The following is a 57,671-nucleotide window of genomic DNA, read 5'->3' as shown; positions in this document are numbered from 1 at the left end:
TCCAGTGCGAGGCTCGCGGGATCTGTGATGTCAGCGAGCTCACCCTTAGACGGACTCTTCCGCTTGACCTCGGCAATCACTGCGACCGCTTCAGGGTTACCCAGGCGGCTCAGACATTCCTTTGCGCCCGGCTGCCGCGCTGCCTTCTCCTTGAGCTCGCTCAGCGGCGTCGCTGCCTCGCGTACGGCCAAGTCTTCTCGGACGCCTGCGATGATGTCATCAAGTACGGTCATGACAGTTCTTCCTCCAGGGGCAATGAATGCATACAACGTAGCCTGAAGTGGGGTTCAGATCACAATTGGCAATGTTGACTGTGCAATGGTATCCACAGTACGCGCGGGTGAGATTCTCGTTACCGACCCATGAGACAGGAGGGCGAGTTTTTCCCTCAGGGAAAAGGAAAGGCCCCCGGCAGAGCCGAGGGCCTTTGCGCTAAGACTACTTTTTTGGGGAAGGAACAGTTACCTGCCCCTTGCCCGCCTTCGCCATAATCGCACTGCCGAGAAGGCCCACAACGACAATGATCACACCAGCGATGATCATTGGGTTAATCGTGAGCACCATCCCGAAAGCGATGAGAAGGGTGCCGATGAAGGCAACGATCACCAGGAACCAGGCGGCCGAGGTGTGGCCGTGGTTCGTTGGAGGAACGAAGTCCGGAAGCTCCACACCGTCACGGTTGAGGATGTTCCTGTTGTAGTCGACGTCATGTGCTGACATGAGAATCCCTTTCAAAAGGTTGGTCCACTTCAAGGGTACAGGCTGTGGTGGGACTTACTTACTATCAAACGAGCAATCTCATGTGATATTCGCGCCTCGCCACCGGAAATGCAACGCACTGGGCGATGGATCTGACGCTCAGTGTTCCTCTGTCGGATCAGAACCCTGAGTCAGGGTGTCCCACAGTGCACGTTCGTCTGTGTCATCTGCATCGTGTGGGCGACCGGTCGCACCACGACGCAGGGTCGCGTCAGAACCGCGCTTGCGTGCAGCTCCAGTGTCCGAGCGCTCGCTGTCTGGTGCGAGGCTGTCGGGCCCGCCAACGTCAGCATTGGGTGCATCGGAGCCTTGGTCCCCAGGCGCAGCAGGATCGTCCGGTTGGCTACCTGCCAGTCCCCCGGCTCCAGCCGCAGCGGCGGTCCGGTCATACTTCGACGAGGCCACACGCCAGTTCCGCACCGCTACGAAACCCCACAGCGTGGCGGCGAGCAACAGGATACCCACAGCGATCGCGGCATAACCAACTAGGTTCACCGTGACTCCCTCGGGGACGCTGCTCACGCCGGTTGCCTCGGCAAAACTGGTGCGAACCGCGGTGCGAGGGTCAGCTAGGACGGAAACCGCGAAGCCCACAATCGACAGCGCACTGAGCGCGGAAACACCCAGCGCGATGTACCGAGCCACCCGTCCCGCAATCGACAGGTAGATCGCAGCGGCGACGACCACGATTCCGCTTGCAGTAAGCCCGGGTGCGGCCTTGTGCCCGCTCACGTTCACGGCGATGTCCTCACCAAGAACTGAGGTGAAATCTAGCGAAAGCCACGTCATGTTAGCGAGCGCAATGCCGGCCAGTGCGAGGAGCAGAATCGTCAGGACTAGCCGCCGACGGTCGAGCAGCGGGCGCTTCGACTCCTTGGCGATTCCCGAAGGGGTGGGTGACACAGTGGAACCTCTCACTTAGTGCGAGCCACAAGCCTGTGAGCGCGTTGGATCGCGCGAATCACAGCTGCGGCCTTGTTACGTGTCTCCCAGTATTCCGTCTCTTCCTGAGAGTCTGCCACGATCCCGCCGCCTGCTTGCACGCTCGCGCGCCCGTTCTTCATGTAGGCGGTTCGGATGGCGATCGCCATGTCCATGTTTCCGTCGAAGCCAAAGTAGCCAACCGTGCCCCCGTACACGCCACGTGACGCCTGCTCGTACTCATCAATCAGCGCAACCGCGCGGTTCTTGGGCGCTCCGGAAAGCGTTCCCGCAGGGAAGGTCGCCGTGAATACGTCGAGTGCACGCTTCCCGGGGCGCAGCTTTCCAATGACTGTTGAGCACATGTGCATGATGTGACTGAATCGCTTGATTTCCATGAACTCGACCACCTCGACGCTACCGGGTTCGCAGACCTTGACTAGGTCGTTGCGGGAGAGGTCGACGAGCATGATGTGCTCGGCTACTTCCTTGGGGTCTTCCTTCACATCCTTGCCAAGCAGGATGTCCTCTTCGAGCGTGGCGCCACGTGGTCGCGAGCCTGCAATAGGGAAGGTCGTGACGTTGCCCTCCACGACCTTCACCAGAGTCTCCGGGCTCGACCCCACCACCGAGTACTGCTCCCCCTGAGCATCTGTGAGCTCGAAGTAGTACATGTATGGGCTTGGATTGACCGTGCGAAGTACCCGGTACACGTCCAGCGGGCTCGCGTGGGTTTCTAGGTCAAATCGTTGCGAGAGCACGATCTGGAAGACTTCACCGTTCCGGATAGCCTCCTTGCCCTTGGCAAGCATCTCAGAGTAAGTCGCGCGGTCCGTGCGGAACTCGATTTCCGGCTCCGGGATCGACGCGTCGACAACTCGAGGCACGTCACCGAAGCCAGCGGCAATGCCAGCCTCGAGCGCCCGCTCCATCTCATCTAGGCGACGTACGGCGTCCTGGTGGGCCTCGTCTACGCGCTCGTCAGTGTTGTCAAAGTTGATGGCATTCGCAATGAGCCACACCGATCCGTCTACGTGGTCGATCGCAGCGACGTCTGAGGCCAAGCACAGGCTCATGGCTGGTGCGTCGATCTCACGTGGGGCGTTCGCCGGCAGGGTCGGTTCCCACTCGCGGATGATGTCCCAACCCATCGAGCCCACAAGCCCACCCGTAAAGGGCGGCAGTCCAGTGAACGCCTCCGTGTGTAGTGCGTCGAGCGCCGCCGACAGAACTTCAAGTGGCCGTCCACTCGAGGGTATTCCCTCTGGTACGTCACCGAGCCACACAGCCTCACCGTTGGCAACTGGCGCACCGGCAGCACCCGTCGCGCCTTCAGATCCGTCACGCACCGTCAGCGTTGCACGCGAGTTCACTCCCACGAATGAGTATCGTGACCAGGTTCCGCCAATGTCTGCGGACTCCATCAGGAAGGTCCCCGGCCGTGACTGTCCCAGCGCCCGGTAGAGCCCGAGCGGTGTCACGTCATCGGCGAGGATCCGGCGCACCACGGGAATTACGCGGCGCTGAGTTGCGAGCGAGCGGAACTCATCCAGTTCGGGCCAGGTTGCGCCCCATGCGAATGTCTCGCCGAGGTTTACTGAGTCCTTGTCTGAGGAGAGCGCCATTGTCACTGCTCGCTTTCGGTGGCGGGTGGTGTGGTCAGAGAGTCAAAGTGGGAGGCGATGACGTGTGCCGGCAGCTCGCCGCCCGTAATAAAGCAGGTCCGCTCGCCAGTGTGGCAGGCGGCGCCGATTTGGTCCGCCTCAATGAGGAGCGCGTCGCCGTCACAGTCGATCGATACAGAACGAACGTACTGGTAGTGACCGGACGTGTCGCCCTTGCGCCAGTATTCCTGGCGCGAGCGCGAGTAGAAGGTCACGCGGCCCTCACTGAGGGTCCTGCGCAGGGCTTCATCGTCCATCCAGCCGAGCATGAGCACCTCGCGGGTGTCGAACTGCTGGACGATCGCCGCCACGAGCCCATTGGGGTCGCGCTTAAGCCTGTCCGCGATCCGTGGATCGAGGGCTGGTTGCTGCCCGGAACCGGTGGGGTCGGTGGTCTCAGTATCAAAGTTCTCGCCAGTCACGGAAGCATTTTCCCACGAAACCCGTCACTTTACGCGACCCGTCCACGGATACGCGCACGTCCGACTACGCGTTATGCGTTTGCGCAATCCACGCGGCGTACATCTGCGAGTACCGACCCTCCGCCGCGAGGAGCTCAGAATGGTTCCCCACCTCGACAACGACCCCGGCGTCCATGACGACAACTACGTCAGAGTTCTGCGCGGTGGAGAGCCGGTGTGCAATGGTGACGGTTGACTTGTTGGTCATCAGTACGTCGAGAGCGCGTGCGATCGCGACCTCCGTGGCGGGGTCCACCGCAGACGTGACCTCGTCCATGACGAGCAGGTCTGCCTCGCACACGTATGCTCTCGCGAGTGCGATGAGCTGGCGTTCTCCGGCGGAGAGTTTGTCGCCTCGCTGGCCCACGTATGTGTCCCAGCCCGCGGGGAACGTGGCGAGCCAGCGTTCGAGTTCCAGCGCGTGGAGCGCACCTCGAACCCGTTCCTCCAATTCCATGTGCGACTGCATGCCGTGGGCACGCAGCGGATACGCAACGTTGTTGAAGATCGTGTCCGCAAACAAGAAACCTTCCTGCGGCACGAGCAGGATGCGCCTGCGCAGGTCTTCCTCGCTGTGGTCGCGCAGGTCCAGGCCGTCGAGCAGGATCCGCCCCGCACGAGGATCCGAGAACCTCGTGATCAGTTTGGCCAGTGTGGTCTTGCCGGAGCCCGTCTCCCCCACGATCGCGACCCTCTGGCCGGGAGCGATGTTGAGGCTCACGTTGTCCAGGACCTTCGGTCCAGCAGGATACGCAAAATCAATATTCTCGACGATTAAGTGCGCTGGTCCCGACGCTACAGCGTGCGCCGACTCGGCTGGGCTCGTTACATCGATCGGGGTTTCCAGGATTGCAAGGACACGGCGCCAACCGGCTACCGCATTCTGCATCTCGTTCAGGATCTCCGTGGCAAGTTGAACGGGGCCGGTGAACAACTGCACCAGGAACAGGAACGCGACGAGGCTGCCCAGCGAGATCTCCCCCGCGACTCCGAGGTACGCACCAGCGATGACCACGATCACGAGGACGAGGTTTGCCGCAAAGGCGCCTCCCGAGAACGAGACCGCAACCTTTTTGGCCGCTGTGATTGCCGAGTCCCTGTGGGCGATCGCTGCGGCGTCGATCTTGCTCTGGGTGCGGTCGCCAATCCCATAGGCAGCGATCGTAGACGCTCCCACGACAGCTTCCGACACTGCGCCGAGCATTGCGCCCATACGGGAGCGAACCTGAGTGAACGCTCGGTTCACTCCTTTTTGGGCGGGCTGCAGTGCGATCACGAAGGGGATGAACGTGGCCCACACGAGGAGCGCAAGCTGCCACGAATAGAAGAACATCACGATCGACGCCGCGATCAACTGCAGGAGCGAGGTGACGAGCATGATCCCGCCCCATTGAACAAACAGGGACACGGTGTCCACGTCTGAGGTGACTCGGGAGACGAGGGCTCCCTTGCGTTCGGTGTTCTGCGTCAGCACCGTCAGTTGATGGATGTGGGAGAAGGCCTTCTCACGCAGGTGCGCTAGGCCCGCTTCAGTCGATCGAAAGAGTCGGACGTTGAGTGCAGCCGTGCACAGTCCCGCGATGACGAGCGCACCGAGCGCGAGCAGTGAGACGGCGGCAATGTCCCTAACCTCGACGCCGTCAGCACCGCTCGACGCGATCGAGTCCAAGGCCCGCTGAACGGCCATCGGGACAGTGATTTTTCCGGCGGATGCCACGATTGCTAGGAGCAACGTGACCCAGATGCCCGTCACGATCTCAGGGGTCACTGAGATCCCGCGCTTGATCGTGGCAAACACTCCGAGATCGGAGGCAGACGCGATGGAGGATTCAGAGTTACTCATCTGCGTCCACCTCCAGTTCCACATCGTTGTTGTCGTACGCGTTAACCAGCTCGCGGTACTGCTCTAGCGATTCCAAAAGCTCGATGTGAGTACCACTTCCCACGATCCTGCCCTCGTCGAGGAACACGATTTGGTCGGCCCGTTGGGCGGAGGCCGAACGATAGGCAACCATGACCACCGTGGTCTCCCCGACCTTGGAAATGCCCGAGAGAATGGCCTGCTCAACCTGGGGATCCAGTGCGGACGTGGCATCATCGAGGACGAGCACCGCTGGTCGGCGGACGATCGCCCTCGCTATTGCAAGTCGCTGGCGTTGTCCTCCCGAGAGGTTAGATCCACCCTCACCAAGCGGTGTGTCGAGCTGCTGAGTCTGGCGCCGTGTGAAGGTGGCGAGCTGCGCAACCTCCAGCGCCTCCCAGACCTCGTCATCCGAGTAGTCGTGGCCGAGCGTCACGTTCTCCCGGATCGAGTCCTCGAACACGAACGAACCCTGCGACACAAATGACACAGCCTCAGAGAGAGAAGTCCGGCTCAGTTCTCGGACATCGTGCGTACCCACCCGAACGGTTCCGCTCGTTGGATCCCAGAGCCGGGCAATCATCGACACCGCGATGGTCTTTCCCGCTCCTGTGCGCCCCATGAGCACGGTCGTCTTACCAGCCGGGGCCACGAACGAGACGTCACCAAGCAGCGTGACGTCAGCAGAATCGTCGGTAATTGTGTAGCCCACGTGCTCAAACGAAACCGACAGTGGGACGCTCGAAGAGCGGGCGACGTGCAGCGAGCCCGGGACAATCTGTGGCTGCGTGTCCACCACCGTGGCCACACGGTTCCAGCCGACTACGGAGCGCGGCATATCGGCGAGAACCCAACCGAAGGTGCGCACGGGCACGGCGAACAGAGAGAGCAAGTAGGCCGCGGTGACGATGTCGCCCGGGCCAACGGCTCCCTGCGAGAGCCGCCAGACACCCACGACCATGACGAGCAGCGAACCCACGTTCGGGAGCGCCTCGATGAGAGGGTCAAACATCGCGCGGACGATTCCCACGCGAACGTTCGCAGCACGAAGTTCCTGAGTCTTCTCAGAGAACCTGCGCTCCTCCTGGTTGCGAGTCCCGAGCGACTTGACCAGAGTCGCGCCCTCGAAACTCTCGTGCGCGACCTCGGATACCTCGCCACGGAGTCGCTGAGCCCGCTCGATTGCCGGCGTCATGTACTTCTGGAACATGAGGTTCGCAGCGATCATGACGGGCACGATCAGCATTGCAGCAAACGCCAACCACACGTCCACCGCAAGCAGCATCACGAACGAAACCACCAGCATGACCACGGATCCGAGCATGAACGGCAACGGGTTAAAGACCGCGGTCGCGGCCTCAGCGTCCGAAGAGACGTGCGCGAGGAGTTTGCCCGCGGACGACTTACCGTGCCACTTCGGCTCCAAGGTGGTGAACTTTTTGGAGAGCTCCTGGCGGTGGTGCGCCTGCATGTTGAACACGCCGTAGGACGCGGAAATCCGGCGAAAGGCGATCGACAGAACCAACCCGATGATGACCGCAAGGAGGACAGCGCCGCCAAGCCAAATGGAGTGTCCAGACTGCTCGCCGCTCAAAATCGGGATGAGTTTGGTGTCCGTGATCCAGCCGATGACCCGGCCTACCGCGACGGTGAAGAGGCCAAAAGTTGACGAAATCAGGATCGCGGCTGTGTAGACGCGAGGCTCCTTACGGATCGTGCGTCCGATGATCGTCAGCGATTTGCGCAGATTACCACCTGGCAGTTCATACGAGGTCTCCAGCGTGCGGCCATCTTGAGTGTGCCGCTCGGAAGCCGGCTGGGGCCCGTTGGCCGATTCCGTTGGTGACAGCGGCGATGGCTGGGTCGACTGTTTCGGTGGCACAGACTGCTCTGGTTCCCTAGGGGTTCGGGCCACTACAGTCGCACCTCGACGCCGTTGGCCGCCATGTCGCGCTTGACCTGGTCGATGGTGAGCTTGCCAAAGTGGAAGACACTCGCGGCCAGGACCGCATCTGCTCCGGCCTGCGCAGCCTTGGTGAAGTCGCCTGGTTCGGATGCGCCACCCGAAGCAATGAGTGGAATCCCCACCTCACGGCGCACGGCGGAGAACATTTCGAGGTCGAACCCATCCATCGTTCCGTCGGCGTCCATCGAGTTCAGGAGAATCTCGCCGGCACCAAGTTCCTGGGCCCGGATTGCCCACTCCACAGCATCGATGCCCGTGCTGCGCTTGCCACCGTGTGTGGTGACCTCGAAGCCGGACTGGGTTGAGACGCCGTCGGGTACGCGCCGCGCGTCCACGGAGAGCACGAGTACCTGGCGTCCGAAGCGTTCCGCAATCTCGTTGATGAGTTCCGGGCGAGCGATCGCTGCGGTGTTGACGCCCACTTTGTCCGCGCCTGCGCGCAGGAGCTTGTCCACGTCTTCCACCGTGCGCACGCCGCCACCAACGGTCAGCGGGATGAACACCTGTTCCGCGGTTCGGCGCACCACGTCATAGGTGGTCTCGCGGTTTGAGGAGGACGCCGTGACGTCAAGGAAGGTAAGCTCATCAGCGCCTTGGACGCCGTACCTCTGAGCGAGTTCGACCGGGTCGCCGGCGTCGCGGAGGTTCTCAAAGTTCACGCCCTTGACTACGCGCCCTGCGTCAACGTCGAGGCATGGAATTACTCGCACTGCTACGGACATGGTGGCCTACCTACTTTTCTGGAACGGTCGTGGCGGCAAGAACATCGACCACGTAGACGAGAGTTTCCTTGGCTAGGTCAGAGTTGGTCTGTCCAAAGCCAAGTTCGGGCGGAATGATGACCATAATCTGTGAGCCCACGGGGACTCCCACGAGGGCCTGGTCGAGGCCGGCGATGACCTTGTCGACTCCGACCTTGAAGCGGATCGGGCCGGCATCCTTCTCCCAGGTGGAGTAAAACTCCTTGGAATCGCTCCACGTGGTGGCTGCAATGTGCACGAGCACTTGTGCCTTCTCGTCGACCTGCAGTCCCGACCCTGACTTGAGGTGCTGAACGACTAACTCGTGCGGCTTGGTGAGCTTCTTGCCCACCGAGACGATGGGCTTGCCGTTCTCCTCGTACGAAACCTCTGGCAGTGCCTTGTCCACTGGACGAGGGTCAGCAACCGAACGCGCAGGCAGCATGTCGACCACGAGAATCTGAGTCACGTCCTTGTCCTGCGAGACGTGCATGATCCGTGATCCAAACGGCAGTTCCACAAGCGAGTTGTACAGTTCAGAACCGATCGTCTTGGGAGAGAAGACGTAGGCCTGCGGCAACCCCGTGTAGTCGTTGCGGATCTCATCGCCGGTCTCGGGGTTCAGCGCGTACATGTGCAGCATGACCCAGTCGCCTTCCTGGACCTTCTCCCCCGATCCTTCCCACAGAACTTCCGTGACCGGGCTGACAAACTCAAACGGCTCGTCGAACTCGATCGTGGGAACCTCCCCTGCTGGACCCGACACCGTGACCGTTGTGGTTTCTGGTTCCGGGGTCGGCTCCTCCTTGGTCGTGCTGCACGCGGCAAGGCTCAGCACGAGAAGGAGTGAGAGAAGGACGGTGAAGACAACTCTCCATGAGTTGGCGGGGCGGGAGTTGGCGAGCGCGTAGAACATGATCATTCATGCTAGCCAACTTTCACCTTCCACACGACTTCCGATTCACATGCTGGCGATCAGGGACGCGACCCTCTCGTCCACGCTCTCGAACGGGTCCTTGCACAGGATTGTGCGCTGTGCTTGGTCGTTGAGCTTGAGGTGCACCCAGTCGACCGTGTAGTCACGCTTCTTATCCTGGGCGGCACGAATGAAGTCCCCACGCAACTTGGCCCGGGTGGTTTGCGGCGGGTTGTCTGCCGCAAATGCAATCTGCTCGTCTGTGACGATGCGACGCATGAGACCTCGCTGCGCCAACTTGGCGGCGAGCCCGTCGGTTTGGGAAATGTCGTGGTAGGCGAGGTCGAGGCGCGCGAGCCGTGGGTCGTCCAGCTCGCAGCCGAGCTTCTCTTGGTAGCGACGCAGGAGTCGCAACTTGATTGCCCAGTCGATCTCCGTATCAATCCCGGAGAAGTCTTGCGCGGTCACGGCGGTGATCGCACGCTCCCACAGGTCAAAGACTTCCTCGTCGTGTTGGCTCCCGTGTCCTTCTATGGCAACAAACGCGCGCGATCTCTCGAGACACTCACCGAGCAAATCGGTCGCGGTGATCGTCCGACCGCTCGCCAGGGTCATAGTCGCCGTGCCGGTCAGGTCATGGCTGACTTCCCGGATTGCCCTCATTGGGTTTTCGAGGCGCATGTCCCGCGTGGGAATTCCGGCCTCGATCATGCGGAGCATAATGTCGGTCGAACCTACCTTGAGCAGCGTGGTTGGCTCCGCGATAGAGGAATCACCAACAATCACGTGCAACCTGCGATAGAACTCGGCATCGGCGTGAGGCTCGTCGCGGGTGTTGATGATGGGTCGGGACCTCGTGGTCGCGCTCGAGACCGCCTCCCACATGTGATCGGCACGCTGGGAGAACCCGTAGGTGGCGCCCTTTGGAGTGGACGTGATCTTGCCCGCTCCGGTCATCACCTGGCGTGCGATGAGGAACGGCACAAGGATGTCTGCCAGACGGTTGAAATCACCCCTGCGGCGCACGAGATAGTTCTCGTGGCACCCGTATGAGTTGCCCGCCGAGTCCGAGTTGTTCTTGAACATGTGGATCCGGCCCGGGGTGCCTTCCGCCTCAATGCGGCGCTGCGCATCCTTGACCAGATCCTCCATGATGCGCTCTCCACCACGGTCGAACGCTATGAGCTGGTGCAGGTCATCGCACTCAGCGGTGGCGTACTCGGGGTGGGAACCCACGTCGAGGTAGAGTCTCGATCCGTTGCGCAGGAACACGTTTGAGGACCGGCCCCACGCCACAACCTTTTTGAAGAGTTGACGTGCGACCTCGTCGGCACTCAGGCCGTCTCCGGAGTCCGTGGCGCAGGTGATTCCATATTCGGTTTCAAGCCCGAAAATACGGCGGGTTGACACGTTTATTCTCCAAATAGTTCGTTAATGCGTTGTGGTGTCAGGCGCTTAAAGCAGCGCCGAGCCTTCGTGCGGTCGAGTACCGCTGCCTCGAGCTTGTCGGCGCTGAGCGCTCGCACGGAATCTGCTGGTTCGGCCTGCTCGGCGTCCGTCTCTCCCGTGCCTGCGCCGGTGCCGGTCGGCCCACCCGACTGCGCGGGGACGCCCTGCGGAGTGGCGAGAACCTGGGCCATAATGCCGAGGACCTCCGCTAGCGGCAGGTCCGGCTTCCACAGCGTGGCCATGACCTCGTTCAGCGAGTCGGACTGCCCGCCGATCACCACGAACCCATGTTCCTCTGCCACGGAGCCGTCGTATGCGAGGCGATAGATCTGGTCCTGTGCCGCGCTTAGGCCTACCTCCGCGACAACCAGTTCCACCTCAAGCGGCTTGGACTCGGTGGTGAAGGCGGTCCCGAGGGTCTGGGCGTAAGCGTTGGCCAGCCCGCGTGCCATTACGTCTGTCCGGTCGTAGGTGTACCCGCGGAGGTCGGCGTACCTAATACCAGCAACCCGCAGGTTCTCGAACTCGTTGTATTTGCCGACCGCGGCGAACCCTATGCGGTCGTAGATCTCCGAGATCTTGTGCAGCGCGCGCGACGGATTTTCCGTGGCGAACACGATTCCGGAGTCATACTGCGCTACGATCACCGATCGTCCCCGCGCAATTCCCTTCCGGGCAAATTCCGCGCGGTCCCGCATGAGTTGTTCGGGAGAAACATAGAACGGCATGCTCATTGTTGTGCCCCTTCCCCGCCCCGCGTGGATCCCGGATTGATTTCCGACGATCCTGGCCAGCTACCAGCGCCACCTCCGGAACCAGCGGGGTCACCACCCGGGCCCGTGCCCGGGGCGTGGAGCGTGGTGGTCGGCGGAACCGCGTTACCCGGCCCGCCCTTTCCCGGGGTGAGGACTCGCGCGTGCGCGAGGCCCTCGGATCTCCCGGCAAGAACCATAGTGGCGACCTCGGTGAGTTCGGCTGGGTCCACGTACGAGAATCCGTCCGCGGTGACAACCGCGACAATCGGCCAAATCTTACGCAACACATCGGGGCCAGCGGTTGCAGAATCGTCGTCAGCGGCATCCCACAGCGCCTCAATGCATAGCCTTACGGCCTCCGTCCGGGTCATGTCGGCGTGCCATAGTTTCTTGAGAGCGCCGCGCGCGAACACGGAGCCCGAGCCCACGGAGTGATGGTTTGTCTCCTCGTAGCGTCCACCGGTCACGTCGTAGGAGTAGATGCGGCCATACCCTCGGTCAGTGTCGAACCCTGCGAAAAGTGGCACGGCTGCGAGGCCCTGCATTGCGAGCGGCAGGTTTGAGCGCAGGAGCGCGGCAAGCCTATTGGCCTTACCGTCGAGTGAGAGCGTGTCGCCTTCGATCTTCTCGTAGTGTTCGAGTTCCAGTTGGAACAGGCGCACGAGTTCGATCGCTATTCCCGCCGTACCTGCGATCCCCACCACGGACGTTTCGTCTGCGGCGAAGACCTTCTCCATCTGCCGGCTCGAGATCATTGAGCCCATGGTGGCGCGCCTGTCCCCCGCCATGACGACCCCGCCAGCAAACTGGGCGGTAACGATCGTGGTGCCGTGAGGCACCTCAGGAAGCACGCCCTTATCCACCGAACGAGACATCGGAAGGACCTCCGGGGCAACGCGCTGAGCAAAATCTAGGAACGACGAGCCGACTCCCGTGAAGTCGCGTGGAAACCCGGATTCGTGGCCCATCGCAGCCTACTGTCCGCCCTTTTGCACGAACCCCTTAACGAACGACTCTGCGTTGACTTCGAGGACATCGTCGATTTCGTCGAGTAGTGAGTCAACCTCAAAGTCGGCGGCAGCTGCTGCTGGTGGCGGTGTTGGAGCTCCAGCGTTGGCGTCGTCCTCAACCTCGTTCGTCTGTGGTCGCTGTTGTTCTTGCCCAGCCATGTCGACTCCTCCTGCGATAGGTGCCCGCCCCCCCTGTTATCTGCGGGCGGCCACGTCTTTGTTCCATCTAACCGCAAAACTTGCGGGTTTGCCCTGTTCATCCCTGCAAATGGACAAAACGAGCAGTGCACCTGTGACCACGTGCGGGACTGGGTTGTTCGTGCTACTTCTGCCCAAGTAGTGCCTGGAGGAAGGTCGCAGGATTGTGTGGGTGAGCGTCAAACAACTGCCCTACGTGCTTTTGGGTTCCGCGCCAGGGATCGAGCATCGGGATGCGCTGGAGGTTGGGTGACTCCGGAACATCAAAGATGACCGAGTCCCAACTAGCACCCACGATCGAGCCCGCATAGTGAGCCATGGCCTCGCCACGGAAGTATGCGCGCGTGTCGGTCGGCGGATGCGTTACCGCCGACTGGATCTCAGATTCCTCGGCAATTGTGTCCACGGCCCCTGCAGCGACCAACTTTCGGTACAGGGATCGTTCGGGCCGCACGTCGGACCACTGAATGTCCATCATCGCGAGCTTTGGGTGATCCCACTCGAGGTTAGAGCGCCTCCGCATGGACTCGAGCAGGCGATACTTGGCCACCCACTCGACCTGACGTGCACAGCTCATGGGGTCGGATTCCAGCGCGTTGAGGATGTTTGCCCATCGCGCAAGCACATCGTCGGTCTGCTCGGCCACGGGGTCATCATTCTTCGCCCGCGACAGGAGTTCAGTTACCACGCCGAGGTACTCGCGCTGGATGGCGATAGCGGAGAGACGCTTACCCGAACGCAGTTCGAGTTCCACGGAGCAGCTCAAGTCCCGCGACACCGTAGAGACATCTGCGACCGGATCGCGCAGTTCAAGCGCCGAAAAGCGTGCCGCCAGATCGTGGTGCTCGGCAAGCCTCTCGGCGGCCCACAGGACCAGGTAGGTGGTGCCGATCTTCAGGTAAGTGGTGGGCTCGAGCAGGTTCGCGTCACCGATGATGACGTGGAGCCTGCGCCATCGCACACGGTCCGTGTGCGGCTCGTCGCGCGTGTTGATGATGGGGCGCCGCATGGTTGTTTCCAGTCCAACGAGCGCTTCAATAAAGTCCGCCCTCTGGGACAGTTGAAAACCGGGAAGTTGTCCATGCGTGCCGAGCCCGACGCGTCCCGAGCCCGTGAACACTTGGCGCGTCACAAAGAACGGGGTCAGGATGGCCACGAGCGTGCTGAAGGGGACGTCCCTGTCCACGAGGTAGTTCTCGTGAGTGCCGTAGCTCGAGCCCTTGGAGTCGGTGTTGTTCTTGTAGAGCTGGAGATCAAGACCCATCGTCTGGGCGAGCTGCCGGCTGGCCTCAAGCATCACGCGCTCACCCGCAACATCCCAGATAACGGCGTCACGAGGGGTTGTCACCTCCGGTGACGAATACTCCGGGTGCGCGTGATCCACGTAGAGGCGCGCCCCGTTGGTGAGGATCGCGTTGGCGGCGCCCGGATCGTCGTAGGCTTCCACGCGCGGACGCGCAAGGTTCTGGGCGCGAGTGCCCTTTGCCAAGATCATCTCATTGCCGGAAGGCGCTGGCAGGCTCGGGTCATCGGTCAGCATGGAGGGATGCGCCGAGGCCCTTGGGAGGTGGAAGCCTCGTGCGTCGTTAAGCGGATCTTCGTCCTGGTAGTCCCAGCGTGCCCTTCCCCGGGCATTGGAACTGATCGCGCGGTAAGCGGTGACCACCTGGCTCGACATGAGCATCGGGTTGGCACGCGGGTTTCCGTTCTGGAGAATCCCGTACTCGGTCTCGATTCCGACGATTCGTTGCACTGTCACGTTGTTGCTGCCTTTGTCTTTGCATTGTGCGGATCGGCGTCACGCGCCGAATCACAAGATACGAGTGGTCGTGAACCGCTCCGCGTGCCCGCGGACGAGGTGCGGTCCGCGAGCCCGCGAGCGCCTACAGGTATGGGCCGGTGTTCTCGGCGTTCTGGACCGACTTTGGGGCGTCGTTGTGGGAAGTGGGAACCTTGGTCTGCACAATCGTGCGGATGAAGACGATGCGTTCGCCCTTCTTGCCCGAGATCCGCGCCCAGTCGTCCGGGTTAGTTGTGTTGGGCAGGTCCTCGTTTTCCTTGAACTCGTCAAGGCAGGCGGTCAGCAGGTGTTCGATGCGGATGCCCCGCTCGCCAGTGGTCAAGAGGTCCTTGATCGCGGACTTCTTGGCGCGGTCCACAATGTTCTGGATCATCGCGCCGGAGTTGAAGTCCTTGAAGTACAGGATCTCCTTGTCGCCGGAGGCGTAAGTGACCTCGAGGAACTGGTTTTCCTCGCCCGTGGAGTACATGCGCTCAACCGTGCGCTGGATCATCGCCTCAACCGTTGCTTCCCTGTCTCCACCGTGTTCTGCGAGGTCAGCTGGGTGAATCGGCAGGTCGGCGGTCAGGTACTTACCAAAGATTTCGCGGGCGCCCTCGGCATCGGGGCGTTCGATCTTGATCTTGACGTCCAGCCGGCCTGGGCGAAGGATCGCGGGGTCAATCATGTCCTCGCGGTTGGACGCGCCAATTACGATGACGTTGTCAAGCTTTTCCACGCCGTCGATTTCTGCGAGGAGCTGCGGCACAATCGTGGTTTCGACGTCTGATGAGAGACCAGTACCGCGGGTACGGAACAGAGATTCCATCTCGTCGAAGAACACGACGACCGGGTATCCCTGGCCCGCCTTCTCGCGTGCTCGCCCGAAGATGAGCCGGATCTGACGCTCGGTCTCCCCCACGAATTTGTTGAGCAGTTCAGGGCCCTTGATGTTGAGGAAGTAGCCTGTCGCAGCCTTGGGGTCTCCGCCGGAACGCTCGGCGGCGGCCTGCGCGAGCGAGTGCGCGACCGCCTTTGCGATCAGAGTCTTTCCGCAGCCTGGAGGACCGTAGAGCAGAATACCCTTGGGCGCCTTGAGGCCGTGTTCGCGGTACAGGTCCGGGTGGACGAAAGGCAACTCAATGGCGTCCTTGATGTGCTCGATCTGTGGGCCGAGTCCGCCAATGTCCTCGTAGTCGATGTCCGGGATTTCCTCGAGGACCAGTTCCTCTACCTCGGACTTTTCAATCTTCTCGTACGCGAATCCCGCCTTGAGATCGATCAGCACGGAGTCGCCAACTCGGACGGAGGGCTTACCGTTTTGACTACGCAGGGAATGGGCCAGTCGGATGACGCGCTCGTCGTCGCCTTTGCCCGTGATGAGGGCACGATCGTCACCGATCAGTTCCTTGATGCCCGCGATCTCGCCCGTGCGCTCAAACTTCAGGATCTCAACGATCGCCATGGCCTCGTTGAGGCGCACCTCTTGTCCGGGTCGGGCTGCATCGATGCTTGTGGTGGCGAGCGAGGTCAGGCGCAATTTTCGCCCCGCCGACACCACATCTGCCGTCCCGTCTGGGTACGACTGGAGGAAAGTGGCGTAGGTGCTGGGCGGCTTTGCCAGCTCTTCGAGCTGCTTCTGCAGTTCCACGATCTTTCCGCGCGCTTCGACGAGCACCTGCGCGAGTCGTTCGTTCTGCGCGGAGAGCATGGACACGCGCTGTGTATCTGCGGGTGAGGAGGACGTGCGGGCGGTGTTGTCTTCCATGATTCGTCCCTTCGAAGAGCCTGTTCCCCAAGACTTTCACATGCGTGCGCGCTGTGCTTGGGGGCGACACTCCGTGGACGGATGACCCGGCGCGCTTTCGCGCACTCACCACCTGATTCTCGACGATCGTGGTCCCGTTTGGGCACCAAGTCACCTGCCAGTATGCGGACATGGCGAGGGCCCGCAACAATGCGATGCATCGCTGCGGGCCCTTCTGAAAGACTCTCATCCTCGCCGCTGTCCTAGTTTGAAAGGATCAGTCGTCTGCTTGCTCGTCACTGTAGAGCGGCTCGCCAGCGCGGAACTCGCCGGCCTCGGCGGCTTCGTGCAGTGCGGTCACGTCGCGGCGCACCTTGCGCAGCTTCTTCTCGGAGGGTTGACGCTCTCCCATGTCTTCGGCTGTCCACTCCTCATCCACGGGGTATGCACCCTTGGCTGGGCGGCGCTTGCGCACGATCGCCTCGGTGCCGTCCGCAAGGCGGCGGGTCTGGATTAGGAATCCGGTGTGTCCTACCATGCGGTGCACGGGGCGCACGGCGAGGCCTTCGAGGTGCCAGTTGCGCACGAGCGACTCCCAGGCGAGTGGCTCGGTGAACCGTCCGTCGGCGCGCAGGTCTTCTGCGAGGCGGGAAAGCTGGGTTGCGGTTGCCACGTAGCTGATGAATACACCGCCGGGTGCGAGAGCATCGGCCACCACATCCAGGTTTTCCCACGGCGCGAGCATGTCGAGCACGACCCGGTCGATGGTGCCCTTCTCGGCCACTGTTGGCAGGACGTCCGCAAGGTCACCGATGGACAGGTCCCAGGCGGGATGTGGACCGCCAAAGAAGATCTCCACGTTCGCCTTTGCGATTGCGGCAAAGTCCTCACGGCGTTCGATCGAGTGCACAGAACCGTTGTCACCAACAGCACGCAGCAGTGACATGGTGAGACCACCCGAGCCCACACCAGCCTCGATCACACGTGCACCCGGGAAGATGTCGGCCATGCCCACGATCTGGGCGGCGTCCTTGGGGTAGACCACTGCGGCACCTCGTGGCATCGAGAGCACGTAGTCGGAGAGCAGCGGGCGGAGTAGCTGGTACTCGATGCCCGATGAGGTCTCGATGTTCGAGCCTTCACTCTTCCCGATGATGTCATCGTGGCGGTAGAAGCCGCGGTGTGTATGGAACTCCTCGCCCGGAGTCAGGGTAATTGTGTGGAGTCGGCCGCGGTTATCCGTCAGCTGCACTCGGTCGCCCGCTCGGAACGGGCCGCGGCGCCACTCGGCTCCGGCTGGAATGACGGCGTTACGCCCGGAGTCGCTACTTGGTGTCGTGGTCAAGGTTCTCGATTTCGCGTTGGAAGGAATGGTTCGGTTCTAGTGTAGGTTGAGCGCACGCATCAGGGATGCGACCCAAACCACACCCGTGACTCGCCCGTCCTGGGCAACCACGTAGAGAGTCCGGGTATCGTGCCCGACATTTACTCTCGAAAGCAGTTCTTGAGGCCGCGCGGTTGCATCAATGACCCCACCGGGGAGCAATGGAATGGAAACGGCCGCAACAGGTGTGTACTCCTGAACTTCAACCCCCACAGAACTCAGCGCGAGCGGGTCAACGTACCCGATGGGGTTGCCGGTTTCGCTCAGAACCACGGTGGTTGTGAAATCCTGTGCCCCAAGCATCTGGGAGACGACTTCGCGCACGGAGGTGTGCGCCACGACTGTGCGTGCCGGGGTAGTGATCGAGGCCAAGTCGAGCTTCTCCACGGCCTGCAGATACTTGGCTCGCCGCAGGCTCGCAGTTGCGCCACTCCACAGCACCATGACAAGCATGAGAGTCCACATGAGGATCACAATGTCTGGGCTGTGCCCCTGGAGTAGTGGTCGCACGACTGCCCACAGTAGCCACAGCACGGCGACCGCTTGGCCGATGCGTGCTGCAACCGTTAAGCCCTTTGACTGGGAGCCCGTGAAGTTCCAGATCAACGCGGAGACGGCGCTTCCACCATCGAGTGGGAGCCCCGGCAGCGCATTGAAGAGCGCGAGGAAGAAGTTCATGACTGCCGCGATGTTCACAACCTCAAGCACAATCGAGTACTCGGATGCGGAGCGCACGATGACGAGGAAGACCAGTCCAAGCATGACGTTCGCGAGCGGGCCAGACAGTGCGGTGACCGCGCCGTGCCACGGTCGCTTGAACTGTGAAGTGAAGGATGCATGCCCACCGAGCATGTTGAGGCTGATCTCATCTGCACGGACCCCGTAGGACTTTGCCACCAGAACGTGCGCCACCTCGTGCACAAAGATCGAGACGAGGATGACCGCTCCGAGCGCAACGGAAGCAGCTATGGCGCCGCCTTGGCTCGCAGCTCGGCTGGCGAAGAGTGGAAAGTAGAGGGCCGCGAAGACTCCCACCATCAGTAGGGCGTTCGGGCGAAGGTGTACGGGCGTTCCCGCCACGTGGCCGAGTGTCCAGCCTTTGTCATTGCTCACAATCCAAGATTAATGCGTCGCACGCATGCAATGTCGCCGTAGTCTCGGAGTATGTCGCCCGCGCCCAAGATTCCCTCGCTCTCGCCGTCACGTTCGAACGACTTCATGCAGTGCCCGCTGTTGTTCCGATTCCGAACAGTCGACAAGCTGCCTGAGCCGCCGTCGAAGGCCGCTGCCAAGGGCACGCTCGTGCACTCGGTCCTAGAGTATCTGTACGACATCGAGCGCCCCAATCGCACTGTGGAGGCCGCACTCGACCTGATGCCGCGCGCCCTGAACGCACTCCACGCGCGCCAGCCTGACCTTGACGAGGCGTTTAGCGGACCCGAGGAAAAGACCGCGTGGCTCGGCGAAGCGCGCGGACTCGTGGAACGCTACTTCTCCATTGAGGACCCGACTCGGCTGGAGCCTGCAGAGCGCGAGACCCACATTTCTGCGGTCATCGGGGATGACCTGCGTATTAAGGGGATCATCGACCGCGTGGACGTCACCCCCGATGGGGCGGTCCGGATTGTCGACTACAAGTCGGGTAAGTCCCCCAAGCCCCAGTACAGCCACTCGGCGGCGTTTCAAATGCGCTTCTACGCAGTCGCAATGCGCGCCTCGCGAGGCATCACACCAAAGATGCTCCAGCTCGTGTACCTGGGCGATGGTCAAGTTCTTCGGAACGAACCCACCGAGGCTGAACTGGACGTGGCCACCGAGAAGATCATCTCCATCTGGGACGACGTCCGCCGCTCCGCCGAGCGCGAGGAATGGCGCCCCAAGACCTCACGCCTGTGCGACTGGTGCCACTTCCAGCCCATTTGCCCGGCATTTGGCGGAACCCCACCCGTGTTGGAGCCAGGCAAGAGTCAGAAGGTCTGGCTCGCACCGCCCACCCTCTTCAGCGCGACCGAAGACGACACCGCAACGGACGGGCAGGCCTAGAGTCGATCGTCGAAAATAAGTGAAAGGGTCGCAGGCGCCAGTGGCGCCTGCGACCCTGCGCATTTCAGCCGAGGTAATCCACGGTCCCGCCGCGCATGAGGACGTCGAAGGCGGACTCGGTGATCTGGTCGAGTTCGGCGACGCGGCTCAGACCCTCTGCAGGTGCAACAGGAATCAGGTTTCGGATACCGATCGTGCGGGCTCCGCTCGCAAGCGCTGCTTCGATACCCCGCGGGGAGTCCTCCACGGCGATGCACTGCGTGACGTCGACGCCCAGCAACTCGGCCGCGCGCAGATAGGGCTCGGGGTGAGGCTTGCCGTGAGTGACATCCTCCCCCGTCACAATCTGTGTGAACGCGCCAGCGGGCGCGGAGTCCACGAGCGCCTGCGCGATTGGGGCATAGGACATGGTGACTAGGGCGCAGGGGATGCCACTGGCAGCGAGCCGGGCTAGGATCTCTCGACCACCCTCACGCCACGGGACATCTGCGCGCACCATGGCGCTGACGCGCTCCACGAGGATCTCGACGATACGCTCGGGCGGGTACGGGGCACCCGCGTTGTGTAGAACAACTGCCGCCTCGGTCAGCGGGCTTCCCACAAGGTCGATCGCGTCCTGGTCAGTCCATGTTCCGCCACCGGATGAAACAAGTTCCCGCTCAACAGCGTGCCAGTAGTGCTCCGAGTCCATGAGGGTCCCGTCCATGTCCCACAGGACCGCCGCGGGCGCGAGAAGCCGCGCGTTTCCCTGGGTTTTCGGTTCCACTACGGGCGAGTCCGAGAGCGGGTTAGAAGATAACACTTTTGACTTTCACACATCCAAATCTTGATGACACGGATCTTCCATCTTATCGGAGGTGCCGGCGCATCGGCCTGATTCTGCGGGTTGCGCGAGATTCGCCTCCCCTTTTGCCTGCGTAACCAGCGCGATGTCACAGGGTGTGGCTAGTGTGAAGTCATGACAAACGAGCCGGATCGCTCTGGGCACGAGCAGGAGTCGGAGTTTGGCCCACCACCGGGAACGAGCCCACACCCTAGGTTGGGCGAGCACGTGGACGCACAGGTGAGTCCGGACCCGCGTAGCGCTGTCGCGCGCGGATTCGACGACGGCCCAATCATGATCGCTGCGTTCGCGGGCTGGAACGATGCCGGTAACGCCGCCACCGAGGCACTCCAACACCTCGCGGATGTGTTCGATTCCCGCTTGCACAGCGAGATCGATCCCGATCCGTACGTTGACTTCCAAGTCAACCGCCCCACCATGGTGCTCACGGAGGAAGGCAGACACATCCTGTGGCCCGCAACCCGAGTAGAACTCGCAGACACGTGGGAGCGCTCGCGCCGGCTCGTGCTCGTGCACGGCGTCGAACCGTCAATGCGGTGGCGTTCGTACTATCAGGAGATCTTGCGCATCGCGGATGCCACCAACTGCAACTCGATAATTCTGCTGGGCGCGCTCCTCGGGGAGGCTCCGCACACGCGGCAGACCCCCATCGAAGCAACCACAGCCAACATGTTTCTGCAGGAACACCTCGAGCTCGATGACTCGGAGTATGAGGGACCCACTGGCATTGTGGGCGTGCTAAGCCACTACGCCGAGTTGGACGGGATCTCCTGCGTCAACGTGTGGGCAACCGTCCCGCAGTACGTGCCCAACCCTCCTGCGGCCAAGGCCGCTGCGGCCCTCGTCGCCGCCGTCGAGATACTCCTCGGTGAGCCGATCCCCCGGTACGAGTTGGATGAGGATGCGGCCGCGTGGGAGCGTGGAGTGCAGGCTTTCGTGGCGTCTGATCCGGACCTTGCCGAGTACGTGCGACACCTCGAGGCAGCAACCGACGCCATGGAGCTTCCGGAAGCTACGGGAGAGTCCATCGCACGGGAGTTCGAGCAGTTCCTCAAGCGGCGAGGCGGGCAGGACCCGAATGGTGGCCCCGGCAGTGCCGGCGGGCCTAGCAGTGCCGGCGGGCCACACAGCCCTGGAAAGCCGACCGGCCCAGCCGGTTCACGCTAGGTGCATGACAAACTGGGCCGGGAGTCTAGCCTCGTGCTAGACACGGACCCCGAGCAACGCGTTCACGGCGCGAGACATAACGCCCGGCGCGCCTTCAACCGGCTCGCACTCTCCCGCAAGGGTTGTGCGAGCCCATTCGTCGACAGCCCTGAGGGCACTTGGCGTGTCGAGGTCATTCCGCAGAGCTGCTCGCACGGCGCGCAAGGTTTCCGCAGTATCGGCCCCACCGTTGCCGGAGAAGGCGTCCAACCACAGCTGGAATCGAACCTTGGCCAGTTCAAGCAGGTCCTCGGTCCACTCCCAGTCCGTGCGGTAGCTCTGGGAGAGCAGTGCGAGGCGAATGACCATGGGTTCCACGCCCTGCTCGCGCAGCGCTGATACGAAGACTAGGTTTCCCAGCGACTTGCTCATCTTCTCGCCGTGGTACGCAACCAGTCCGGCGTGAGAGGCAATACGCGGACCTGCCTGGCTATCGCCGGTGAGCATGCGTGCATGCGAGGTGCTCATCTCGTGGTGCGGGAACATCAGATCATTGCCCCCGCCGAGTACGGAGTAACGCACGCCGAGGCCGTCTTGGGCTATCAGTGTGCATTCGATGTGCCAGCCGGGGCGTCCTTCGCCAATGGCTCCGCCGTCCCAGGAGGGCTCACCCTTGCGGGCTGCACGCCACAGCAACGGGTCGAGTGCGCTCCGCTTGCCATCACGGTCAGGGTCTCCCCCGCGCTCGCCAAAGAGTTCTAGATGCTGGTCGCGCAGGTGCGGGGCGAGGCTGCCAAATCGCGTGTCGGAACTGAGGTCCGCGTAGATGTCTTGGGCATCCTCGAAGATCGGGTCCTGATCGTCGGGAACCGGTACCGCGTACGCGGTGCCCGCCGCGACCATCGACTGGACGGCATCGGAGACCCTATCTATGGACTCGACGACTCCCACATACACATCGGGTGGGATCACACCGAGCGCGGTCATGTCCTCGGCAAAGAGCGAGACTTGGGAGGCCGCGAGGTCTTCCCAGTCAACCCCGGTGTCCCGCGCCCGTTCGAGCAGCGGGTCGTCCACGTCCGTGACGTTGGAGGCGTAGGTGACGGTCTTCCCTGCGTCCCTCAGCGCGCGGTTGAGCACGTCAAAGGCTACGTAGGTCGCCGCGTGCCCGATATGGGTGGCGTCGTAGGGAGTAATTCCGCACACGTACATCGACGCGGAGTCACCAAAGGCCACGTCAACGAGGGTCTTGGAACTCGAGTCGAACAGCTTAACGGTGTCCAGTGCCCCCGGAATGAGGGGAATCTGAGGTGCAGGCCAAGTAATCACGCTTTAGGTTATCCCGAACCCGGTCCAACCTGCGTGAAGGACCGTGCTACGCGCTAGCGGTACCCATCACGTCAAGCACGCCGGCGAGCAGCAGAACAACCACAGCCGCGGCGAGGAAGAGACGGTATATCACGAACGGCTTGTACGAGAACGTGGACACGATCTTCAGGAACGCGATGATCACGAAGTAACCGACAACGAATGCAACGATCGTGGCGAGGAAGGTTGGCCACATGCCGGGCGCACCTGCGGCGGCGGGTTCGGTGACTGCACCGTACAGCTTGTAAAAGCCCGAACCCATGACCGCTGGGATAGCGAGCAGGAAGGAGTAGCGCGCTGCAGCTTCACGGGTGTAACCCATGAGGAGGCCTGCGGTGATGGTTCCTCCGGAGCGCGAGACGCCCGGGATCAGCGCCATTGCCTGAGCAAATCCGAACACAATCGCGTTCTTGCCGTCGAGCTTGTCGAGCGACTTGCGATGCTGTCCGACCTTGTCGGCCCAGCCGAGGAGGAGACCGAACACGGCGAGCATGAGCGCGGTGAGGTAGAGGTTGCGGAATACGGTGTCGATCTTGCTTTCGAGCAGGAGACCGAGGACCACAATTGGGATGGATCCAAGACCGATGTACCAAGCCATCTTGGCATCGTGGTCGTGAGCACCCATGCGGCTCTTGAAATCGGTTCCGTTGTCACCGCGGAGCGACTGCCACCACTTGATGCAGATGTTCTTGATGTCGTTGCGGAAGTACAGCAAGACTGCGGTTTCCGTACCAATCTGAGTGATTGCGGTAAATGCAGCGCCGGGGTCCGCGTTCCCCATCAGTTCGCCGACTATGCGCAGGTGCGCGGAGGAAGAGATGGGAAGGAACTCAGTGAGGCCTTGAATTAGGCCCAAGAACATGGCTTCGAATGCATTCACAAGAAAACAGACTACCCGGGGCGCGCCGGTTTCCAGACCAGAAAGGGTCGAGCCGGACAGTCTTCACACACTCACTACGCTTCTTAGCCCGAAAATAAAAAGAAAATGGCTCGGAACTTTCGTTCCAAGCCATCTTCCTCACGCAGCGAGCGAGCGACTACTTGTCGTCGTCATCGTCGTAGTCGTCATCATCATCCTCATCGTCGTAGTCGTCGTCATCTTCGTCGTCTACGTTTGAGAATGGAAGAAGCTCCCCGTGGGTTACCGCGAGCGCTTCGTCATAGACTTCAAACGCATCGTCGAGGATATCGAAAGCGTCGTCGACCTTGGGGTCGTCGTCGCCACGGCGTTCAACTACTGCTGTGTAATGAGCTTCGAGAGCCGCAATAAAGCGGTCGAGTGCTGCGCGAGGGTCAACTGTCATACCCAAAACGTTAGCCTTGATTGCTGGTAAATGCACTCCATTGGCTCGCGGAACTCCCTGCGATGACGTAAACATCACTTTTTTGCGCGCGAAATGCTCCGTTGGTCCTATGCCCCGCAGGGTCAGGAGCCCTTCACCTGCCTGTTTGGACTCTCGGTTGTAGTGTGGTCTGTGAAGCCGAGCCCAGGAGTCCCGATGCCAGTCTCCAAAGATTCCCTGCACTACTACAACGTCTCGCGTAAGGATCGCTCGCACTACGAGTTCCAAGTTCTCGTGGTCGCGAACACCGTGTCCAAACATGAGGCGCGCATGATGCTGACAGCGCATGCAGAGACAGGTAAATGGGAACTAGCTCGCACGGTCATCTATACCGGCGGGACCACCAAGTATTGGCTGCGCCGAAAGATCATTCCGGTGTCCGCTTAACGTGGTGATGTTGTTGCGGCCATTGGCCGCCTGAGATTGTCGACGATTGTGGCTGGTAGCCGCCGCACGGATGCGTCCCAGCCAAAATCGTCGTGAATAAAACGAAGAGCACCGCCCAGTAGGGCAGCGCTCTTCGCAGTGGGACGGGTTGTCAGCAGTTCGCGAGTAGACGGTCGAGAACCTTAACGCCGAACTCGAGTGCTGAGACCGGGACGCGCTCGTCGACTCCGTGGAACATCGCTGGGAAGTCCAGGTCCTCTGGGAGTTGGAGCGGCGCGAACCCATAGCCAATGATTCCAAGCGAGGAGAGGGACTTGTTGTCGGTTCCGCCGGACAGCATGTACGGCAGGACAACTGCACCCGGGTCCTCGGCGAGTAGTGAGCTGGTCATCGCGTCTACGAGGTTGCCGCTGAATGGAACTTCGAGTGCGGTGGCCTGGTGCACGGGTTCGATTCGGATGTCTGGGCCGGCAAGCTCGATGAGTTTGGCCATGGCCTCGTCCTCGTAGCCGGGGAGGAATCTGGCGTCGATCGTCGCCTCCGCAGTGCGTGGGATGACGTTTTCCTTGTACCCGGCTGAGAGCCTGGTTGGGTTGGTGGAGTTGCGCACGGTTGCGCCCACGAAACGTGCCGCGGGGCCCATGGCGTTGATCAGGTTGTCTATGAGCTCGGGGTTCTCGGGCTCGTACGGCAGGCCGGTGAGGTCGGAGACGCCGCGCAGCAGCTGGTCCTCGGTTGGGGTGGTTTGGTAGGCCCACTTGTGCTGGCCGATGCGTGCGATCGCGGCGGCTACCTTGGTGACCGCGTTGTCTTCCGCCACCTGGGAGCCGTGGCCGGCACGGCCGTCGGCGATGAGGCGCAGCCAGTTGAGAGACTTCTCTGCGGTCTGCAGCAGGTAGGCGCGCTGACCGTTGATCATGGTGGAGTAGCCGCCCACCTCCGAGATTGCCTCGGTCGCGCCCTCGAACAGGTCTGGGCGGTTGGCCACGGAGTATTCGGCTCCGTAAACTCCCCCGGCTTCCTCATCCGCAAAGAACGCGACGATGACGTCGCGCGAGGGCTTACGTCCCTCGCGGGCCATCTGGCGGACAACGGCGAGCATCATCGCGACCATGTCCTTCATGTCCACGGCGCCGCGGCCCCAGAGCATGCCATCGATGAGCTCTCCGCCGAACGGGTCAACGCTCCATTCGTCTGCCTGTGCTGGCACTACGTCGAGGTGCCCATGCAGGACGAGGGCGTCACGGGTTGGATCCTGACCCTCAAGCCGGATCACGACGTTGGAACGGCCGGGGGCCGACTCGTAGAACTCCGGGTCGAGGCCAACCTCGGTCAAGAGTTCCATCACGTACTCGGCGGCTAACCGCTCCCCAGCCCCCTCGTTTCCACCAAAGTTGGTGGTATCGATCCGCAGGAGGTTCTGGCAGATCTGGGCTACTTCGTCCACTGCTGTGGGAATGGGCTGGGTCATGACTTCCTCGTCTCGTGCATGCTGCGATGCGGTTTGTTGCAGGTGATAGTCCTGCTGGTTGTGGCGGGTTTGGACCCGCCAATACCGGCGAGTTTGGGCCCGCCGGGTCGTGCCGGTCAAAGCCGGCTACGGGGCCATTGTGCCCCGTAGCCGGCTTGATTCCGTGGGACTAGGCGTGGGACCGCCTGCCCTCGGGGTACTAGATTCCGGTGTTCAAGCCTCGGCGAACGATGAGTGGCTCGATCTGCTGCGCGCGTCCGCGGAACGTGGCAAATACGTCCAGCGAGTCGCGCTTTCCACCCTGGCTGAGCAGAGTTGAACGGAAGTAGTCACCGTTCTGGCGGCTGAGCCCACCGTTTTCCCCGAACCACTCCACGGTGTCTGCGTCCAGGACCTCGGACCAAATGTAGGAGTAGTACCCCGCGGAGTACCCGCCACCGAAAATGTGGTTGAAGTACGTGGTGCGGTAGCGCGGTGGAACCACGTCAAGAGCCACGCCTGCCTTCTCGAGTGCGGCGGCCTCGAATGCGAGGACGTCGTCCACCGAGGCTGGGACCTGGTCCTCGGTGATCTGGTGCCACGCTTGGTCGAGGAGTGCGGCCGAGAGATACTCAGTCGTGTTGAAGCCCTCGTTGAACTGGCGCGAGGCATTGAGGGTCTCGATCCATTGTGCTGGCATTGGCTCGCCGGTCTTGTAGTGCACGGCGTACTCGGCGAGAATGCTTGGCTCCCACGCCCACATCTCGTTGACCTGGGATGGGTACTCCACGAAGTCTCGGGCAACCTCGGTTCCGGAGTGCGAGGGGTAGATGACGTCGGAGAACAGGCCGTGCAGTGCGTGGCCGAACTCATGGAACATCGTGATGACCTCGTCCCAGGTCAGCAGCGTGGGCTGGCCTGCGGGCGCCTTTGGGATGTTCAGGTTGTTGACCACGACGGCGCGGTAACCGGTCAGGCCGGACTGGTCCACGAGGTTGTTCATCCAGGCACCGCCGCGCTTGGATTCGCGAGTGAAGAAGTCGCCGAGGAAAAGGCCCAGACCTGACCCGTCCTCGTTGAAGACCTCCCACACGCGGACGCCCTCGTGGTAGCCCTTGAGCTCGGGGCGCTCCACAAAGGTGATGCCGTAGAGGCGAGTTGCCGCGTTGAATACGCCCTGGTGGAGGACGCGTTCGAGTTCGAGGTAGGGGCGCAGGAGCGAGTCGTCGAGGCTGTACTTCTCTAGGCGAACTTTTTCGGAGTAGTACGACCAGTCCCACGGTTCGAGGCGAGCGGTGTCATCCCCAAGGTCTCGGCGCAGCGCCACCTCGAGCTCTGCTGCTTCACTCTTGGCGTTTGCCACTGCGGCTGGCGCCAGTGAGGTAAGGATCTCGTTGACGGCCGCGGTGGTCTTCGCTGTGGAGTCGTCCGCAATGTATGCGCCGTGGTGCTCGTAGCCGAGCATCTTTGCTGCACGGGCGCGCAGACGCACGGTTTCGAGGATGATCTCACGGGTGTCGTTCTCGCCGCCCGTTGCACCACGGTGGATCGACGCGTTGTAGACCTTCTCGCGGATCTCGCGTCGGGCCAGTTGGGATAGCACGGACTGTTGGGTGGGCAGTTGCAGCTCGAGCAGGTACTCGCCTTCGCGTCCACGTGCGGCGGCAGCAGCGCCGGCCGCTTCGATTGCGTCCTGCGGTAGGCCCTCGAGGTCCGCAACGTCCGAGAGGAACACGCTCGCCTCGTTAGCCCCGGCAAGGAGCTTGCGGCCAAAGATGGACTCAAGTTCGGTCAAGCGAGCGTTAATGGCACTCAGTTCTGCCTGCTGTGCATCATCTAGGTCGATTCCCGCGCGCTTGAAGTCCTTCAGCAGGGACGTCAGTAGCCACTTGGACTCTTCGTCCGCAGGCTCCTCGCCAGACTCAATGCGTTCAGTCAGCGAAACGAGGCGTGCGTGCAGGTCCTTGTTCATAAAGATCGCGTCGTGGTGCGCGGCGAGCTCCGGGGCAAGCGCCTGCTCGATATCTTCGAGGTCGCTCGAGGCATCTGCGGACACGTTGTTGTATAGAACCGTCAGGGAACGGCCGAGAAGCTCTCCCCCTCGCTCGAAAGGAACGAGGGTGTTCTCCACGCTGGCCGGCGCCGAGTTGCGCGTGATCGCGGCAATCTCCTCGAGCTCCGCAGCCATACCTGCACGGATGGCAGGCTCATAGTCGGCCGCAGAAATGGCGGCGAAGTCTGGGAGGAAGTAAGGGAGGGTTGAGGGCGCGTCAAACGGACCCACGACCGTGGAAGTGGTGTGTGCTTGTGACATACCTTCATTCTTAGCCCAAAAATTTCCTTGATGCGTTACCTGGTCACGGTGTCGTGTGATTGGCATAACAACGAGACTCACGTTTTCGCAGAATACGCTGTGTTTTCGCAGTATTCACCGGGTTTTACGGGTCCTCGCATGCCCCTTGCGCCACTACCCGCCCGCAAGGTGCCCGACCCTGCGGTTTTTTGATTCACACCTGCCCGCTTTTCCGTGCTAAGTTTTTAACCGCACCGAGAACCACTGGTTCACGATGAGGCAACTTATCGATCGGTCCACCTGTCCGGGTGGCGGAATGGCAGACGCGCTAGCTTGAGGTGCTAGTGCCCGTATTAGGGCGTGGGGGTTCAAGTCCCCCTCCGGACACCACACAACTGAATATCCACCTGTCCGGGTGGCGGAATGGCAGACGCGCTAGCTTGAGGTGCTAGTGCCCGTATTAGGGCGTGGGGGTTCAAGTCCCCCTCCGGACACCACGAGATGATCGTAAGCATCTCTCACAGTTTGAAAGAACCGTGGAACATCGGATCGTAAAAGATCAGATACACTTATGAACGCTTCCGCGAATATTGCGGGACCACCTGTCCGGGTGGCGGAATGGCAGACGCGCTAGCTTGAGGTGCTAGTGCCCGTATTAGGGCGTGGGGGTTCAAGTCCCCCTCCGGACACCACAAAGACTCCGATCTCGCGATCGGGGTCTTTTTTGTATTCCCGTGAAAAACTTGTTCTGCCGTCTATCGAAAGCAGCCCGCGCATGGAACTTCTCATCCTCGTTATTGGACTCATGTTTGCCACGGTCATAGTGGCGGGTATTGGGGAGCGCACTCACCTCCCCTGGCCGATCCTGCTTTCGCTGTTTACCGGGGCACTCATCTTGATCCCAACCGCACCCGAGATGCACATCAAACCGGAGATCATCCTTCCAATTTTCCTTCCCCCACTCCTGTGGGCGCTGGCACGGAAGACCTCGTGGGGCATGTTTGCCGCACGGTGGCGAACAATCCTTGGCTATTCGGTGCTGCTCGTCATTGTGACTATCATCGCGGCCGCTTGGACTGTCACCGCACTCATTCCGGGGATCGCCCTCTCTGCGGCTATCGCCATTGGCGCCGCAGTGGCGCCGCCTGACCCGGTGGCTGTAGAGGCCGTGGCGGAGCCGGTGGGGATGCCGCGCCGAATCGTCGGCATGCTGCAAACGGAAGGTCTGTTCAATGACGCTGTCGCCCTCGTGGCGTTCCAGACGGCGCTCCTTGCGACCAGTTCGGGAAGCGACCTTGCCTTCGGCGAGCTGACCCTCAAGTTCTTTTACACCGCGTTCGCCGCTGTTCTGATCGGCCTTGTAGCGGGGTGGTTTGGTGCCCTCGTGAGTTCCTGGCTCAACGATTCCGTGAGCCGTAACGCGCTCTCCCTGGTCATCCCATTTGCCGTGTACATTGGCGCCGAGTTGATCCACGCGTCAGGAGTGATCGCAGTGGTGATTGCTGCCGTCCAGATGTCGTCCTCGATCGGCTCCGCAACCCCGGAAGACAGGATCACGTCCTCCGCATTCTGGGACGTTCTCGAACTCCTGATGACGGGCCTTGCGTTTGGTCTGATCGGCATCGAGCTCCGCGGCATCATTGACAATGCCGGTTCGCGCCTCGGCGAGATGTTCCTGCACGGCATGGTAGTCGCCCTCGTGGTCATCGCCGTGAGGTCCGTGTGGATGATCGTGGCGTGGCGGGTCAACAAGGTGCGTAGCACGCCCGCAACACCTCGCGGCGGCCGGGAGGCGCTCGTGCTGGCGTGGTCCGGTATGCGCGGTCTCGTGACGCTCGCGCTTGCCCTGTCCGTGCCTTTCGATTTCCCACACCGCGCCGAGTTCACCGTCATCGCGGTCACGGTGCTCCTGTTCACGATGGTCCTTCCGGGTCTGACGCTCCCGCTGCTTATGAAAAAACTCCGCGTTGAAGACGTGCACGATGAGGCTGCCACGCGCCGCCTCCTCGCACGGGCCAAGAAGGCCGCGCTGGATTCCCTGAAGCAGTCGTCCAGCGAGGTTTCTCCCGAAATCCTCAAATCGCTCAAGCTCCGCTACCGCGCCACGGCCGCCATGAGCACCGAGTTCGAGACCCTCTCCCCCGAAGAACAGGAAAAACTCGCAATTCGGCGCCGCGAACTGCGCCGCGTGGAGGACCGTGCAATGCACGCCGCAGTCGACGAACTGTTGAAGGCGCGCGGTGAGCGGGGAACCGACCCGCACGTCGCCGATATGATCCTTGGCGAGGTTGACAAGTTGATGCTCGGTTCGGAGGTCAAGGTGTCGGTCCGAGAATTGCGTCCACTCACGCCGCTGTTCAAGGAGACGCCACCAGCGCCGTAACGAGGCCTGCCTACGTAGGCCGCTCTATCGTCGAAAATGGGTGTGGGTGGGCGGAATTTCCGCCCACCCACTGCACTATTAACGACGATACTGGCGGCTGCCAGCCCCATCCTGGCGCTCGCTCAGGTCGAGTGAGACGGGTGGCGCAACAGGGACTGCGGCTGGGAATCCGGCCTTGGCCCGCCACACCACTAGGATCGCCACGCCGAACAGGGCGGCGGCGACGAGCGGCACTGCCGCGAGGCCGCGGGAGTCGAGCACCGCGCCACCCAAGATGGCACCGAGCGCAATTCCAACGTTTGAGCTCGAGTTGATCCACGCGCCCGACAAGTCCGGTGAGACCACGGCCGTGCGCATCGAGGCGGTGGAGAAGTACGTTGGGGCCGCGCCAAACGCGATGTTCCACAGGATGACGGACGGGATCGCCACCATCCACACCTCCAGTCCAAGGCCCAGCCCGACCAAGCCAACGAGGAAGCCGAGCAGCGTGAGGAAGAGCGCTCGGCGCGGGAAGCGATCGAGGAATAGTCCGGTCAAGAACAGGCCGATTATGCCCACGCCACCCAGGACGAGCAGCATCGGAGCGACGCCCTCCTCGGAGAATCCGGCCGCGCGCAGAAGAGGGTTGATGTACGTATAGGCCACGTAGTGGGAGCCGTAGACCAGGAAGTTCACCGTTTGGACAGCGATGAACGGGGATATCCTGCGCCACCAGCCACCCTCGGCGGATGGTCGGGAGACGATCGCGGCGGGCGCGGTATTGGGCACGGCGGGGAGCAACTTCCACACCACAACGATGAGGATGACCGCCACCACGGAGACTGCCGCAAACGCCGCCCGCCAGCCAAATTGGACGCCAAGTGCGGTAGCTGCGGGCACACCGGCCACGAATCCAATGGACACGCCCGTCGTCAGGATCGCCATGCCACGGCCCAGGTCCTGCGGGCGCAAGAGCCGAGCGGGGTAACCGGGCGCGACCGCGAAGAACAGTGCGTGTGCGGCCCCGCCCAGGGCGCGCCCCACCGCGAGCACGGCGAAGTGTGGTGCGGTGGCAACGATGATGGAACTCGCCGTAAACGTGATGAGGGTGGCCAGCAGAACCTGCTTGCGCTCAAAGCGTGCGGTCCAGATGGTCAGCGGAACCGAGAAGACGGCGACCATCCCCGCATACACGGTCACGATGATTCCGGCTTGCGTTATCGAACGGCCAAACGACTCGGCCATCGTGGGCAGCAGACCCACGGGCATCAGCTCCGTGGTGATCGCGATGAACACCGAGATGGCAAGCGCCACGAGCGCAACAAAGACCTCGGAGAGGGTGTGTTCGGGTGAGGCCGAACGGGTCTCGGCGGCTTGTGTGGCTTCTATAGCTTCTGGAGCTTCAGTGGGGGTGCTGGATGTCACGGGATTTGCCTTTGTCACGGTGAGAATTGCGCAAGACTCTGTTCGTGGGAGAGTCTCGCGGTGCGAGCCTCGTGGTGCACAGAACTCAGCAGGGGGACTATATTAAACTCGATTCCCGAGTTTATATGTCACGTGGAGGTCGTGTACACATGCGCGAGCGGACGTCTCAGTGGACGGCCACCAACTCCGGCCAGGGCCAGGGCCGATGGGCCAGCAGCGTTCCCATCCTGCACACGCTGCGGCGCCGCGGCGGGATCAAACGCTCCGAGGTCGCGCGCGAACTAGGCCTGTCCACCTCCACCGCGACCGAGGTCAGCCTGCGGATGCGACGGGCGCAGCTCATCAGCGAGGGCCAGTCCGAGCCCCAGGGCCGAGGACGCCCCTCTCCCATCATCCTGCCGCACCCGGCAGGTCCGCTCGTGGGAATCGTAGAACTGACCATCACGGGGTGGCGGGCGCTGGTTGCCGACGTGACCGCACAGCTGCGCCCCGTGTTCAGTGCCCCGCTGCCCGCCCGTTCCGATGAGTTCTTGTCGGACGCGCACGACCTGGTCGGCCGCTTACGCGCAGAGCATGGGCAGCGCCTCGTGGCGCTCGTCATCTCCGTGCCCGCGACCGTCCGCGCCGGACGGTACGCCGAACCCTTCTCGCTCGGCTGGGACCATATCGATTTTGGGCCAGTCCTAGACTCAGTTGCGGACCTGCGTGTCATCGTCGAAAACAACGCCACACTCGCCGGCATCATCGAGGCCGAACGGTTACACAGCGAACTCCCGGGCGCGCGCTCCGTGTTGTACCTCGAGATCGGCGAGAACATGGGTGGCTCCCTCATAGTGGATGGACGCACGATGCTTGGCGCCACGGGATCCTCGGGCGAGTTTGGGCACATGCCGCTCGGAGACGACACGACCTCCTGCAAGTGCGGATCAAGGGGGTGCTGGGGCACGAGCGTCAGCGGCTATGGCTTGGCGGCTCGGCTCGGAGACCCGGAGCCCGACAACCCCACTGCCTACTTTGCCGATTTGCTTGCAAGGACCCAGTCCATAAGGCAGCGAGAGCACCGCGCGGCGGTGACAATTGGCGGCGTGGACGAAGACCTGGAGGAGCTCCGCTCCGTCCGCAACCGGCAGGAGGCAAAGGTTGTCCGCGATGCCGCCTGGCGACTCGGGCGCGGCGTGGCAGCACTCGTCAACGCGCTCGCACCGGACGCCCTCGTGTTCGGCGGGCTTGCTGCCCCACTCCACGGCGCCCACGAGGATGCGTTCTCCCTGTCGTTCGAAACGCACCTGATGACCGCACGACAGTTCGAGCTGCCCGCGGTGGAATATGCGCGGTGCGGGCGGGATGCGGCCGCGCTTGGCGCGGCGCTACTAGCGCTCGACCTGGCGCTCGATGAGGCCGGGTTGGCCGCCTGGGAGGCGGCCCACAGTTAGGCCCACATGATTTTCGACGATCTTGGTCGCGCTTGCGGTTGACGCAAGACCTGCGTACAAGTTGGGCTGATCTGGGTGCGACTTAGCATGCCTCAATTGGACAAGGACCGGCTGGGTCGGCTTAACCCTGGCGGAACTCGTCGAGGACTGCCTGCGAGAACGGCGGCCACACTTCAATCGCCCAGTCGCCGAATGCGCGGTCAGTCAGCGCGACGCACGCTAGCCGTGCATCCGGGTCCACCCACAAGAATGTTCCACTCTGCCCGAAGTGTCCAAATGTGCGCGGGGATGCGCTGGGCGCGGTCCAGTGCGGCGACTTAGAATCGCGGATCTCGAACCCGAGGCCCCAGTCATTAGGCTTCTGGCGTCCGTAACCGGGAAGTAGACCGTCGATCCCTGGGAACTGCACGCTCGTGGCGTCCGCCCAGGTCGAGGAGTCAATGAGAGTGGGGGCGAGGAGTTCCTGCGCAAAGCGCGACAGATCCGAAACGCTCGAAAGTCCGCCAGCTGCAGGGCTCGTACCGAGCGTAGTTGAGGCCATGCCGAGCGGTTCGAACACCGCCTCGTGCGCGTAGTCGTTGAAGTCGATTCCAGTCTGCTGGGCCACAAACTCGGCGAGCACTTCAAAGCCAGCGTTCGAGTACATGCGGCGGACACCGGGTTCTCCCCTAGTTTCCCTACGATCGAACTCATACCCTGCGGCGTGTGCGAGCAGGTGTCGCACGGTGCTGCCCTGCGGTCCGGCTTGGTCATCCAGAGAGACGCCACCCTCCTCAACCGCGATGAGGACCGCATACGCGGCGAGCGTCTTAGTGACTGAGGCTAGTGGGAACACCATGGACTGATCCCCGAGGGAGCCTAGGACACCGGCCGGTGAGATCACAGCCACTGCAACGTGTGGTACCGGCCACTGGGCCGCAAGGTCTTGGTAGGACATGCTACGACCCTACCTAATTCGGGCCGGTCAGTCGGCCTGAGCCCGCCTTGGCCGGTAGTTGCGTACCTCACCCGAATCGGGCTTTGCCGCATCCAGCGGGGTAGCATCCCTCGAACCATCTTGAAGTCCACGGTGGGAGGAACGGTCCCGAACACTCCTGCGCACAACTCCCCCGCCTATGGGTGCTGCCCCTCGAGCGCCAAGGTCGTTCTGCCCCGAGGTCGGGGATGGCGAGGATACAGCGGAGGTAGTGGACGTGGCAGAGCGCGTGGATGTAGCGGAGGCAACGGATCGGGAAGAGCTCGCAGACTGCGCACTTCGTGGAGACGGTGCGGTTGCTGCAGACTGCGGAGTCACAGGCCCTGGGAAGTCCGAGATCATGGTCTCCTGGTCCCCGAGCGCGGCTTCTTCAAGGAAGCGCGCTTCGGCGCGCATGCGCCTGGTCTGGGCGCGGTTGTGAGTCGACTCGTCGACCTCACGTTTTCCTACCGCCGGCACTACTCGGGTCAGGTCGTCTGAACCTGTCTGTGGTGTGGCTGCAGTGCCTCCGACCCGCGGGGTCTCGGAGGATGCCGCAGAGCCCGCGGACGTTGGGGTTGCGGAGCTCGCCGACATCGCTTCCTTGAACGAGACTCGGCGGGGCCCTCCCTTGGCAGACGCCCCACCCTTGGCAGGGTTTTCCTGTAGTGGGGCAGGGACTGTCGCAGTGGCATGCGACCTGCGTGAGGACGTACGAACTGGGGTGTCTCCGGTGGCGGTCAGAACCTGCGTGGCGTCGTCCTGGGGTGCGTACTCGTGCGCCTCGTTGTGCTGCGAACGGGAACGAAGTGCCGCCCTCTTGGACGATTCCGCGGGCTTGGTTACCTTGGATACGCCCTTGATGCGTGCGCGGGAGATTGGAGCAGTGGACGCTGCTGGCGCAGCTTCCTGCGAGCCTGGCTCAACGTCCTCGGCCACGAGCGGCATGCGCTCGAGTGCGTCAAGCGAGCGTTCGATGGAGGCCAGCGCCAGGCGGACGAGCCCCACAGCTGCTGGAGGTAGTTCGAGCAGCGGGTTGGGAAGGGCTCCAACGTCTAGGCCACGCAGCCTGGAGATCGTGTGAGCAACGCGGATGGAGCCGTAACGGCCCATCACTACGGTCAACGGGGTCAGCGCCCTCTGCATCTCGAGCGCACGGCGCGCGCTCGCAGGGTCGGTCTTGCCCTTGACCGCGTAGTCCGCGAGCTTGACGCACACGTGTGGAAGCACGCCCGCTAGTGCGGAGTGCCACGTGCTTGCCCCTGCGGTGAGAATCGCTGCCCCCTTGTCCTCACCGCTGAAGCCCCAGTCCAGTTCCTTGCCCCGGGCCTCGCCGATCTCGTGAGCGATTGCATTCATACGGTGGTAGATCTCGGAAGAACTGGCCGCGCGGTCTTTGAAGCCGGCAACGTTAGGGAACTGCGCCATCGCGGCAAGTTCGGACACAGAGAAGCGGTGGCGAGTTGTGGCCGGGTTGTTGTAGACCCACAGCGGAAGCTGAGACTCGCTTGCCACGACCCGGTAGAGCTCGCTGACCTCATGCGTCAGGAGTGGGTGGTACGACATGGGCTGCAGGAGCGCTCCGGTTGCGCCCGCCGCCCTTGCCTCGTGCAGGTTGAGGAGGACCTCGGCGGTTGTCAGCGCCCCGATGCCTGCGATGAGTGGCACCTTCTCCTGGGCCGTTTCGGCAACCGTGGCGATGACTCGCTTGCGCATCGAACGGGGCATATATGCCGCACCGCCGACTGAGCCGAGCACTGCCAGTGAGTCGACGCCCGCATCAAGTGCGGAGTCTACAAGTGAACGAAGTGCGGCGACGTCGAGGCGTCCATTCGCACTTCGTGGGGTTTGCAGGTACGCGACAAGCGGTCCAAGCACTGGCATTCGTCCAGACTACTCGTGGGTTGTGAGCATAGTGTGGCGGGGTGGCGTGATTTTCATTGAAAGTCTCGTGACGAAGTCTTCACCCGCAGCGACAGCGGTGTGAAGTGCTCTGCCACGAGGTTAGTCGCCCCGTCAGCGTGCTCCACTCTACCGCGAATGATGGCCGCCTTTGCAGTGCGCAATCCCTTACGGAACTTATTCCACACGCCAACTGAACAGAGCACGTTGACGATTCCAGTCTCGTCTTCAAGCGAAAGAAACGTGACGCCAGCAGCGGTTCCGGGCCTCTGGCGATGGGTGATGACGCCAGCCGCAGTGATTCGCCGTCCGTCCTCCCACGAGTTGACCTGGCGCGCGCTCAGAATCCCTTGCGCGTCCAGCTCTGCACGCACCAACTGCGTGGGATATATCTGCGGGTTGATCCCGCTCGACCATTGGTCGGCTACCGCGGTTTCGGTGACCGTCATGTCCGGGAGAAGCGGCGCCTCAACCCCGAGCGACAGGCCCTCAAGGGTGTCCTCGCGCTCCTGGGTCAGCACGCCTGCTGCCCACAGTGCCTCCCTGCGGCTCACACCCAGCGAGTCAAAGGCGCCGGAGGCCGCGAGCGCCTCGAGTTGTTCGGTGCGCAGCGCGGTCCTGCGTTGGAAGTCTCGCAGCGTGGTGAACGGACCCGCCTCCCGTGCCTCGACGATCCGTGCCGCGTCCGACTCCTTAAGATTTCGCAGGCTCGCGAGCCCGATCCTGATTGCGTTATGCGTGGGGAGTTCAACGGGCACGCCTGGCTTTGTCACGAACGTGTCCGTCGAATTGAGGATCTCCCGGTCGGGAACGGGTCGGGTGTCCACGGCTCCATGGGGTGCCGCGTCCGCCAGCGGTTCCACGTGCGCGTGTACCCGGGAGGTATTCACGCAGGGTGGCAGGACCGTGAGCCCGTGTCTGCGGGCGTCGTTCATGAGGGACTGCGGGGTGTAAAACCCCATGGGCTGCGCTCCGAGCAGTCCTGCGTAGAAGGCCGCCGGGTGGTGGGCCTTGAGCCAACTGCTCGCATACACAAGGTAGGCAAAGGAGAATGCGTGGGACTCGGGGAAACCGAAGTCCGCAAAGGCCTTGAGCTTGTCAAAGATCTCCTCTGCGGTGGCGCGCGGGATGCCGTTCGCGGACATCCCTTCGAGGACCCTGTGGTGCAGCGCTTCCATGCGTTCGGCCGAGCGTTTTGAGCCCATGGCGCGGCGCAGTTGGTCTGCCTCCGCCGGGCTGAAGTTGGCGGTGTCGATGGCCATCTGCATAAGTTGTTCCTGGAACAGCGGGACGCCGAGGGTTTTTGCGAGCGACTTCTCTAGTAGCGGGTGCGCGAACACGATCTTTTCCCGCTTGCGTGCCCGGTTGATGTACGGGTGCACAGACCCACCCTGGATGGGTCCGGGCCGGATCAGCGCGACCTCGATGACGATGTCGTAAAAGACCTTGGGTTTGAGCCGAGGCAACGTGGCGATCTGCGCCCGCGATTCCACCTGAAACACGCCCACTGTGTCTGCTGCCTGCAGCAGTTCATACACAAACGGGTCGTCGGCGGGCAGCGAGTGCAGCTCGAGCTCGAGCCCATCCGTCTCCTTGACGTGCTCGAACGCGAGGCGCAGCGCGGTCAACATGCCGAGCCCCAGCAGGTCAAACTTCACGAGTCCCGCGTCCGCGCAGTCCTCCTTGTCCCACTGCAGCACCGTGCGCCCTTCCATTCGTGCCCACTCCACGGGGCACACCTCCGTTACTGGACGATCACACAGGACCATTCCGCCCGAGTGGATTCCCAGGTGACGCGGCAGCCTGCGTAGCTGCTCGGCCAACACCACGACTGCCTCCGGGATCTCCCCGCGACCATCCTGCGGAAAGCTCGCCAACTCGGAGCCTGTGGGGGAAAATCCATCGCGGCGCGCGGTATCGTCCACCTCCGGACGCCCGGCAGCTCGCTCAGGGTCAGGGGTGCTGCTGGAGTTACGGTCATCCGTGAGGTTTCCCCACCGGTCAATACCCTTTGACCAGGCGTCTTGCTGGCCGGTGTCGAAGCCGAGGGCTTTGGCCGCGTCCCGCACGGCGGACCTGTTGCGGTAGGTGATGACGTTGGCCACCTGGGCGGCGTGCTCGCGGTCGTAGCGCTTGTACACGTACTGGATGACCTCCTCGCGACGGCGCGATTCGATGTCCACGTCGATGTCGGGTGGGCCGTCACGCTCGGGAGCAAGAAACCTCTCGAACAGCAGCCCATGATGCACGGCGTCCACCGCGGTGATCCCCAGCGCATAGCAGACGGCAGAGTTCGCCGCCGATCCCCTACCCTGTGCAAGGATGCTGCTGCGCCTGCAGAAGTCCACGATGTCGTAGACGATCAGGAAGTATCCCGGAAACCCTAGGTCCTCAATGATGCGCAGCTCGTGGTCGATCTTGTCCCACGCTCCAGCAACACGTTCTGCCTCGCGGGAGCCATAGCGTTCGAGCGCCCCAGCGTAGGTGAGTTCACGCAGCCAGGTGCTTTCCGTATGGCCTGCCGGGACGGGGTATGGCGGCAGGTTGGGTGCCACGAGCGCAAAGTCGAACGTGGTCTGCGCGGCGAGCCTCGCGGCGTTGTCTACAGCGTAGGGGTGGGCCCTGTGCAAGTACCGCATTTCCTCATCCGAACGCAGATGACGGGTGGAGGTCGCCTCAAGCCACGGCTCCATGGAGTCAAGTGAACGGTTAGCGCGGATTGACGAGAGCGTCTGGGCAAGCCGCGTGCCCCGCGGGTTTGCATAGTGTGCGTTCGTGGTGGCCACGAGTGGCAGACCAGCCCGCCGTGCTACCTGGGCAAGCTTCTCTGCACGCTCGAAGTCGAGGGCATGCGCACCCCACGTGGTTTCGACTGCCACGTTTTCCTTACCAAACACCTCTACGAGCTGGCTCGCGTAGTCGTACGCACCATCCAAGTCGCCGGCGTCCACGAGCCTGCGCACCCTCCCCTTGCGACAGCCCGTGAGTACGAGCCATGTACCTGCGGCTGCCCGGCCGAGTCCCTCTAGGGTGTAGTTGGCGAGCCCCTTCTTCCCCGCGTCGAGGTGCGCTCGGGCGATCGCGGAGGACAGGGCGCGATACCCGTCTGCTCCACGCGCTACGGCTACGAGGTGGTCCGCAGCAGGATCAGGAACCCCTGTGGGCTCGTCGAGCCTGCCCGCAGTTGTGGGCAGGTGCAGTTCGGCTCCGAAGCTCGTGGCGAGTCCCAGCTGCTTGGCGGCTTGCGCGAAGCGCACCACACCATAGAGCCCGTCGTGGTCTGTCAGCGCGAGCGACGACAACCCCAATCGTGCGGCTTCCGCCGCGAGCTCCTCCGGTTCGCTCGCTCCGTCAAGGAAGCTAAACGCAGAGTGGGCGTGCAGTTCCCCATATGTCAGTCCTTCACTCACGTTCCTTCCTTTCCCGATCCCGCTTCTCATCTCGCGTCTCGTGTCTCGCGTCTCGTGCTTCATGTTTCGTGTTCGCACATCCCATTTCGCGTCTAGGCTGCGCATCTTGCAGCAACCCACCACGTGTCACTCAGTACGCACCCACCGGAGTGGACCTAGTCGTAGGTGCCCTCGCATTCCCAGCCCCCGTCCCGGTACACCACAAGCAGCGCTGGGGCCTCGTGTTCCGGGATCAGCTGCAGGTAGATCTCGTGCTGCGGCTCGCTTTGCCACCACAGGGTCGTGATGGGCCACGGTCCGGCCCACTGTCCGATCGCGATTGTGTCCGTGCCTTTGCCGTCGGCTCGTGGGCGCACCAGCCGATACGGCGGGCTCGACATGATCAGCCTGTTGTTGAACCGGACGGGGCGCCCTGCGGGGTCGAGCACAGAAACGGGTATCGCGGGCTCGTAGATGATCGTTGGGCCGGGGCTCGGCAGCGCGTCGAGGCGCATGCCCTCCTCGCTCGCCTCTTCTTGGGGCTCCCCATCTGCACGGTCGTCCCAGTTCACGGCGCGAATGCGCTGCTTGTAGGTACGCCCTCCCACGAACGAGAGCGCGTGGACGCGCTGCGGCCCAACAAGGCTCACCGCGCGCTCCACGGCGCGCAGCGCCCTGAGGTCTCCCCCGCGGCTTGTCCCCCACAGCGCTTCCTGGTGGGTCGCGGCCCCGATGACGTCCAGCGCACTGAGCGTCAAGGCAGTCAGTTCAACCGGCCGGGTGTCGTCGAGGGCCCAGTCTCGCTCGACCTGATCGCTCAGGCGCTCCATCCCGCCGGCCGGACGTACCTTCGCACCTGACCCCACCCCGGCGCCAACGGCCGGCCCCGTACCAGACCCGGCACCGAGCCCACCCTCAGCCCTGCTCCCTGCCTTTCCCGCGCCCTCTGCTATCCGGCGTGCCCGCTCGAGGAGCGCGCTGTTGGTGAGCCACCCCTCCAGTTGCCAGCGCACCCGCTGGGTGAGCCGCGCGGGACTCATCGCACCAAGTGCACCCTCATCGGTGCGCCAACTGCGCTGCAGGATACTGCCGTCGCTGAGGTGTGCTGCAACCAGGATGCGGTTGCACGTGGCTGACTGCTCCACGAGCGAATCGTGCACTGTCTGCGCCAACGAGCGCGCATAGAAGGCCGCCTCATCGACCCGTGTTGCGGGTGTGTCAAGTACTACGTGCGCCTCGATGTCTGGGCGGTGTGCGGCTGCCTGCGCTACGTGACTGTCTCTCCCGCTGGCAAGGTCGTGGACCCAGACCCCGGCCTCGCCAAAGCGCGTCTGCACGTGGCTGCGCGGCAACCGGGCGAACTGTCCAAAGGTGCGGATACCCAGCCGGTCCCACAGGCCGATCAGCTCGTGAAGCGCGCGCCGCTGGGCCGAGGTCGTGGTGGCATACAGGACATCCGCGAGAGGGCGTGCGGCCAAGAAGTCTGGACTCGACCCGGGCGGAACATACAGCATTGTGCGTGCGGACAGGATCGCCGCGAGCAGCCCTTCAGCGAACCCCACATGGGCTTCCACCTGCACGGATCCACTCACCTGGTTGATGAGCGCCTCGGTCAGGGCGTCCTCGGAGCCGAAGTATCGTGTGGGCCCCTGCGCGCCAAAAGTAAGGAGCCCCGGCCGGATGATGTCGAGCGTGGGCACAACCCTTTCCACGACCTGTGCCACGTACTCGAACTCTCGCGCCTCGCTCGCCTCATTGCTCTCGAGCACGTGCACGTCCGGGCACAGCTCTTGGGCCGCCCGCAGGCTCATCTGCGCACGGACTCCCTGGGCGCGCGCATACCCGGAGGCAACACGCACCCGCCTATTTGCCGCAATGACTATGGGCACGGCATCCTCAAGGCCCGCGACCGCGCTCGCCACAAGGACGGGCCAATCCGGGACCCACAGGACTCCCGTGCGCGGGCGCACAGCAGAAACGAGGTCGGGCATATGGGGGTGGGGTATTGCGTTCATGGTGGTGTTCGCCGATGTTCTATGCGGAGTGCGCAACCCGCAGGTGCGCACGCGGGTAGTTGACGGGACCGTGGACGAGGCCATCCTTGCCCGTGAACTCGCACCGCCGCCCGCCGCCCGCAGGGTCTCTCCTGCGCAGCGTGTACGTCCGTTCCCGCAACCTTCCCAGTCCTTCCATTCCTATTCCCGCGAGCCCAACCCAGCTCGCGCCCTCCCCAGACAGCACTGCTCTGGCCCCGCGCCATTCCTGCTGGCTCACGATCACGGCGCCGCGTTCACGCGCTCGCGCAAGGAGCGTGCGCTTCTCCCCATCCGTCAGCCCGCACCTACCGCCCACAAACACGATGTCCACGCCGTCAAGCAAGGCCGCAATCACCTGAGCCTCACGGCCATCCGCGTCCGGGATGGCGACGACCCGTTCAAGGCTGATTCCCACATCATGAACCGCCGCATAGTTCAGCTCGGGCGCCCCCACGACTGCGATCCACGCCCCGTCCTCGCTGGCCTTGACCAGCGTGGACAGGGCCGTGAACGTCGACCCGTGAACAACGGTCACGCCACCCCTCACGAGCCCCTGGGGCAGCACCTCCCACAGTGGCTCGAGGACTCCCAGCGCAACCCGGTCCTCACGGTGACCCGCCGCTGGAACCGCGGTGGATCGTCGAAAATTAGAAGGTTCCGGAGAATCCGGAGCCTCCCGCACCGGAGCAGAAATCGATGAGACCGCCCGCACACCGCTTCCGCGCTCTGCGAGCGCAAGAATCGATTTTGCGTGCGCCATCCGTTCCTCAATGGGAGCCCTTTGCGCCTGTGCTGGCATGTTCACCGCCTCTGATTTCGTCCGGTTTTCGAACGCACGGATTCGAACGTGTGTTCGAAAACAACTGTACGCCACCCCTCTGACAAAGCACCATCGTGCAGTTCACAGGGCAGCGACCACGCCTCAAAACCCCTCCGCACAGCGGTGCTCGAGCGCATTACAGTTGCACCATGACTACGCAGACCTCGCTGAACCTTGGAACAGTCCCGTGGGAGCCCGCACTGGGCCGCCCCGACCTGCTTGGGGAGCGAGTTCTGAGCCAACTGACCGTCTGGTCGCAAAACGACCCGGAGCGCACCGCACGCATCTTCGTGTGCGAAATCGATCCACAGGATTCGGACACAGCCGCGATGTCGCAACGCTACGAGATCCCCATGCACGACTCCGTGAACTGCGTACTCGTTGCTGGAAAGCGCGAGGGCACCGAGCGCACTGCCGCCGTGGCCGTGCGCGCTGACACCCGGGCGGATATCAACGGCGCGATCAAGCGCATGCTCGATGTGCGCAAGGCATCGTTCGTTCCGATGGATCGGGCGGTGGAAGAATCCGGGATGGAGTACGGCGGTATCACACCGATCGGCCTGCCGGATACGTGGCGCTTCGTTATGGATGCGGCGGCCGCGAGCGACGAGTGGATCGTCATAGGCTCGGGGGTTCGCGCTTCCAAGATCGCTGTGCGAGGCAGCGACCTCGCCCACCTGACGGGCGCCGACATCATTGAAGGGCTCGGCCGATGACCGCCGTCATTCGCAGGGCAACCCCGCTCGACGCCCCAGACCTGGCGCGCCTCGCCGCGCTCACCTTCCCGCTCGCCTGCCCTCCGGGCACCACGGATGAGGACATTGCCGCGTTCATCGCGGGGAACCTGACCGCTGCGCATTTTACGCAGCACATGTCCCAGCCTGATACCCGCGTGATCGTGGCGCAGGATGCGCCCCTTATTCACGACGATTCACGCGCTCCCAGCACCACCCCCGGCCGGCTGCGTGGTTACGTCCTGCTCATCGGGGGCCAGTTGGGCGCGCCCGCACCTGAATTCGGGGTCCGTGCAGCACACAGCGCGTACCTCTCAAAGTTCTACGTGCACAGCTCGGACCACGGCGGATCCGTGTCGCAGCCGCTCCTAGCGGCGGCGTGCGAGGCGGGCCGTGAACTGGGTGCCGGGTCGCTGTGGCTAGCCGTCAACCAGCTCAATGCGCGGGCTATCCGCTTCTACGAAAAGTCCGGGTTTGAACGAGTGGGCGTCAAGACCATGCAGGTAGGGGCCGAACTCCATTCGGACTTTGTCTACGAGTTCGCGCTGTAATGTGCGTCCACGCTACCTACATGCGGGTGGCGTAAAACACCACGGCGCTCGCCGCGGCAACGTTGAGGGAGTCAACCCCGCCGGCCATCGGAATCCGGACCACGCGGGATGCAGCCTTGACTGTCCGCTCTGGTAGTCCATGCCCCTCGTTACCAAAGATCAACGCAACCTTGTCGTGGTCTTCTGCAACAAAATCGTCGAGAGTAATGGAATCATCCGACAGTGCGAGCGCGGCGGACGTGTAACCGGCTTCGTGCAGGGCAGTCAGGCCCTCGGGCAGGTTGTCGATCCGGGTCCAGGGCACCTGGAACACGGTCCCCATGGAGACACGCACGGAGCGCCTGTAGAGCGGGTCAGCGGACTTCGGGGTCACGAGGACGGCGTCCACCCCGAGCCCCGCAGCGCTGCGGAACGCAGCACCAATGTTGGTGTGATCGATGACGCCATCAAAGATCGCGACGCGCCGCGCACCTTCGCCGCCGCGCAGCGATTGCAGCAGTTCGCGCGGATCCGCGAGCGTCGGGCGGTGCATCGAGGCGAGCAGACCGCGGTGCACTTTGAACCCGGTGAGTTCCTCGAGCAGTTCCTCGGAACCAACGAACACCGGAACCTCGGGGAACTCCTCCATGACATCGGCCACGGAATCAAGCCATTTGTACGACATGATCAGGGAGCGAGGCTTATGTCCGGCCTCAAGCGCCCTACGCAGAACCGTCACGCTCTCCGCAATGTAGAGGCCCTTTTCGGGTTCGTGCTTGGACCTCAGGTTCATGTCCGTCAGATTGGTGTAGTCGAAGAGTCGTTCGTCGGACAGGTCCGTGATGTCAATAAGCACTAGTCCATCTTCCCGCACTGGGTACCGAAAAAAGAAACGGGCGGCCAGTCCGTTCGGACTGACCACCCGTTCTCGGTGAAGCTAGGCGAACCTAGGTAAGACCCTACTGCTGTGGCGGCGGAACTGGTCCGCCGTCTTGAGACGGACGTGGCTCGAACGTCTCGACTGGGCGTGGCGCCGCTGGTGGCGTTGCCTGGTTGGGGTTGCTTGGAGCCTGGCCCACGGTGTGCAGTGGGTTGGCTGGCGCTCCGGAGCGGGTGCCTGCCGTGGTGGCGTCCGCGCTTGCAGCCTCCGCCTGACGGCGAGCCTCAGCGAGAGCCTCGGTTGGGTCCGTCAGTGCTACGGCCGATTCCTTGCGCTCGCGGCGCTGACGGCGACCCTCTGCGGCTTCCTTGGATGCTGCAAGTGCTGCAGGGTCGGTAGCAGCCGGGCCCTGTCCGGTGAAGCCGGATGCGATGCCGCCGAGAGCTGCTGTGAACTCTGCAGGAACGATCCACATCTTCGACGAGTCGGACTTTGCCACCTCAGGGAGCATCTGGAGGTACTGGTATGCCAGAAGCTTGGGGTCGGCGTCGCCCTCGTGGATTGCGTCGAAGACCTGGAGGATGGCTCGCGACTCACCCTCAGCACGGAGGATAGCCGACTGGGCTTCACCTTCTGCGCGGAGAATATTTGCCTGCTTCTCACCCTCAGCCGTGAGGATCTGGGACTGCTTGACACCCTCAGCGGTCAGGATGGCTGCACGGCGGTCACGCTCTGCGCGCATCTGCTGCTCCATCGAGCCCTGCACGGATGCGGGTGGGTCGATCGACTTGAGTTCGACTCGGTTGACGCGGATTCCCCAGCGTCCAGTTGCCTCATCGAGAACTCCGCGGAGCTGCCCGTTGATCTGGTCACGGGAGGTAAGAGTCTGCTCGAGGTCCATCGAACCGATGACGTTACGCAGAGTGGTAACGGTCAGCTGCTCGATTGCCGTGATGTAGTTCGCGATCTCGTAGACAGCCGACTTGGGGTCGTTTACCTGGAAGTAGATGACCGAGTCGATCGACACCACGAGGTTGTCGGAGGTGATCACTGGCTGCGGCGGGAAGGAGACGACCTGCTCACGGAGGTCAACTCCTGCACGAACGCGGTCCACAAACGGGATCAGGAAGTGCATACCAGCGTCGAGCGTGCGGTTGTAACGTCCCAGTCGCTCAACGATTAGGGAGACAGTCTGCGGGACAATACGTACGGCCTTGAATAGGACCGTGACCACAAGAATGGCCAGAACCGCAATAACAACAATCGCAACGACTGTTCCCGGGTCTAGCGATGACGTGTCATTCATCTAAGTGCCCTTCTTTGTTTTGTGCCGACCAAATGCAGGACATTGGGCCAGCGCGAGATGTGGCGCCGAGGCGCCAGGACCAGCCGCCTAGGAATCGGCGATGGGCCTAAGAATTGGTTCGACGATGGCAGTTGCGCCATCAATCTTGATGACGGTGACGTGAGTTCCATTGGGGAGCTCAGTGCCGTCAGCGGAACGCGCAGACCACACCTCGCCCTGGAACTTGATGCGGCCACCGGCTGCGTTGACATCGGTGACTGTGACACCGGTCTTGCCCACGTACGACTGGGCGTTAGTTTCTATTGCCTTGCCCCGAATCTTCATGTGTTCGAGCATCCATTTCCGGAGAAATAGAAGCAGAAGCAGAGAGACGACCGCCCAAATGATGCCCTGCCAGATGATGTTTTCCACGCCGAGCTCGGCTGCGAGCGCGGCTGCGAGAGCACCTCCTGCGAGCATGAGAAGGACCAAATCGAGGGTGAGCATTTCCGCGACCACAAGAACGATCGCGATGAGCACCCAAATCCACCACACCATCTGTAACCTCCTGCAGTTTTGGTTTTGGCTTTACAGATAACCTATCCGAGTTTTACCCGCTCGGACCCCTGTTTTCGCGGGGCTAGACCAAAGTATGTACTTGAGTATGATGCCCCGACCCACCGCTCCCGCGGCGATGGGCAGGCTAGCCCTTCCCCCGCCCCATTGCGAGGTCGCGATGTGTGCCGGCCAGGCCCGCTCTGCAATGCATGAGGGGTCCCGCGCGCCATGCGCGGGACCCCTCAATTGCACGTTTTCAGATCAACTTTACGCGTGGCCACCCAGATTGACCGGGAGTTTCTGCGATGCGCGGGCGCTGTATCGGTCACCAGTCTTGGTGACGGTGAGTGGAACGTCGAATGCACCTGTCAGGTTCTCGTCCGTCAACACCTCATCGATTGGACCGGCCGCATACTCGCTGCCGTCCTTGAGGAGGAGCAGGTGCGTGAATCCTGGTGGGATCTCCTCGACGTGGTGGGTGACAAGAACCAGCACCGGTGCCGCCTCGTACGCAGCCAACTCGCTCAGTGCGGCGAGCAGTTCCTCGCGGCCACCCAGGTCAAGGCCAGCGGCCGGCTCGTCGAGCAGGAGGAGTTCAGGGTCGGTCATGAGCGCACGGGCAATCTGCACGCGCTTGCGTTCGCCCTCGGACAGGGTTCCATAGTGACGATCTTGGAACCCGTCAACGCCAAACGCGGCCATGAGGTCGGTTGCGCGCTCACGGTCAAAGTCGTCGTATTCCTCGCGCCAACGGCCGGTGATTCCGTAGGCGGCGGTCAGGACCACGTCGAGTACGAGCTCGTCGCCGGGGATGCGCTCTGCGAGCGCTGCGCTAGCGAGTCCGATGCGTGGGCGCACCTCAAAGATGTCAACCTTGCCCATTTGCTCGCCGAGGATCTTCACAGTTCCAGAGGTGGGGTGCATACGAGTCGAGGACAGCTGCATGAGGGTGGTCTTGCCTGCGCCGTTGCGTCCCAGGACGATCCAGCGTTCCCCCTCTTTGACCTGCCAATTGAGGTTGTCAACGATGTTCTTTGTTCCGCGGCGAACAGATACATTTTCGAGGTCCAGCACCCAAGTCATGCTCCATACTCTATCCGCAGCCGTGACCACTTGGGTCCAAAGGCGCGGCAGGTATTACCGTTTAGGTTGTGAATTCCTCCACACGCTCCACGCCCCGACCGTTCCGTGACTCCGATGCGCAGGCGATTTTGCCACGCAGCGCCAGTTTGGCGCTCTGGCTGCCGCGCGTTGCTAGTGGGCAGTGGTCACCAGAAGTTGCTGCCCAATCCGTCCAGCAGGAGGATGAGCCGCATATTATCGACGATCGTGGTTCCGCAGTCTCACTCGTCACGTTCCTGCGGTCCACGTTGGGTCGGGTGGTTGCCTCGTGCGCAGTCTTTCCAGTCCCCGGAGACATCGCCTCCGTTCCCTACCTCGCCACGCACAGCGGCGTGGAATCGGAGGAGCTTGTGCTGGTGCGCATGGTGGCCGAGGACCGTAGCCAGCGGAACATTGCCCTGGTTCCGGAGGTCACGGAGTTTGGCCCAGCTGGCGACCGCGGGTACTCAACTCACTGGAACGTTGTTGAGGTTGACCCTTGGGAGTTTCAGGTGCTCGGGTCTGCGGGTTCCCTCGCTGATGCGCAGCGCGCTCTCCGGGTGGGGCTCGCCCAGGCCACCGAGGCCCTCATCGCACTCGACGTGGCGCGCTGGCACGAGGAACACGCCGACCTGATCGACCTGCTGCGCGACTCCTACGACCTTTCGGGCTACATCCCTGAGGACCTGCCTGCGCGCGTATATTCCGTACTTGAGTCGTCGGCTCGCCTACGCGCAATCGTTGACATTGCACGCTTTTCGGATGGGTCGGCGCTCAACTCCACGCAAGCCCAAGCGAGGCTCCGGCTCTTGCGGGATGTGGACGCCATTTCCCGGCGCGCCATGGAGGCGGCGACGCTCATGACGCCGCTGGTCGGATAGGTCGGAACAGCCTCCCCGCCCCTTCCCAATCCACCCCTCCCGACCCCAAACCACCCCACCCCAAACATCATCGAGAGTATTCCTGAGCCCACTCTCGATGTCGAGAGTGGGCTCAGGAATACTCTCGATGAGAGGTGGGATGGAGCCGTCAGCAGGAGGAACTAGTCGCGCGCCTGCGTCGCCCTAGCCTCGCCCTCCGAGTCGTCATGCCCTAGTAGCTTGAGGCCGAACGTACAACCCACGATTCCCACGAGGAAGACCGCCTTGAGGGCACTCATTGATTCTGTGCCGGTCAGCGTCGCGTACAGCACCGTCAACACGGCGCCGATACCCGTCCACACGGCGTATGCGGTTCCGATCGAGATTTCGTTCATGGCAATTGCGAGCCCGCCCATGGAGATCGCAAGAGCCACGAGGAACACAACCACCGCGACGGGCTTGGTGAAGCCCTCGGAGAGCCCAAGAGCTGTGGCCCAAACGGCTTCAAACACGGCGGAGCCGATCAGGATGGCCCACGCAGTGTTCGAGCTCATGGCGGAGAAGTCAGGCTTGTTCATCACGCCACCGCCTTGAGTCCGATAACGCAGGCCACGATGCCGAGCAGGAGAAGAATCTTGGCTAGGTTAGCCTTCTCAGTCCCGCGCAGAATGGCGATGGACACGGTGAGAACCGCGCCGATGCCGACCCACACCGCGTAGGCGGTTCCTGTGGGGATGGCAGTCATGGCGTAGGCCAAGCCTGCCATGGAGCCGATCATGCCAATGACGAAGATGACGGTGGGGAGTTTCTTAGTGAACTTTTCGCTCTCGCCCAGTGCTGTGGCCCATACGGCCTCCAGCATTCCGGACGCAATGAGGATTACCCAATGCATGTTTGAATCCTTTGGCCAGTCTTGTCGCGCACCGGGTACTGAACCGTCGTCCGGGGCCCGGTCACCGGGCCTAAGGTCAAGGCTAGCAAAGACCGTCCAGTTAGTGTGGTGAACTCTGCCACCAGATGAACCCACCACCAGCCGAACACACCACCGGCCGCGACAGCAGGCCCAGGCTCCCAAATGGAAGCCCAACCCATGCCATCGCGGCCGGAAGGTTCAACTCAAGGAGGGCGCAGCCAAGGCTACGAATCCAGGGACCCACCACGATCGTCGAGAATCTGGGAGTACAGGGCCATGGTGCGTTCCCCGATCGCCTCCCACGAGAAGTGGTCCTCGACCCGCTTGCGGGCCGCACGGCCCATCTCCGCGGCGCGCTCAGGGTCCGCCAGGACCCTGTTGAGCGTGTCCGCGAGGTCGCCCACGAACTTGTCGGGGTCGAGCGGGGTTCCCGTGCCATCCTGGACCTGCTCGATCGGCACGAGGTAGCCGGTCACGCCGTCGTCGACGACCTCAGGGATTCCTCCTGTCGCACTTCCCACCACGGGCAACCCAACGGCCATGGCCTCGAGGTTTACAATTCCGAGTGGCTCGTAGATCGATGGGCACACAAACACGGTGGACGCTGCCAGAACGGCGATGAGCTCGTGGCGAGGAAGCATCTCCTCGATCCAGACCACGCCGTCGCGGCGCTGCGCCAATCCGGCAAACGCGTCCGAGACCTCCTTGGCGATCTCCGGGGTGTCCGGGGCGCCAGCGCACATGATCAACTGGACGTCCGCGGGAAGCTGCTCGGCTGCACGCAGCAGGTATGGCAGGCCCTTCTGGCGCGTAATACGGCCAACAAAGACCACGGCTGGACGCTCTGGGTCAATGCCCAGGTTCCGCACGATCCGGTCCGCATCGTCCACCCACTCGCCGGTCGGGCGCTGCCAGCCAGTCAGGTCGATGCCGTTGTGGATGACGTGCACCTTGGCTGGGTCAACGTTCGGGTACGAGCGCAGGATGTCGTTACGCATGCCACCCGACACCGCGATGATCGCGGCCGCGGACTCGTACGCGCTCTTCTCAATCCAGCTGGATACCGCGTACCCACCGCCGAGCTGCTCGGCCTTCCACGGGCGCAGCGGCTCGAGTGAATGCGCAGAGAGCACGTGCGGGATGCCGTGCAGCATCGAGGCCACGTGTCCCGCGAAGTTCGCGTACCACGTGTGGGAGTGGACGATGTCCGCCCCCGCAACGTTGTTGGCCATCTGCAGATCCACGCCCATGGTCGCTAGGGTCGGATTTGCGTCGCTCAGCTCGGCGGGCACCGAGTATCCCGTGACGCCCTCGATCCCGAGGTCGTCACGTGGCCCGTCAAAGCAGTGCACTCGCACGTCAGCGTGTTCCCGCAGCACGCCGGAAAGCTCGGAGACGTGGACGCCCGCTCCACCGTAGATGTACGGCGGAAATTCTCTGGTCAGTAAGTCAATTCGCACACAGACACGCTACATCCTTTTATGCGAAATAGGTCACAACAACATAGAGTCGTGACATGGCACATCCCAAAGTTCTCGCGATTGTCCTTGCTGGCGGCGAAGGCAAACGGCTCATGCCCCTTACGAAACACCGCGCAAAGCCTGCTGTTCCGTTCGGTGGCATCTACCGCCTAGTCGACTTCGCACTGTCAAACCTGGTCAACTCGAACTATTTGCACATTGTCGTGCTCACTCAATACAAGTCACACTCGCTCGACCGCCACATCTCGAAGACGTGGCGAATGTCCCCACTGCTGGGGAACTTTGTTTCTTCGGTTCCGGCTCAGCAGCGCGTGGGTAAGCGCTGGTACCTCGGGTCCGCAGACGCGATCTATCAGTGCTTGAACATCATTGAGGATGAGCGCCCGGACATCGTCATTGTCGTGGGCGCGGACCACGTCTACCGCATGGACTTCTCCCAAATGGTTGATGCGCACATAGCCTCGGGCGCAGAGATGACAGTTGCTGGTATTCGCCAGCCCATCGAGCTCGCATCTGAGTTTGGTGTCATCGACGTTGACTCTGAGAACCCAAGCCGAATTCGCGCGTTCCTTGAGAAGCCAGAAAACCCTGTGGGTCTCCCTGATGCTCCAAACGAGGTGCTTGCCTCCATGGGTAACTACGTCATCAACACTGATGCACTCGTTGAAGCCGTATCCAAGGACGCCGACAACGACGCATCCAAGCACGACATGGGCGGCGACATCGTGCCGTACTTCGTGGAGCGCGGCACCGCCGGCTTCTACGACTTCAAGGACAACGACGTTCCGGGCTCCACGGACCGCGACCGCGACTACTGGCGCGATGTGGGAACCATCGAGTCCTTCTACGAGGCCAACAAGGACCTGATCTCAGTCAACCCCGTGTTCAACCTCTACAACAACGATTGGCCCGTCTACACCGGATACGTCGGTCTTCCGCCGGCCAAGTTCGTGCACGCGGGGCCGGGGCGTCTGGGCCACGCAGCTGACTCGATCGTCTCCCCTGGTGTCGTCATCTCGGGAGCAACCGTGGTGGGTTCCGTGCTCTCCCCCGGCGTGCGCCTGCACTCCTGGTCCTCGGTCTCCGACTCGGTGCTCATGGACGATGTCATCGTCCACCGCCACGCCCAGGTCCACCGCGCAATTCTGGACAAGAACGTGGTGGTCAACGAGCGTGCGCGCATCGGAATCGACCCGGACGAGGACCGCAAGCGCGGCTTCACCATCACGGAAGAGGGACTAACTGTGGTTCCTAAGGGCACAATCGTCGATTAGCGGGTGTGCCGCATACAGCAGCGAATCAGTCACAACAAAGGGGCGGTGGCCCAGTTCGTACGAACTGGGCCACCGCCCCTTTGTGCAACTCACCCAAAGCCGCAGGTCATCCGCCCACGGCCTCGTGCGGATCGCGTTACAACCCGAGTACCCGCTCCCCCAGGTACTCACCATCCGCGCAGCCGGGCAGGACCGCGAACACTGCGGACCCAATCGGCGTAGTCCACTCGTTGAGCGAGTCCAGCTCTGCGAGCCGTGCCTGCAACGGGTGGTACTGCGTCATCGGGTCAGCTTGATACGACACGAACACGAGCCCGCTGTTGGACAGTTCGCCTGGCTCGGGGTCGTCATCGTAGTTGTACGCCCTGCGGTAGATGCGCTCGTGCGGGTTGTCGGAGCGAGCCCGTCTGATGTGCGAGTAGGGCGCGATCACCGGGAACCCGATCGGGCTCTTCGCCTCAAAGTCAGGCTCGTCGTGCTCTTCGGTTCCGGTCAGCGGCGCGCCGTTGTGCAGCGTTCGCCCCATGACGTCCTCGCGCGCGACCCTGTCCACCTCGTCCCAGGTTTCTAGGTTCATCGCGATCCTGCGCACCACCATTGATGTCCCATTCGCCCACACGCCCTGCTCAGGCCCGCACCAGATGACCTGATCGTCCGGACCCGGCGTGGGGTTCGCCGTGCCGTCGACCTGGCCCATTAGGTTGCGCATCGTGGTGCCGTCAGGGCGCGCGCCGCGCGCCCCTTGGAACCCGCGCTGGACCCAGCGTGGTCGCGCCCAGCGCGCTATCGCGCGCGTGACTGCGCGCCGCGCGTGGGCGATCGTCAGGTCGTCATCGCCACTCAGCGACACCACCAGATCGCCCCCGTTCCACCGGTCCTGCAGCTGGTCAATCCGGTAGGCGGGCAGCTGGCGCAGCCACGCCGGCTTATTTTCGACGATTGACGCGCGTGTGAAGAACCTCTCACCCAGTCCTATGGTCGCGGTGAGCCGGGCAGGGCTCGTCACCATCTCGGGTTCGGTGTCCGCGAGCGGCACCTGGCCTTGCGTGAGCTTGGAGGTGATCTCGGTCAGGACGCGCAGGAGGCGTCGCGCCCCATCCCTTCCCAGTCCCTCGTCCACATCAAAGGCGAGGAGCGCGAGCTGGGTTCCGGCGACCGTGGTTACGCCGGACTGGCGAGCACCATAGAACGGGAGCGTTTCCGAGCCGAAGGCCAGCGGCGCCTCGGCTGGGGCTGCGGTCACGTTGGCTGGGCTCGGGTGTTCGGTCAGGCCGCGGCTGAGCGCGGCAATCACTCCTCCGAGTGCGCCACCCGCGACCACGGTTCCGCCCACGATTGAGCCCGCTTTGAGGACCGAGCGCCTGCTGACAGGATTGTCTTGGTTCCCAGGCAAGGTCACGGCTCAGTGCTCCGAGGTTTCCTCGTGCGAGTACTCTTCCTTGGCGCCGGCAAAGTCCCGCACAGCTGCGGTTACCCGGATCTCGGTGCCGTCAGCAAGGGTGAGGACGACCTCTACCTCGTCGCCAGCGATGAGGTCCTGCGTCATGCCCATGAGCATGACGTGTTCCCCTCCGGGCTCAAGCACGCGGTCGGCGCCGGGTGCGATGGTGAATCCACCCTCGACCTTCTGCATGGTGGTGGAGCCGTTTTCGTCCGCCACCGTCTCGTGCAGCTCAACCATCTTGGCGGCTGATGATGCGGCGGACGCCACTGTCAGCGGCTCATCCGTGCGGTTGGAGAGCTTCATGAACACTCCGGTCATTGGGTGTTCGGCGTCCATCTGCACTGCCTTGGCCCAGGCATCAGTGACCACAAGTGGCGCGCCGTCCGGCGATGCGGTCTGGCCTTCGCCCTGGGTGTGGTTCGTACCGCCCGGATGTGTGTCATCGCCGGCGGTTCCCGGTGAGCATGCACCAAGAGCCGCGAGTGCAGCGATGCTCAGGACCGTTGTCGCACGAGCGAATGGGCGGTTGGCAAAACGTGAAGTCGAGCGGGCGCGCGTCTGCGCGCCACGCTGTGCCGAGTTGGCAAGCATGGTGTGTCCTCTGTGTTCTTGAAAAATAAACCGCGGGTGTGGATTAGAAGCACAGAGAAACTGGTGGGCCACGAAGGCTGAGGACTCCGCGGACGGACAGCCTGGAGTTGACTCGTACTACCTGCGCGAATACGGCAGGTCGGTACCGAGGTGCGGTGAGGGTCACAGCGAGGACGTGCGTGAGGCGAACGACCTTCTGGGCCACGTACTCCAAGAAGTCGTCCACACGGCGCAGAATCGTCATGAGGATGACAGCTGCGAGCGCGTGGGCAGCGAGCATCGGGAGGCTTAGTCCCAGGGCGGCGTCATGGCCCGCCGCATGGTGCGAAGCCGCGCCAAGGAGCTCGCGCTCGAATGCGACGTCGACGGTGTGGGCGCTGTGCGTGCTACCCCCGAGGCTCGGCGATAATGCAACCGAACCGAGGAGACCGAGCGATGTGTGCGCGAGAACTTGAGCGGACACGGCGCCGCCGACCTCGATCACACGGTTGCCGGTGCGCGCGATGAGCGCAGAAACGGGTGCGAGGAGCACCGCAGTGATGAGGATGCCGAACGTCCCGGAGTCGTGACCGGGATTAAGGAGGTGCGCAATCATCGCCAGCGCACCGAGCGCCGGATAGATGAGTGCAAACCTACGAATCACAGGACTAGCCTAGGCCAACCTGACAGATATTCACCAACGTGGTCCGTCAGGCTTGCGGGGCGTCGTGAGCATCGATGATGTCGAGTGCGCCAAGCATTGAACCGTTGACGGTGTAAGGTGCCTGCTCCCGCACGATGGGCTTAGCGTTGAATGCGATGCCCACACCCGCTGCGTGGATCATGTCGAGGTCGTTCGCGCCGTCGCCCATTGCGACCGTTTGGGACATGTCGAGTCCAAGTTCCGCCGCAAACTCCCGCAACGCGATTTCCTTGTAGGCACGGTCAACAATGCGGCCAACGGTCCGGCCAGTGAGAGCATTGCCGCTGACTTCCAACGTGTTGGCACGGAACCGGGAGATGCCCACCTCAGCGGCAAGTCCTGCCACGATCTCGGTGAAGCCCCCGGAAACCAGTGCAACCTCCCACCCTCGCGACTGGCACTGAGCGATGAACTCACGGGCGCCCTCAGAGAACTGAATCTGGCTCCGCACCTGAGCGAGTTCGTCTAGGGTCACGCCTTCCAGGGTGGCAACCCTTTGGGTCAGAGACTCGGTAAAGTCGAGCTCCCCGCGCATCGCACGCTCGGTCACCTCCGCCACCTGCTCCATCGTGCCCGCGTGGAGGGCAATCTGCTCGATGACCTCCTGCTGAATCAGCGTGGAGTCCACGTCCATAACAACGAGTCTGGTGGGTGCGGCTGCGCGTAGTTCGGTCACGGGTGTTAGCCTATCTGCCCGCCCGGGGATGTGCGTGCGTGTCTCGAGAAACGCGGCGATGTTAGTTCTGGGAATCCAAGAGTTCGTCTTCTGTCAGGCGTGGACCGCGTGAGTCCGCGATTGCCATAATCAGGCTCGCCACGCACAACGCGATGCCGATGATTCCCATCGGGTTAGCGATGCCGATAGCAAAGCCGGTCCAAGGGTCTGTGTTGCCGGTGAGCATTGTCTGCAAGCTGCCATCGTCCAAGCGGTCCGGAATCAGCAGACCAAGCACGGTGAAGCACACCCACGCGAGCACGAGCGCGATGAACGTCCACGGACGGGTCGAGTGCCCGGCCGCCGCTGTCCTGGCCATTGCTCTGGCAACAAGGATGTGAAGCACGAGGATGGGAAGACCAAGCAGGAACACGTAGATGAGGGTCAAGGACCCGAGGTTTCCCACGGTTCCACGCCCGAACACCACCCAGGTGCTTGCGAGCACTCCCATAACAAGGACAAGGAGCGACTTTCTGTTCATCGGCGCCCTATACCTCCGCGCTGTCCGTTGAGACGAGCAGAGCAGTACCTGCGTCCCACTCGGACCACGGCAGATCGGATTCGAGGATCGCGAACCCTGAGGTAGGAAGGCCGATCCGGACACGGTCGAATACGGCAGCATCCGTCCCGGGACCGGCAAGGTGCGCGGCAAGGGAAGACATCACTGGCTCATGTCCAACCACAAGGATTGTGTCTGGCTCCTCGCAGCCGCGGACAACGTCAAGCACGTTTTCCGCGGCCGCGAGGTAGAGGCTCTCTTCGACCTGAGCAAAGGACGCGTCAAGGTCGAGGCCATTGCTAACAAGTTCCCACGTCTGGCGGGTGCGTAGGGCCGCCGAGCAGAAGACCTTCTGTGGCTCCACACCAAGGCCGCTCAGCTTCTCACCAATCGCAACCGCTTGGCGCCGCCCATGCAGGGCAAGCGGCCGGAATTGGTCGCCAACCGACCCTGCAGGCTCTGCCTTTGCGTGACGAAGCAACACAAGTCGACGTGTACCGTTAGCAAAACTCAAACTACTGTCCCATCGCGTGGACTCCACCGTCTACGTGGACGATTTCGGCTGTCGTGGCAGGGAACCAATCCGAAAGCAGCGCAACAACTGCACGTGCAGCTGGCTCAGCGTCGGTCTGGTCCCACCCGAGCGGCGCGCGCTCAGGCCAGGACCCTTCCATCTTCTCAAAGCCGGGAATGGACTTCGCGGCAGTGGTGCGGATTGGACCTGCTGATACGAGGTTAACCCGGATTCCGTCCGGACCGAGGTCTCGTGCAAGATAGCGCGCCGTGGATTCGAATGCGGCCTTGGCCACACCCATCCAGTCGTAGACAGGCCATGCGAAGCTCGCATCGAAGGTGAGACCCACTACGGAACCACCATTCTTCATGAGTGGTTTTGTGGCCACTGCCAGCGACTTTAGCGAAAATGCGGAGACTTCAAGGGCGGTCGCAACGTCTGGCCATTCGCCGGCCAAGAAGTTCCCACCCATGACTGACTGAGGCGCAAAGCCGATGGAGTGGACTACCCCATCGAGCGAGTCAACGTGCTCAAGCACACGGGACTCAAGGGCGGCCAAGTCCTCTGCGTCGGTTACGTCCAGCTGAAGCACTGGTGCGGGGGCGGGCAGGCGCTTCGCGATTGCCTGGGTGAGGCGGAACTGACGTCCAAACGAGGTCAGGACGACCTGAGCACCCTCCTGCTGCGCAAACTTGGCTACGTGGAACGCAATGGAGTGGTCAGTGAGCACGCCAGTTACGAGAATCTTCTTGCCTTCGAGGAGTCCCATGATGAGTCCTTTTCCTAGAGTGAATGTGTATCCG

The 57,671-nt window shown here is 62.6% G+C and carries 51 protein-coding genes, 3 tRNA genes, 1 pseudogene and 1 riboswitch (1 of these 56 only partly in view); of the genes and pseudogenes, 12 read left to right on the top strand and 43 right to left on the bottom strand.

Annotation, left to right across the window (positions count from 1 at the left end; translation table 11 throughout):
* The 17 genes and pseudogenes from trpC to HGSM_RS06735 all read right to left on the bottom strand — a co-directional run.
* Positions 1-233, bottom strand: the start of a protein-coding gene (gene trpC / locus HGSM_RS06815) for an indole-3-glycerol phosphate synthase TrpC (RefSeq protein ID WP_019147995.1). It extends 580 nt beyond the left edge of the window; only the first 233 of its 813 coding nucleotides appear in the window; the start codon lies at positions 231-233; the stop codon falls past the left edge of the window.
* A 205-nt stretch (positions 234-438) separates the two neighbouring features.
* Positions 439-720 carry an HGxxPAAW family protein gene (locus tag HGSM_RS06810; protein WP_019147994.1) on the bottom strand — a complete coding sequence of 94 codons (282 nt, stop codon included), beginning with the start codon at positions 718-720 and terminating at the stop codon, positions 439-441.
* Between the two features lie 138 nt (positions 721-858).
* A complete protein-coding gene (locus tag HGSM_RS13700) occupies positions 859-1,662 on the bottom strand; it encodes a Trp biosynthesis-associated membrane protein (RefSeq protein ID WP_019147993.1) in 804 nt (267 codons plus the stop codon).
* Positions 1,663-1,673: 11 nt separating this feature from the next.
* A complete protein-coding gene (locus tag HGSM_RS06800; RefSeq protein ID WP_040594704.1) occupies positions 1,674-3,305 on the bottom strand; it encodes an anthranilate synthase component I in 1,632 nt (543 codons plus the stop codon).
* A 2-nt stretch (positions 3,306-3,307) separates the two neighbouring features.
* Positions 3,308-3,766, bottom strand: coding sequence for a phosphoribosyl-AMP cyclohydrolase (gene hisI / locus HGSM_RS06795; RefSeq protein ID WP_019147991.1), 459 nt, complete (start codon positions 3,764-3,766; stop codon positions 3,308-3,310).
* Between the two features lie 64 nt (positions 3,767-3,830).
* Complete coding sequence (locus HGSM_RS06790; protein WP_019147990.1) at positions 3,831-5,648, bottom strand: ABC transporter ATP-binding protein; 1,818 nt, start codon at positions 5,646-5,648, stop codon at positions 3,831-3,833.
* Entirely contained in the window at positions 5,641-7,548 is a 1,908-nt protein-coding gene (locus HGSM_RS06785) for an ABC transporter ATP-binding protein (protein WP_019147989.1), read from the bottom strand. The genes HGSM_RS06790 and HGSM_RS06785 overlap by 8 nt, the downstream gene beginning before the upstream one ends.
* A 32-nt stretch (positions 7,549-7,580) precedes the next feature.
* Positions 7,581-8,354 carry an imidazole glycerol phosphate synthase subunit HisF gene (hisF, locus tag HGSM_RS06780; protein WP_019147988.1) on the bottom strand — a complete coding sequence of 258 codons (774 nt, stop codon included), beginning with the start codon at positions 8,352-8,354 and terminating at the stop codon, positions 7,581-7,583.
* A 10-nt stretch (positions 8,355-8,364) separates the two neighbouring features.
* Positions 8,365-9,288 carry an FKBP-type peptidyl-prolyl cis-trans isomerase gene (locus HGSM_RS06775; RefSeq protein WP_195891355.1) on the bottom strand — a complete coding sequence of 308 codons (924 nt, stop codon included), beginning with the start codon at positions 9,286-9,288 and terminating at the stop codon, positions 8,365-8,367.
* A 45-nt stretch (positions 9,289-9,333) separates the two neighbouring features.
* On the bottom strand, positions 9,334-10,698 hold the full coding sequence (pafA, locus tag HGSM_RS06770) for a Pup--protein ligase (protein ID WP_019147986.1): 1,365 nt from the start codon (positions 10,696-10,698) through the stop codon (positions 9,334-9,336).
* Positions 10,699-10,700: 2 nt separating this feature from the next.
* On the bottom strand, positions 10,701-11,471 hold the full coding sequence (prcA, locus tag HGSM_RS06765; protein ID WP_040594703.1) for a proteasome subunit alpha: 771 nt from the start codon (positions 11,469-11,471) through the stop codon (positions 10,701-10,703).
* Between the two features lie 176 nt (positions 11,472-11,647).
* Positions 11,648-12,460: pseudogene (gene prcB / locus HGSM_RS06760) on the bottom strand (proteasome subunit beta); the annotation flags it as partial.
* Positions 12,461-12,466: 6 nt separating this feature from the next.
* Positions 12,467-12,661 carry a ubiquitin-like protein Pup gene (locus tag HGSM_RS06755; protein WP_019147983.1) on the bottom strand — a complete coding sequence of 65 codons (195 nt, stop codon included), beginning with the start codon at positions 12,659-12,661 and terminating at the stop codon, positions 12,467-12,469.
* A 163-nt stretch (positions 12,662-12,824) separates the two neighbouring features.
* Positions 12,825-14,459, bottom strand: a complete 1,635-nt coding sequence (gene dop / locus HGSM_RS06750) for a depupylase/deamidase Dop (protein ID WP_019147982.1) — start codon at positions 14,457-14,459, stop codon at positions 12,825-12,827.
* A gap of 124 nt (positions 14,460-14,583) precedes the next feature.
* Positions 14,584-16,248 (bottom strand): proteasome ATPase, encoded by a 1,665-nt coding sequence (gene arc / locus HGSM_RS06745; RefSeq protein ID WP_019147981.1) that lies wholly within the window; start codon positions 16,246-16,248, stop codon positions 14,584-14,586.
* Positions 16,249-16,504: 256 nt separating this feature from the next.
* Positions 16,505-17,572: a tRNA (adenine-N1)-methyltransferase gene (locus HGSM_RS06740; RefSeq protein WP_019147980.1), complete on the bottom strand. Its 1,068-nt coding sequence runs from the start codon at positions 17,570-17,572 to the stop codon at positions 16,505-16,507.
* A 36-nt stretch (positions 17,573-17,608) separates the two neighbouring features.
* Positions 17,609-18,724, bottom strand: coding sequence for a M50 family metallopeptidase (locus HGSM_RS06735; protein ID WP_154646266.1), 1,116 nt, complete (start codon positions 18,722-18,724; stop codon positions 17,609-17,611).
* Positions 18,725-18,775: 51 nt separating this feature from the next.
* Here HGSM_RS06735 and HGSM_RS06730 point away from each other — a divergent pair, with 51 nt between their 5' ends.
* The gene (locus HGSM_RS06730; RefSeq protein ID WP_019147978.1) at positions 18,776-19,654 is read left to right on the top strand and encodes a RecB family exonuclease; all 879 of its coding nucleotides are present in this window, start codon (positions 18,776-18,778) and stop codon (positions 19,652-19,654) included.
* 64 nt (positions 19,655-19,718) lie between these two features.
* On the opposite strand, the gene HGSM_RS06725 is transcribed toward HGSM_RS06730, so the two are convergent.
* On the bottom strand, positions 19,719-20,456 hold the full coding sequence (locus HGSM_RS06725) for an HAD family hydrolase (RefSeq protein WP_230197508.1): 738 nt from the start codon (positions 20,454-20,456) through the stop codon (positions 19,719-19,721).
* A gap of 156 nt (positions 20,457-20,612) precedes the next feature.
* Here HGSM_RS06725 and HGSM_RS06720 point away from each other — a divergent pair, with 156 nt between their 5' ends.
* Complete coding sequence (locus HGSM_RS06720; protein ID WP_230197507.1) at positions 20,613-21,665, top strand: PAC2 family protein; 1,053 nt, start codon at positions 20,613-20,615, stop codon at positions 21,663-21,665.
* Between the two features lie 36 nt (positions 21,666-21,701).
* On the opposite strand, the gene mshC is transcribed toward HGSM_RS06720, so the two are convergent.
* The 3 genes from mshC to HGSM_RS06705 form a co-directional block, all read right to left on the bottom strand.
* The gene (gene mshC, locus HGSM_RS06715) at positions 21,702-22,973 is read right to left on the bottom strand and encodes a cysteine--1-D-myo-inosityl 2-amino-2-deoxy-alpha-D-glucopyranoside ligase (protein ID WP_019147975.1); all 1,272 of its coding nucleotides are present in this window, start codon (positions 22,971-22,973) and stop codon (positions 21,702-21,704) included.
* A gap of 46 nt (positions 22,974-23,019) precedes the next feature.
* A complete protein-coding gene (uppP, locus tag HGSM_RS06710; RefSeq protein WP_019147974.1) occupies positions 23,020-23,892 on the bottom strand; it encodes an undecaprenyl-diphosphatase UppP in 873 nt (290 codons plus the stop codon).
* 157 nt (positions 23,893-24,049) lie between these two features.
* Positions 24,050-24,316, bottom strand: a complete 267-nt coding sequence (locus tag HGSM_RS06705; RefSeq protein WP_019147973.1) for a hypothetical protein — start codon at positions 24,314-24,316, stop codon at positions 24,050-24,052.
* A 195-nt stretch (positions 24,317-24,511) separates the two neighbouring features.
* On the opposite strand from HGSM_RS06705, the gene HGSM_RS06700 reads away from it, so the two are divergent.
* Entirely contained in the window at positions 24,512-24,742 is a 231-nt protein-coding gene (locus HGSM_RS06700; protein WP_019147972.1) for a DUF5703 family protein, read from the top strand.
* 151 nt (positions 24,743-24,893) lie between these two features.
* Here the strand turns inward: HGSM_RS06700 and HGSM_RS06695 are convergent, their stop codons facing one another.
* Entirely contained in the window at positions 24,894-26,213 is a 1,320-nt protein-coding gene (locus HGSM_RS06695; protein WP_019147971.1) for a M20/M25/M40 family metallo-hydrolase, read from the bottom strand.
* A gap of 199 nt (positions 26,214-26,412) precedes the next feature.
* Entirely contained in the window at positions 26,413-28,506 is a 2,094-nt protein-coding gene (locus HGSM_RS06690; protein ID WP_019147970.1) for a M3 family metallopeptidase, read from the bottom strand.
* Between the two features lie 281 nt (positions 28,507-28,787).
* On the opposite strand from HGSM_RS06690, the gene HGSM_RS06685 reads away from it, so the two are divergent.
* The 4 genes from HGSM_RS06685 to HGSM_RS06670 all read left to right on the top strand — a co-directional run bounded on the left by HGSM_RS06685 (position 28,788) and on the right by HGSM_RS06670 (position 30,868).
* Positions 28,788-28,875: transfer RNA gene (locus HGSM_RS06685), tRNA-Leu, on the top strand.
* 19 nt (positions 28,876-28,894) lie between these two features.
* A tRNA-Leu gene (locus tag HGSM_RS06680) sits at positions 28,895-28,982 on the top strand.
* Between the two features lie 107 nt (positions 28,983-29,089).
* A tRNA-Leu gene (locus HGSM_RS06675) sits at positions 29,090-29,177 on the top strand.
* 83 nt (positions 29,178-29,260) lie between these two features.
* Positions 29,261-30,868 (top strand): cation:proton antiporter, encoded by a 1,608-nt coding sequence (locus HGSM_RS06670; protein ID WP_019147969.1) that lies wholly within the window; start codon positions 29,261-29,263, stop codon positions 30,866-30,868.
* A gap of 78 nt (positions 30,869-30,946) precedes the next feature.
* On the opposite strand, the gene HGSM_RS06665 is transcribed toward HGSM_RS06670, so the two are convergent.
* On the bottom strand, positions 30,947-32,272 hold the full coding sequence (locus tag HGSM_RS06665) for an MFS transporter (RefSeq protein ID WP_019147968.1): 1,326 nt from the start codon (positions 32,270-32,272) through the stop codon (positions 30,947-30,949).
* 149 nt (positions 32,273-32,421) lie between these two features.
* Between HGSM_RS06665 and HGSM_RS06660 the strand changes: the two genes are divergently transcribed.
* Positions 32,422-33,705: an ROK family transcriptional regulator gene (locus tag HGSM_RS06660; RefSeq protein WP_019147967.1), complete on the top strand. Its 1,284-nt coding sequence runs from the start codon at positions 32,422-32,424 to the stop codon at positions 33,703-33,705.
* Between the two features lie 121 nt (positions 33,706-33,826).
* Here HGSM_RS06660 and HGSM_RS06655 read toward each other — a convergent pair whose 3' ends face one another.
* The 5 genes from HGSM_RS06655 to HGSM_RS06635 all read right to left on the bottom strand — a co-directional run bounded on the left by HGSM_RS06655 (position 33,827) and on the right by HGSM_RS06635 (position 42,747).
* Positions 33,827-34,642, bottom strand: coding sequence for a serine hydrolase domain-containing protein (locus HGSM_RS06655; protein ID WP_019147966.1), 816 nt, complete (start codon positions 34,640-34,642; stop codon positions 33,827-33,829).
* Positions 34,643-34,669: 27 nt separating this feature from the next.
* A complete protein-coding gene (locus HGSM_RS13695; protein WP_019147965.1) occupies positions 34,670-36,544 on the bottom strand; it encodes a dihydrodipicolinate synthase family protein in 1,875 nt (624 codons plus the stop codon).
* A gap of 53 nt (positions 36,545-36,597) precedes the next feature.
* A complete protein-coding gene (locus HGSM_RS06645; RefSeq protein ID WP_051009694.1) occupies positions 36,598-40,002 on the bottom strand; it encodes an error-prone DNA polymerase in 3,405 nt (1,134 codons plus the stop codon).
* A gap of 125 nt (positions 40,003-40,127) precedes the next feature.
* Positions 40,128-41,966, bottom strand: a complete 1,839-nt coding sequence (locus HGSM_RS13690) for a DNA polymerase Y family protein (RefSeq protein WP_230197506.1) — start codon at positions 41,964-41,966, stop codon at positions 40,128-40,130.
* A 19-nt stretch (positions 41,967-41,985) separates the two neighbouring features.
* Entirely contained in the window at positions 41,986-42,747 is a 762-nt protein-coding gene (locus HGSM_RS06635; RefSeq protein WP_019147962.1) for a hypothetical protein, read from the bottom strand.
* A gap of 209 nt (positions 42,748-42,956) precedes the next feature.
* On the opposite strand from HGSM_RS06635, the gene HGSM_RS06630 reads away from it, so the two are divergent.
* On the top strand, positions 42,957-43,523 hold the full coding sequence (locus HGSM_RS06630; RefSeq protein ID WP_019147961.1) for a YbaK/EbsC family protein: 567 nt from the start codon (positions 42,957-42,959) through the stop codon (positions 43,521-43,523).
* Positions 43,520-44,092, top strand: coding sequence for a GNAT family N-acetyltransferase (locus HGSM_RS06625; protein WP_019147960.1), 573 nt, complete (start codon positions 43,520-43,522; stop codon positions 44,090-44,092). Before HGSM_RS06630 ends, HGSM_RS06625 begins: the two co-directional genes overlap by 4 nt.
* 16 nt (positions 44,093-44,108) lie before the next feature.
* Here the strand turns inward: HGSM_RS06625 and HGSM_RS06620 are convergent, their stop codons facing one another.
* The 4 genes from HGSM_RS06620 to HGSM_RS06605 form a co-directional block, all read right to left on the bottom strand.
* Positions 44,109-44,927: a TrmH family RNA methyltransferase gene (locus HGSM_RS06620; protein ID WP_019147959.1), complete on the bottom strand. Its 819-nt coding sequence runs from the start codon at positions 44,925-44,927 to the stop codon at positions 44,109-44,111.
* Between the two features lie 103 nt (positions 44,928-45,030).
* Positions 45,031-46,257, bottom strand: coding sequence for an SPFH domain-containing protein (locus HGSM_RS06615; protein ID WP_019147958.1), 1,227 nt, complete (start codon positions 46,255-46,257; stop codon positions 45,031-45,033).
* An 87-nt stretch (positions 46,258-46,344) separates the two neighbouring features.
* Positions 46,345-46,794 carry an NfeD family protein gene (locus tag HGSM_RS06610; RefSeq protein WP_019147957.1) on the bottom strand — a complete coding sequence of 150 codons (450 nt, stop codon included), beginning with the start codon at positions 46,792-46,794 and terminating at the stop codon, positions 46,345-46,347.
* A gap of 267 nt (positions 46,795-47,061) precedes the next feature.
* Positions 47,062-47,877, bottom strand: coding sequence for an ABC transporter ATP-binding protein (locus HGSM_RS06605; protein ID WP_019147956.1), 816 nt, complete (start codon positions 47,875-47,877; stop codon positions 47,062-47,064).
* Positions 47,878-47,945: 68 nt separating this feature from the next.
* Here HGSM_RS06605 and HGSM_RS06600 point away from each other — a divergent pair, with 68 nt between their 5' ends.
* Complete coding sequence (locus tag HGSM_RS06600; RefSeq protein WP_019147955.1) at positions 47,946-48,776, top strand: hypothetical protein; 831 nt, start codon at positions 47,946-47,948, stop codon at positions 48,774-48,776.
* 161 nt (positions 48,777-48,937) lie between these two features.
* Here the strand turns inward: HGSM_RS06600 and HGSM_RS06595 are convergent, their stop codons facing one another.
* The 3 genes from HGSM_RS06595 to glgA form a co-directional block, all read right to left on the bottom strand.
* A complete protein-coding gene (locus HGSM_RS06595) occupies positions 48,938-49,333 on the bottom strand; it encodes a DMT family transporter (protein WP_019147954.1) in 396 nt (131 codons plus the stop codon).
* Positions 49,333-49,647 (bottom strand): DMT family transporter, encoded by a 315-nt coding sequence (locus HGSM_RS06590; RefSeq protein ID WP_019147953.1) that lies wholly within the window; start codon positions 49,645-49,647, stop codon positions 49,333-49,335. The genes HGSM_RS06595 and HGSM_RS06590 overlap by 1 nt, the downstream gene beginning before the upstream one ends.
* Before the next feature lie 10 nt (positions 49,648-49,657).
* A riboswitch (guanidine-III (ykkC-III) riboswitch) is annotated at positions 49,658-49,722 on the bottom strand.
* Between the two features lie 170 nt (positions 49,723-49,892).
* Positions 49,893-51,128, bottom strand: a complete 1,236-nt coding sequence (glgA, locus tag HGSM_RS06585; protein WP_019147952.1) for a glycogen synthase — start codon at positions 51,126-51,128, stop codon at positions 49,893-49,895.
* Positions 51,129-51,184: 56 nt separating this feature from the next.
* On the opposite strand from glgA, the gene glgC reads away from it, so the two are divergent.
* Positions 51,185-52,423, top strand: a complete 1,239-nt coding sequence (gene glgC, locus HGSM_RS06580; RefSeq protein WP_019147951.1) for a glucose-1-phosphate adenylyltransferase — start codon at positions 51,185-51,187, stop codon at positions 52,421-52,423.
* Between the two features lie 136 nt (positions 52,424-52,559).
* Here the strand turns inward: glgC and HGSM_RS06575 are convergent, their stop codons facing one another.
* The 7 genes from HGSM_RS06575 to fabI all read right to left on the bottom strand — a co-directional run bounded on the left by HGSM_RS06575 (position 52,560) and on the right by fabI (position 57,637).
* Entirely contained in the window at positions 52,560-53,822 is a 1,263-nt protein-coding gene (locus tag HGSM_RS06575) for a Dyp-type peroxidase (RefSeq protein WP_019147950.1), read from the bottom strand.
* A gap of 3 nt (positions 53,823-53,825) precedes the next feature.
* The gene (locus tag HGSM_RS06570) at positions 53,826-54,458 is read right to left on the bottom strand and encodes a copper chaperone PCu(A)C (protein ID WP_019147949.1); all 633 of its coding nucleotides are present in this window, start codon (positions 54,456-54,458) and stop codon (positions 53,826-53,828) included.
* Positions 54,459-54,501: 43 nt separating this feature from the next.
* The gene (locus tag HGSM_RS06565) at positions 54,502-55,101 is read right to left on the bottom strand and encodes a hypothetical protein (protein ID WP_019147948.1); all 600 of its coding nucleotides are present in this window, start codon (positions 55,099-55,101) and stop codon (positions 54,502-54,504) included.
* Positions 55,102-55,147: 46 nt separating this feature from the next.
* A complete protein-coding gene (gene serB / locus HGSM_RS06560) occupies positions 55,148-55,816 on the bottom strand; it encodes a phosphoserine phosphatase SerB (protein WP_040594702.1) in 669 nt (222 codons plus the stop codon).
* 61 nt (positions 55,817-55,877) lie between these two features.
* The gene (locus HGSM_RS06555; RefSeq protein ID WP_019147946.1) at positions 55,878-56,336 is read right to left on the bottom strand and encodes a hypothetical protein; all 459 of its coding nucleotides are present in this window, start codon (positions 56,334-56,336) and stop codon (positions 55,878-55,880) included.
* Positions 56,337-56,343: 7 nt separating this feature from the next.
* Complete coding sequence (locus HGSM_RS06550) at positions 56,344-56,838, bottom strand: SixA phosphatase family protein (RefSeq protein ID WP_019147945.1); 495 nt, start codon at positions 56,836-56,838, stop codon at positions 56,344-56,346.
* 31 nt (positions 56,839-56,869) lie between these two features.
* Entirely contained in the window at positions 56,870-57,637 is a 768-nt protein-coding gene (gene fabI / locus HGSM_RS06545) for an enoyl-ACP reductase FabI (protein ID WP_019147944.1), read from the bottom strand.
* Between the last annotated feature and the right edge of the window lie 34 nt (positions 57,638-57,671).

The sequence above is a fragment of the Timonella senegalensis JC301 genome (assembly GCF_000312125.1).
Classification (GTDB): domain Bacteria; phylum Actinomycetota; class Actinomycetes; order Actinomycetales; family Cellulomonadaceae; genus Timonella; species Timonella senegalensis.
The sequence above is the reverse complement of the archived record's forward strand: the minus strand, read 5'-3'. Positions and strand labels throughout refer to the sequence as shown.

What these genes read in the sequence shown, in the direction of transcription:
- fabI (WP_019147944.1), bottom strand. Translation starts at nt 57,637, where the DNA reads ATGGGACTCCTCGAAGGCAAGAAGATTCTCGTAACTGGCGTGCTCACT.
- HGSM_RS06610 (WP_019147957.1), bottom strand. Translation starts at nt 46,794, where the DNA reads ATGGTGTGGTGGATTTGGGTGCTCATCGCGATCGTTCTTGTGGTCGCG.
- hisF (WP_019147988.1), bottom strand. Translation starts at nt 8,354, where the DNA reads ATGTCCGTAGCAGTGCGAGTAATTCCATGCCTCGACGTTGACGCAGGG.
- HGSM_RS06645 (WP_051009694.1), bottom strand. Translation starts at nt 40,002, where the DNA reads ATGAGAAGCGGGATCGGGAAAGGAAGGAACGTGAGTGAAGGACTGACA.
- glgC (WP_019147951.1), top strand. Translation starts at nt 51,185, where the DNA reads ATGGCACATCCCAAAGTTCTCGCGATTGTCCTTGCTGGCGGCGAAGGC.
- arc (WP_019147981.1), bottom strand. Translation starts at nt 16,248, where the DNA reads ATGGAAGACAACACCGCCCGCACGTCCTCCTCACCCGCAGATACACAG.
- HGSM_RS06615 (WP_019147958.1), bottom strand. Translation starts at nt 46,257, where the DNA reads ATGAATGACACGTCATCGCTAGACCCGGGAACAGTCGTTGCGATTGTT.
- HGSM_RS06625 (WP_019147960.1), top strand. Translation starts at nt 43,520, where the DNA reads ATGACCGCCGTCATTCGCAGGGCAACCCCGCTCGACGCCCCAGACCTG.
- HGSM_RS06705 (WP_019147973.1), bottom strand. Translation starts at nt 24,316, where the DNA reads ATGACAGTTGACCCTCGCGCAGCACTCGACCGCTTTATTGCGGCTCTC.
- HGSM_RS06590 (WP_019147953.1), bottom strand. Translation starts at nt 49,647, where the DNA reads ATGCATTGGGTAATCCTCATTGCGTCCGGAATGCTGGAGGCCGTATGG.
- HGSM_RS06810 (WP_019147994.1), bottom strand. Translation starts at nt 720, where the DNA reads ATGTCAGCACATGACGTCGACTACAACAGGAACATCCTCAACCGTGAC.
- HGSM_RS06700 (WP_019147972.1), top strand. Translation starts at nt 24,512, where the DNA reads ATGCCAGTCTCCAAAGATTCCCTGCACTACTACAACGTCTCGCGTAAG.
- HGSM_RS06755 (WP_019147983.1), bottom strand. Translation starts at nt 12,661, where the DNA reads ATGGCTGGGCAAGAACAACAGCGACCACAGACGAACGAGGTTGAGGAC.
- HGSM_RS06690 (WP_019147970.1), bottom strand. Translation starts at nt 28,506, where the DNA reads ATGTCACAAGCACACACCACTTCCACGGTCGTGGGTCCGTTTGACGCG.
- HGSM_RS13690 (WP_230197506.1), bottom strand. Translation starts at nt 41,966, where the DNA reads ATGAACGCAATACCCCACCCCCATATGCCCGACCTCGTTTCTGCTGTG.
- HGSM_RS13695 (WP_019147965.1), bottom strand. Translation starts at nt 36,544, where the DNA reads ATGCCAGTGCTTGGACCGCTTGTCGCGTACCTGCAAACCCCACGAAGT.
- HGSM_RS06695 (WP_019147971.1), bottom strand. Translation starts at nt 26,213, where the DNA reads ATGACCCAGCCCATTCCCACAGCAGTGGACGAAGTAGCCCAGATCTGC.
- HGSM_RS06800 (WP_040594704.1), bottom strand. Translation starts at nt 3,305, where the DNA reads ATGGCGCTCTCCTCAGACAAGGACTCAGTAAACCTCGGCGAGACATTC.
- HGSM_RS06660 (WP_019147967.1), top strand. Translation starts at nt 32,422, where the DNA reads ATGCGCGAGCGGACGTCTCAGTGGACGGCCACCAACTCCGGCCAGGGC.
- HGSM_RS06570 (WP_019147949.1), bottom strand. Translation starts at nt 54,458, where the DNA reads ATGCTTGCCAACTCGGCACAGCGTGGCGCGCAGACGCGCGCCCGCTCG.
- HGSM_RS06655 (WP_019147966.1), bottom strand. Translation starts at nt 34,642, where the DNA reads ATGTCCTACCAAGACCTTGCGGCCCAGTGGCCGGTACCACACGTTGCA.
- prcA (WP_040594703.1), bottom strand. Translation starts at nt 11,471, where the DNA reads ATGAGCATGCCGTTCTATGTTTCTCCCGAACAACTCATGCGGGACCGC.
- HGSM_RS06630 (WP_019147961.1), top strand. Translation starts at nt 42,957, where the DNA reads ATGACTACGCAGACCTCGCTGAACCTTGGAACAGTCCCGTGGGAGCCC.
- HGSM_RS06595 (WP_019147954.1), bottom strand. Translation starts at nt 49,333, where the DNA reads ATGAACAAGCCTGACTTCTCCGCCATGAGCTCGAACACTGCGTGGGCC.
- HGSM_RS06720 (WP_230197507.1), top strand. Translation starts at nt 20,613, where the DNA reads ATGACAAACGAGCCGGATCGCTCTGGGCACGAGCAGGAGTCGGAGTTT.
- HGSM_RS06605 (WP_019147956.1), bottom strand. Translation starts at nt 47,877, where the DNA reads ATGACTTGGGTGCTGGACCTCGAAAATGTATCTGTTCGCCGCGGAACA.
- HGSM_RS06790 (WP_019147990.1), bottom strand. Translation starts at nt 5,648, where the DNA reads ATGAGTAACTCTGAATCCTCCATCGCGTCTGCCTCCGATCTCGGAGTG.
- HGSM_RS06555 (WP_019147946.1), bottom strand. Translation starts at nt 56,336, where the DNA reads ATGAACAGAAAGTCGCTCCTTGTCCTTGTTATGGGAGTGCTCGCAAGC.
- HGSM_RS06635 (WP_019147962.1), bottom strand. Translation starts at nt 42,747, where the DNA reads ATGGCGCACGCAAAATCGATTCTTGCGCTCGCAGAGCGCGGAAGCGGT.
- HGSM_RS06730 (WP_019147978.1), top strand. Translation starts at nt 18,776, where the DNA reads ATGTCGCCCGCGCCCAAGATTCCCTCGCTCTCGCCGTCACGTTCGAAC.
- HGSM_RS06775 (WP_195891355.1), bottom strand. Translation starts at nt 9,288, where the DNA reads ATGTTCTACGCGCTCGCCAACTCCCGCCCCGCCAACTCATGGAGAGTT.
- HGSM_RS06670 (WP_019147969.1), top strand. Translation starts at nt 29,261, where the DNA reads ATGGAACTTCTCATCCTCGTTATTGGACTCATGTTTGCCACGGTCATA.